Source organism: Scandinavium sp. M-37 (genome assembly GCF_043558715.1).
Taxonomy (GTDB): domain Bacteria; phylum Pseudomonadota; class Gammaproteobacteria; order Enterobacterales; family Enterobacteriaceae; genus Scandinavium; species Scandinavium vulneris_A.
Map to the genome: position 1 here is coordinate 56,205 of NZ_JBIGIN010000013.1, position 57,671 is coordinate 113,875.

40 protein-coding genes (2 of these 40 cut by a window edge) are annotated in these 57,671 nt (G+C 56.4%); 19 read left to right on the plus strand and 21 right to left on the minus strand.

Going from position 1 to position 57,671, the window contains the following annotated elements:
- The 4 genes from ACG0Z5_RS11500 to ACG0Z5_RS11515 all read right to left on the minus strand — a co-directional run.
- On the minus strand, positions 1-518 hold the 5' portion of the coding sequence (locus ACG0Z5_RS11500) for a DUF2931 family protein (protein ID WP_394447450.1). 154 nt of this gene lie to the left of the window's left edge; 518 of the gene's 672 nt are visible here — the first part of the coding sequence; it begins with the start codon at positions 516-518; its stop codon lies beyond the left edge, outside the window.
- Positions 515-2,506 (minus strand): type VI secretion system tube protein TssD, encoded by a 1,992-nt coding sequence (gene tssD / locus ACG0Z5_RS11505; protein ID WP_394447452.1) that lies wholly within the window; start codon positions 2,504-2,506, stop codon positions 515-517. The genes ACG0Z5_RS11500 and tssD overlap by 4 nt, the downstream gene beginning before the upstream one ends.
- Before the next feature lie 229 nt (positions 2,507-2,735).
- Positions 2,736-3,077, minus strand: coding sequence for a RamA family antibiotic efflux transcriptional regulator (locus ACG0Z5_RS11510; protein ID WP_394447454.1), 342 nt, complete (start codon positions 3,075-3,077; stop codon positions 2,736-2,738).
- A gap of 32 nt (positions 3,078-3,109) precedes the next feature.
- Entirely contained in the window at positions 3,110-4,210 is a 1,101-nt protein-coding gene (locus tag ACG0Z5_RS11515) for an MBL fold metallo-hydrolase (RefSeq protein ID WP_394447456.1), read from the minus strand.
- Between the two features lie 193 nt (positions 4,211-4,403).
- On the opposite strand from ACG0Z5_RS11515, the gene ACG0Z5_RS11520 reads away from it, so the two are divergent.
- From ACG0Z5_RS11520 to nfsB, 3 genes are all read left to right on the plus strand, one after another.
- A complete protein-coding gene (locus ACG0Z5_RS11520; RefSeq protein WP_394447458.1) occupies positions 4,404-4,985 on the plus strand; it encodes a TetR/AcrR family transcriptional regulator in 582 nt (193 codons plus the stop codon).
- Positions 4,982-5,350, plus strand: a complete 369-nt coding sequence (locus tag ACG0Z5_RS11525) for an MmcQ/YjbR family DNA-binding protein (RefSeq protein ID WP_394447460.1) — start codon at positions 4,982-4,984, stop codon at positions 5,348-5,350. The genes ACG0Z5_RS11520 and ACG0Z5_RS11525 overlap by 4 nt, the downstream gene beginning before the upstream one ends.
- 120 nt (positions 5,351-5,470) lie before the next feature.
- Complete coding sequence (gene nfsB, locus ACG0Z5_RS11530) at positions 5,471-6,124, plus strand: oxygen-insensitive NAD(P)H nitroreductase (RefSeq protein ID WP_394447462.1); 654 nt, start codon at positions 5,471-5,473, stop codon at positions 6,122-6,124.
- Positions 6,125-6,196: 72 nt separating this feature from the next.
- Here nfsB and ACG0Z5_RS11535 read toward each other — a convergent pair whose 3' ends face one another.
- Complete coding sequence (locus tag ACG0Z5_RS11535) at positions 6,197-7,066, minus strand: helix-turn-helix transcriptional regulator (RefSeq protein ID WP_394447464.1); 870 nt, start codon at positions 7,064-7,066, stop codon at positions 6,197-6,199.
- 108 nt (positions 7,067-7,174) lie between these two features.
- Between ACG0Z5_RS11535 and ACG0Z5_RS11540 the strand changes: the two genes are divergently transcribed.
- Together ACG0Z5_RS11540 and ACG0Z5_RS11545 are read left to right on the plus strand one after the other, a co-directional pair.
- The gene (locus tag ACG0Z5_RS11540; protein ID WP_394447466.1) at positions 7,175-8,590 is read left to right on the plus strand and encodes an MFS transporter; all 1,416 of its coding nucleotides are present in this window, start codon (positions 7,175-7,177) and stop codon (positions 8,588-8,590) included.
- Between the two features lie 67 nt (positions 8,591-8,657).
- Entirely contained in the window at positions 8,658-9,905 is a 1,248-nt protein-coding gene (locus tag ACG0Z5_RS11545; RefSeq protein ID WP_394447468.1) for a mechanosensitive ion channel family protein, read from the plus strand.
- Between the two features lie 47 nt (positions 9,906-9,952).
- Here ACG0Z5_RS11545 and pheP read toward each other — a convergent pair whose 3' ends face one another.
- The 10 genes from pheP to ACG0Z5_RS11595 all read right to left on the minus strand — a co-directional run bounded on the left by pheP (position 9,953) and on the right by ACG0Z5_RS11595 (position 31,885).
- Positions 9,953-11,344 (minus strand): phenylalanine transporter, encoded by a 1,392-nt coding sequence (gene pheP, locus ACG0Z5_RS11550; RefSeq protein WP_394447470.1) that lies wholly within the window; start codon positions 11,342-11,344, stop codon positions 9,953-9,955.
- A gap of 104 nt (positions 11,345-11,448) precedes the next feature.
- Complete coding sequence (locus ACG0Z5_RS11555; protein WP_394447472.1) at positions 11,449-13,632, minus strand: TonB-dependent receptor; 2,184 nt, start codon at positions 13,630-13,632, stop codon at positions 11,449-11,451.
- Between the two features lie 14 nt (positions 13,633-13,646).
- Complete coding sequence (locus ACG0Z5_RS11560) at positions 13,647-14,720, minus strand: hypothetical protein (RefSeq protein WP_394447474.1); 1,074 nt, start codon at positions 14,718-14,720, stop codon at positions 13,647-13,649.
- A gap of 139 nt (positions 14,721-14,859) precedes the next feature.
- The gene (locus ACG0Z5_RS11565; protein ID WP_394447476.1) at positions 14,860-16,032 is read right to left on the minus strand and encodes an OmpP1/FadL family transporter; all 1,173 of its coding nucleotides are present in this window, start codon (positions 16,030-16,032) and stop codon (positions 14,860-14,862) included.
- A gap of 89 nt (positions 16,033-16,121) precedes the next feature.
- Positions 16,122-17,228, minus strand: coding sequence for a DUF4056 domain-containing protein (locus ACG0Z5_RS11570; protein WP_394447478.1), 1,107 nt, complete (start codon positions 17,226-17,228; stop codon positions 16,122-16,124).
- Positions 17,228-18,358, minus strand: a complete 1,131-nt coding sequence (locus ACG0Z5_RS11575) for a BamA/TamA family outer membrane protein (RefSeq protein ID WP_394447480.1) — start codon at positions 18,356-18,358, stop codon at positions 17,228-17,230. Before ACG0Z5_RS11575 ends, ACG0Z5_RS11570 begins: the two co-directional genes overlap by 1 nt.
- Complete coding sequence (locus tag ACG0Z5_RS11580) at positions 18,358-19,347, minus strand: hypothetical protein (protein ID WP_394447546.1); 990 nt, start codon at positions 19,345-19,347, stop codon at positions 18,358-18,360. The genes ACG0Z5_RS11575 and ACG0Z5_RS11580 overlap by 1 nt, the downstream gene beginning before the upstream one ends.
- A gap of 30 nt (positions 19,348-19,377) precedes the next feature.
- Positions 19,378-20,496, minus strand: coding sequence for a BamA/TamA family outer membrane protein (locus ACG0Z5_RS11585; RefSeq protein WP_394447482.1), 1,119 nt, complete (start codon positions 20,494-20,496; stop codon positions 19,378-19,380).
- Entirely contained in the window at positions 20,493-22,100 is a 1,608-nt protein-coding gene (locus tag ACG0Z5_RS11590) for a mechanosensitive ion channel family protein (RefSeq protein ID WP_394447548.1), read from the minus strand. The genes ACG0Z5_RS11585 and ACG0Z5_RS11590 overlap by 4 nt, the downstream gene beginning before the upstream one ends.
- Before the next feature lie 119 nt (positions 22,101-22,219).
- The gene (locus ACG0Z5_RS11595; RefSeq protein ID WP_394447484.1) at positions 22,220-31,885 is read right to left on the minus strand and encodes an autotransporter-associated beta strand repeat-containing protein; all 9,666 of its coding nucleotides are present in this window, start codon (positions 31,883-31,885) and stop codon (positions 22,220-22,222) included.
- Between the two features lie 261 nt (positions 31,886-32,146).
- Here ACG0Z5_RS11595 and ACG0Z5_RS11600 point away from each other — a divergent pair, with 261 nt between their 5' ends.
- Positions 32,147-33,253: a GGDEF domain-containing protein gene (locus tag ACG0Z5_RS11600; protein ID WP_394447486.1), complete on the plus strand. Its 1,107-nt coding sequence runs from the start codon at positions 32,147-32,149 to the stop codon at positions 33,251-33,253.
- Positions 33,254-33,296: 43 nt separating this feature from the next.
- Here the strand turns inward: ACG0Z5_RS11600 and ACG0Z5_RS11605 are convergent, their stop codons facing one another.
- Entirely contained in the window at positions 33,297-34,214 is a 918-nt protein-coding gene (locus ACG0Z5_RS11605) for an N-acetylmuramic acid 6-phosphate etherase (RefSeq protein WP_394447488.1), read from the minus strand.
- 171 nt (positions 34,215-34,385) lie between these two features.
- Here ACG0Z5_RS11605 and ACG0Z5_RS11610 point away from each other — a divergent pair, with 171 nt between their 5' ends.
- A complete protein-coding gene (locus ACG0Z5_RS11610; protein WP_394447490.1) occupies positions 34,386-35,987 on the plus strand; it encodes a sensor histidine kinase in 1,602 nt (533 codons plus the stop codon).
- Positions 35,984-36,703 carry a two-component system response regulator DcuR gene (gene dcuR, locus ACG0Z5_RS11615; RefSeq protein ID WP_394447492.1) on the plus strand — a complete coding sequence of 240 codons (720 nt, stop codon included), beginning with the start codon at positions 35,984-35,986 and terminating at the stop codon, positions 36,701-36,703. Before ACG0Z5_RS11610 ends, dcuR begins: the two co-directional genes overlap by 4 nt.
- A gap of 75 nt (positions 36,704-36,778) precedes the next feature.
- Here the strand turns inward: dcuR and ACG0Z5_RS11620 are convergent, their stop codons facing one another.
- The 4 genes from ACG0Z5_RS11620 to ACG0Z5_RS11635 form a co-directional block, all read right to left on the minus strand.
- On the minus strand, positions 36,779-37,174 hold the full coding sequence (locus ACG0Z5_RS11620) for a hypothetical protein (protein WP_394447494.1): 396 nt from the start codon (positions 37,172-37,174) through the stop codon (positions 36,779-36,781).
- Positions 37,155-38,537 (minus strand): PAAR domain-containing protein, encoded by a 1,383-nt coding sequence (locus tag ACG0Z5_RS11625; protein WP_394447496.1) that lies wholly within the window; start codon positions 38,535-38,537, stop codon positions 37,155-37,157. The genes ACG0Z5_RS11620 and ACG0Z5_RS11625 overlap by 20 nt, the downstream gene beginning before the upstream one ends.
- Before the next feature lie 172 nt (positions 38,538-38,709).
- On the minus strand, positions 38,710-39,690 hold the full coding sequence (locus tag ACG0Z5_RS11630; RefSeq protein WP_394447498.1) for an FAD:protein FMN transferase: 981 nt from the start codon (positions 39,688-39,690) through the stop codon (positions 38,710-38,712).
- A gap of 112 nt (positions 39,691-39,802) precedes the next feature.
- Positions 39,803-42,577 carry a flavocytochrome c gene (locus ACG0Z5_RS11635; RefSeq protein ID WP_394447500.1) on the minus strand — a complete coding sequence of 925 codons (2,775 nt, stop codon included), beginning with the start codon at positions 42,575-42,577 and terminating at the stop codon, positions 39,803-39,805.
- 638 nt (positions 42,578-43,215) lie between these two features.
- Here ACG0Z5_RS11635 and ACG0Z5_RS11640 point away from each other — a divergent pair.
- The 11 genes from ACG0Z5_RS11640 (at position 43,216) to ACG0Z5_RS11690 (ending at position 56,472) form a co-directional block, all read left to right on the plus strand.
- Positions 43,216-44,727 carry an anion permease gene (locus tag ACG0Z5_RS11640; RefSeq protein WP_394447502.1) on the plus strand — a complete coding sequence of 504 codons (1,512 nt, stop codon included), beginning with the start codon at positions 43,216-43,218 and terminating at the stop codon, positions 44,725-44,727.
- Positions 44,728-44,779: 52 nt separating this feature from the next.
- The gene (gene fumA, locus ACG0Z5_RS11645) at positions 44,780-46,429 is read left to right on the plus strand and encodes a class I fumarate hydratase FumA (RefSeq protein ID WP_394447504.1); all 1,650 of its coding nucleotides are present in this window, start codon (positions 44,780-44,782) and stop codon (positions 46,427-46,429) included.
- 205 nt (positions 46,430-46,634) lie between these two features.
- Positions 46,635-48,212: an arylsulfatase gene (locus tag ACG0Z5_RS11650; RefSeq protein WP_394447506.1), complete on the plus strand. Its 1,578-nt coding sequence runs from the start codon at positions 46,635-46,637 to the stop codon at positions 48,210-48,212.
- A 116-nt stretch (positions 48,213-48,328) separates the two neighbouring features.
- Positions 48,329-49,624: an anaerobic sulfatase maturase gene (locus ACG0Z5_RS11655; protein WP_394447508.1), complete on the plus strand. Its 1,296-nt coding sequence runs from the start codon at positions 48,329-48,331 to the stop codon at positions 49,622-49,624.
- Entirely contained in the window at positions 49,621-50,634 is a 1,014-nt protein-coding gene (locus tag ACG0Z5_RS11660) for an AAA family ATPase (RefSeq protein ID WP_394447510.1), read from the plus strand. Before ACG0Z5_RS11655 ends, ACG0Z5_RS11660 begins: the two co-directional genes overlap by 4 nt.
- The gene (locus ACG0Z5_RS11665) at positions 50,634-51,539 is read left to right on the plus strand and encodes a DUF58 domain-containing protein (protein ID WP_394447512.1); all 906 of its coding nucleotides are present in this window, start codon (positions 50,634-50,636) and stop codon (positions 51,537-51,539) included. The genes ACG0Z5_RS11660 and ACG0Z5_RS11665 overlap by 1 nt, the downstream gene beginning before the upstream one ends.
- Positions 51,540-51,980: a DUF4381 family protein gene (locus tag ACG0Z5_RS11670; RefSeq protein ID WP_394447514.1), complete on the plus strand. Its 441-nt coding sequence runs from the start codon at positions 51,540-51,542 to the stop codon at positions 51,978-51,980. It begins immediately after the preceding gene.
- Positions 51,973-52,950, plus strand: coding sequence for a VWA domain-containing protein (locus tag ACG0Z5_RS11675; RefSeq protein ID WP_394447516.1), 978 nt, complete (start codon positions 51,973-51,975; stop codon positions 52,948-52,950). The genes ACG0Z5_RS11670 and ACG0Z5_RS11675 overlap by 8 nt, the downstream gene beginning before the upstream one ends.
- Positions 52,947-54,467, plus strand: a complete 1,521-nt coding sequence (locus ACG0Z5_RS11680; protein ID WP_394447518.1) for a VWA domain-containing protein — start codon at positions 52,947-52,949, stop codon at positions 54,465-54,467. Before ACG0Z5_RS11675 ends, ACG0Z5_RS11680 begins: the two co-directional genes overlap by 4 nt.
- Positions 54,464-55,480: an oxygen tolerance domain protein gene (locus tag ACG0Z5_RS11685; protein WP_394447520.1), complete on the plus strand. Its 1,017-nt coding sequence runs from the start codon at positions 54,464-54,466 to the stop codon at positions 55,478-55,480. The genes ACG0Z5_RS11680 and ACG0Z5_RS11685 overlap by 4 nt, the downstream gene beginning before the upstream one ends.
- Positions 55,477-56,472: an HAD family hydrolase gene (locus tag ACG0Z5_RS11690; RefSeq protein ID WP_394447522.1), complete on the plus strand. Its 996-nt coding sequence runs from the start codon at positions 55,477-55,479 to the stop codon at positions 56,470-56,472. The genes ACG0Z5_RS11685 and ACG0Z5_RS11690 overlap by 4 nt, the downstream gene beginning before the upstream one ends.
- A 55-nt stretch (positions 56,473-56,527) precedes the next feature.
- Here the strand turns inward: ACG0Z5_RS11690 and ACG0Z5_RS11695 are convergent, their stop codons facing one another.
- Positions 56,528-57,671, minus strand: partial view of a DHA2 family efflux MFS transporter permease subunit gene (locus ACG0Z5_RS11695; protein ID WP_394447524.1) — the 3' portion only. 401 nt of this gene lie beyond the right edge of the window; the window shows 1,144 of its 1,545 coding nt (coding positions 402-1,545); its start codon lies beyond the right edge, outside the window — the gene reads right to left on this strand; its stop codon occupies positions 56,528-56,530.

Here is a 57,671-nt window from a genome sequence, read left to right on the forward strand (position 1 = left end):
ACCGGAACACTACCCTTACCCCCTACGGTATTTTGTAACCAGACTCTGACCTTTCCTCCTGGCGCCAGACCAAACAACAGGGTGTCGTACCAGGCTTTATCGCCATAGCGATCAACGCCGGTAGAAATACGCATCTTGTTCCGTAGTGACTCCGGAAAGGAAATGCGCGTTTCATACGTTTTTTTATCGATTATTGAATCCCAGCAAAACAGCATCGCAACCGGGGGATGCCGGGCTTTATTAAATTGCGCATGCCGTCTGACCTTGTTACTCCATGTGCCTACCGTCACCCAGCTGTCTTCCGTGCTGTCGAGGGTTCTGTACGAATAGAGAACGTTTTTGTCATCAATAATGCCGACATAAGTCACTCTTGCAGGAAGAGCTTTCGGGGTAAAAAACGCAAACTCCCATCTCCCATGAGGCATCTCACCGGTTTCCTCAGGCGTAACGGTTTCAGACGAATGGCAGCCGGAGAGAAACAGCAGGAGAGCGAGATAAATCGGCTTGCCGCATTTCATTTTTTATTACCATTCATGTTGTAGATTGTCCGCTGCCAGTTTTCATCTGGTCGATTGACAAAGCCTATTGTCTCTGAGGCAGAAGCCCCTCCATAAATGCGCATATTTTTATCAAACGTGATGCTGTTCCAGTTAGCTGAGCAGTGGATATAATCCTGTGCAAGAAGATCAATTTCCGCTGAAGTAAAGGAATCGAAAGTTCTCCCTGAGCGAACTGAAGTCGCTGATGAAACTGCCTTTTTAACTAAGGGGTTTAGCTCAGATGGAAAGAGGAGTTCCTTGTATTCATTATTTATTGGCTTAAACACCACACCCGCCTCCTGCGCAGCATCGATCATCACCCGCAGCACCACTTTGGACCAGTCGTTCTTCACCAGCCTCTGCTTCATGGTCAGCGCTGCAAAGGCCCGTTTTTGCATGCCCTCTGTGCGATGGGCTGGCATTCGCTCATCTTCCCAGACGTCTGCGCTGATGGCATTGGTGCGGACAATCGGGGCTATCACCGAGGAAGACTCCAGTACCGGCAACTGCCCAAAAGCGCGCCGGTAAACCCGCGTCATCTGAGGCGGCGTTTTCAGTGGCACCGTTTCGGCTTCCGGGCGAGTCAGGTAGATATTTTCACGCGTAACGGGCAAATAACCACCGCCGATATCGGAGTGCGCACCGGGCAGCGCCAGTTCCGGCCAGGCAGGCTTGACGCTGTTCAGGGCGAAATTAAAGCGGCATTCATTTTGCGCCGTAATATGAAATACCTTCTCCGCCACGCCTGGGCGCAACACGATATTGACCTCTCCGGTATTCGCCGCGTGGGGATTCAGGCCGTTTTGCGGCGTGCCGATGGCGGCGACGATATCAAAAATGCCGATAAAGCGGGTATGACCCGTAGGAGAGCCGACATAATTGACCTCTCCCATTCCGTAGCTTATGGCATTGGCAATCGCTCTGTCTTTTGACTGAATACGGTTGGCAAAGTGGCGTGCAGCGGCAGCGCCACGACTAAAACCGAAGATATCAAACCTGAGCTCGGTTACCTTGAGCGAGGGCACGGACGTAAATTCGTTAGCGTCATCGAAGAATTTTTTTAAGACTCCCGTAATCCGCTTCACCGCTACGTCAGTCTTCGCCATCACGCCTGTGTCGGCGACGCCCAAGGTCAGTCCAATCAGGCTGTCCGGCCTTCCGGCTTCAGTGCCGATCCCCTCTACATAAATCGCCGCCTGGGCCTGCCCGGACTCAATAGATATGTCCGTTTTATACAACGTATTTAGCCAGTGAATATTCGTATAGCCACCGATATAGCTGGTGGCTCCGGTACCTGACACGCCCATTTTTTCCTGAGCCGTTCGGGCCAAAATACTTTCTGAATCGGGGTCAGAGAGATAGTAGTGGGCGGCGGTACAGGCCGTCAGCATATTCTGCGTATTGACCGCGTTATTACCGGTTCCATCAAAAAAAACGCCCAGGGTCAGGATAATATTATGCGTGGCTGGCTGGTGTTTTTCATTCGCTAGAAATAGTTGATTGTCGTTATCCGGCAGGATCAGGTTACTGAATTCTGTATTGGCGATAAGATGTTTACAGCGAATATATTCATAACTCACAGCAATACTTTCACTGTCGAGAATATCAGAAACCATAACCGTCATAATATCCTGAATAGCCGCCCCGCGAAGTTCTATCTGATAATATTTCTCCTGCCGTCCATAGTGATTAGTGCGATAAAAATCAAAGCTTAGCTGCAAGTTTTCATTTTCATTAATCGCAGTAACCAGCAGAGCGGTACTTTTGTCTATCGGCTTCGTGAAGCGCAGTCCATGATGGTTAACGCCGTTTGATGTGTTCGAGCTATGGGTAGAAAGCTGATAAACCAGGATCTCATTGGTGTGATGATGCTGAAATCGATTACCAATGGAATCGAATGTCCCACAACCGGAGGAAATGTCACCCTGACGATCGCCTTTCATTCTTAAATAAACAACATTGCTCATACCATGACGTCCTGTCTCTGGATAAATTCATATCCATGCGAATAATTTATTGTTACCAGTGTACGTTTTCGTCAGGATGAATAGTGTCTGCTCGATCATATATTTTTTAACAAAAAACGGGGCTCAAGAAATAAGCATTACGTTTGAGCTCAGCATAAAAAACTGCACCTTACTCAGTTGGGTTTCAACCTTTGGGGTGCAGTCAATTTTGCAGGCAATGCTGAGCGCACTAATGCGCGCGGCTCTGATTTTCTTTGCGCCACGCACCGGGCGGTTGTTTAAAGGTGCGGGTAAAAACGCGGGTAAACGTTTGTTGCGAGTCAAAGCCGTACTTCAGGCAAATGTCATACACCTTCTGATCGGTCGCGCGTAAATCCTCCGCCGCCAACCGCAGCTTACGCTCGCGGATATAGCGCCCGAGACTTTCCCCCTTCTGCTGTAAAAACAGACGCTGCAGATGCCATTTTGAATACCCCGCGTGGCGGGCGACGTCGTCAATGCGCAGCGGCTGGTGCAGGTTGTCGTCAATCCACTCGACGATGGTGTCAATAACCTGAGCGGAAATCGTCATACCTTCCTCCCCTCTTCATAACGCAATGGTGGTCATTCCCACCAGGCATGGAATTGTTGTTCACGATTGGCGACCCAAACAGGCTCACCCTGAACCGGCGTTAACAGGCGATAATTTTTACCTGTGCTGGCTTTTGCCAACTGTTTGTATGGGTCATCCCAGGTGTGCTTTGCCAATACAAAGCGTCCGGAGTGGCCCGGCAATACCGCACGGGCGTTGAGATCAACCGCCGCCTGAGCGGTCTCTTCCGGTAGCATATGGATGTACTTCCAGTCCTGGTCGTACTGACCGTTCTCCATAATGGCTAAATCGACATGACCGAACTGTTCGCCAATGGCTTTGAAATGCGGGCCGTAGCCGCTGTCCCCGCTGTAGTAAATGTTCTTCTCCGGCGTGACAAACATGAAACTGCCCCACAGGGTCTGATTACGCTTCAGCCCACGGCCTGAAAAATGCCGGGCAGGCAGGACGTGGACGCTCAGTTCGTCGCTGATGTTGACCTGCTGCTGCCAGTCGGCTTCGGTGATTATCCCGCCGTCCATTCCCCAATAACGCAGGTGTGAACCGACACCGAGCGGGGTGACCACCCGTTTGATCTTCGGCATCAGCCCTTTGATGGTGGCGTAATCCAGGTGATCGTAATGATCGTGAGAGATGACCAGCAGGTCGATGTCCGGCATGGTCTCTGCCCGCCACGGGTACTCCCCTTCAAACGCTTTGTTGAGGAAAGAGAACGGTGCGGCGTAGTTGCTGAATACCGGGTCAATCAGAATGCGTTTTCCAGCGAGCTGTAAATACCATGACGAATGGCCCAGCCAAATCATCACGTCCTGCTGCAACGCCAAAGTGGCGAGATCGGTTTTCACCATCGGTAAAGGCTGCGCCGGACGCGCATTGGGGCGCTTCGTCGTCAGGAACTCCCACATTGCAACGGGCATACTTTTTTGCCCCGAATAGCTCGGAGTGGGCTGCTGATTATGAAACTGACCGTCGTGATACTGGGCGGAGGTTTCCACAGCATTGAGCTGCTCGCCCTGCGGCGCCTTGCCAAAACCGGCATTCAACACGAACGGTAAACTCGCTGCACTGGCAATTAACATGATGACAACCACACTTAAAAGAAGACGCTGCATATCCTGGCCGAAGACACGCTCCATCCGGCTGGAGACAATGTTGAAGGAAACTTGATTATGAGTGAGTAAGCACTCATTATAGAAAGAGAGCGAAAGTCGTCAAGGCGATTTTCAATTTTTGACATTCAACGTTGAAGTGCGGCTATCGGCGTGATTCAATCGCTGTCTTTTACAGCCCGAGAGGTAAAGTGTAGTGGCTCGTCCGAAGAGTGAAGACAAGAAGCAGGCATTACTGGAGGCCGCAACGGCTGCCATTGCTCAGCAAGGCATCGCGGCGTCTACGGCGCTGATCGCCCGTAATGCAGGCGTCGCAGAAGGCACGCTGTTTCGCTATTTCGCCACCAAGGATGACCTGCTTAATGCGCTTTACCTGCATCTGAAAAGCTCGCTGTGTGAGACCATGCTGGCGGGCATTAACGATGCCGTGACGCCGAAAGACTTTACGCGCTGCATCTGGAACAGCTATATCTCCTGGGGAGTGCGCAATCCCGTCGGTCATAAAGCCATTCGTCGCATGACGGTCAGCGAAAAAATCACCGCAGAAACCAAACAGCAGGTGAACGATATGTTCCCGGAACTGCACAAACTGTGTCAGCGTTCGGTGCGCCAGATTTTCCTCTCCAGCGCCTTTCAGGCCTTTGGCGACGCCCTGTTTTTATCACTGGCCGAAACCACTATCGAGTTCGCCAGCCATGAGCCCGCGCGAGCCCAAGAGCTGACCGCGCTTGGCTTTGAAGCCATGTGGCTGGCGCTGGCAGAAGAGAGTGCGGCATGAACGGCGAGGCGTTAGTCAAACACGCGCACCAGTTTGCCCTGGAGCTGCCGTTCACCGAACAGACCTGGCCCTTTGGCCCGGAATACGACGTTTATCGGGTGGGCGGCAAGATCTTTATGATAGCCACCACTCTGCGCGGCAAACCGCTTATCAATCTCAAAGCCGACCCGCAAAAAGCCCTGCTGCACCGGGAAATCTATAAAAGCATCGAGCCGGGTTATCACATGAACAAAAAGCACTGGATAACGGTCTACGGCGGGGATGACATCAGCCCGGACCTGGTTGAAGATTTAATTACCGACTCCTGGCACAAGGTGGTCGATAATCTGCCCAAACGCGACCAAAAGCGCTTACGCCCGGGGTGATTTTCTGGCGAAAACGACAAGTGTTATCGCATTTACCCCCTTATCAATTGTCTCCTCTCCCTGTACTCTGCTCCCATCGAACCGGCCCTAAGGGGCTGTAATCCTTAAAGGGGAGTTACCATGGACATCATTTCTGTTGCTTTAAAACGTCATTCAACCAAAGCTTTTGATGCCAGCGCGAAGCTGAGCGCTGAGCAGGCTGAAAACCTGAAAACCCTGCTGCAGTTCAGCCCTTCCAGCACCAACTCCCAGCCGTGGCACTTCATCGTAGCCAGCACCGAAGAAGGCAAAGCGCGGGTCGCGAAATCGGCTGCCGGTGGCTTCGTGTTCAACGAACGCAAAATGCTCGATGCGTCCCACGTGGTGGTGTTCTGCGCTAAAACGGCGATGGACGATGCCTGGCTGGAAAAAGTGGTCGTTCAGGAAGACGCCGATGGCCGTTTTGCCACGCCTGAAGCGAAAGCGGGCAACCACAAGGGCCGAACCTTCTTTGCCGATCTGCACCGTAAAGAGCTGAAAGATGACGCCCACTGGATGCAGAAACAGGTGTACCTGAACGTGGGTAACTTCCTGCTCGGCGTCGCCGCTATGGGCCTCGATGCCGTGCCTATCGAAGGATTTGACGCAGGGGTGATGGACCAGGAGTTCGGTCTCACCGAGAAAGGGTTCACCAGCGTGGTGGTGGTGGCTGTCGGTCGTCACAGCGTGGAAGATTTCAACGCAGCGTTGCCGAAATCGCGTCTGCCACAAAGCACCACCATGACCGAGATTTAGATTTAAGGGATTTACCCGGTGATCGGACGATGACCGGGTAACATTCATCTCTTTGCTTGATAGCCGGACGGGTTAGCGCTGCTTATCGAGCCATTCCAGCGCGTGTTCCCCGGCCTCATCGACGGGTAAATACACCAGCAGGCGCGAGCCGTTGCGCGGTGCGGAATACCAGTACATCTGCTGGAGACTGAACGCCCCAAGCACAGGATGGTTAAACATCTTGATCTGATTCTCGACCCCGCGTACATCGTAGCGCTGATGCCACAGGGCTTCGAACTCCGCCGAGGCGGCAAAGAAACGCGCCAGCTTATTTTCCCACTCGGCTTCCCCGCGATGATCGGCCATCGCCGCACGGAAATAGGCCACGAACGTTGGCAGCACGTCCGGATTCGCCAGGCGGCTGCGCCAGTTTTCATTGGTCAGATAGAGATAAATGCAGTTCCGGTCTTCTTCGGCCATCGCCGCGAAATCGACGTCCATCAGGCGGCAAAAGCTGTCATTCCACGCCACGATATCAAAACTGGGTTTCTGGATGCTGGCGGGCTGCGGCATCAGGCTGTCGAGCAACCGACGGGTGCCGGGGCTGATGCCCTCGCACTGCGGGACCTGCAACGACTCCAGCGGTGGCAGCCCGGCGAGCACAAACAGGTGCCGGGTTTCCAGCGGGCTGCACTGTAACGCCTGCGCCACCGCCTGCATCACCAGCGCCGAGGGATTGACCTCCCTGCCCTGCTCCAGCCACGTATACCAGGTCACCCCCACGTCGGCCAGCATCGCTACTTCTTCGCGCCTCAGGCCCGGCGTGCGCCGTCTGCCGCTGCGCGGGAGGCCCAGCCGCTGCGGATCAAGGCTTTCCCGACGCGCACGCAGGAAAGCGCCGAGCTGTTTGCGGTTATCATCATGGCGCGTCGGAACGGCCTCAAGCGGTGCGATGAGTGACATGTCACCTCCAGCAGGGTAGTGCCAGTACCAGTATAAGCAGGAACTGGTACCCGGTTATTCATTCAGCGATGCTACGTCCGATCCCTGAATGACGCAATGGAGAACCCCATGAATTCGTCTGCTGTTTCACCCGGTCGTGCCGGGCTGCTGCTGCTCCTAACCGGGCAGATGCTGCCGCTGATAGATACCTCCATTACTAACGTAGCGCTGGATTCCATCACCCGCTCGTTGCACACCAGCCCGACGCAGCTGGAACTGATTGTCGCCCTGTACGGTGTGGCCTTTGCCGTGTGTCTGGCGATGGGCAGTAAGCTTGGCGATAATCACGGTCGTCGGCGACTGTTTATGTATGGCGTGGCGCTGTTTGGCGTGGCGTCATTGCTGTGTGGCATGGCGAACTCGATTCACGCCCTGCTGGCCGCGCGAACCTTGCAGGGCGCAGGTGCGGCGCTGATCGTCCCGCAAATTCTCGCCACCCTGCATGTGACCCTCAAAGGCACCGCCCACGCCCGGGCAATCAGTTTGTACGGCGGGATCGGCGGGATTGCCTTTATCGTCGGGCAGATGGGCGGCGGCTGGCTGGTGTCGGCGGATTTCGCCGGACTCGGCTGGCGCAACGCTTTTTTCATCAACGTGCCTATCTGCCTGCTGGTACTGGCCTTTAGCCATCGCTACGTGCCAGAAACCCGGAGCGACACTCCGTCCGGCATTGACTGGCCGGGCACGTTTTATCTGGCGGCGATCCTCTGCTGCCTGCTGTTCCCGATGGCATTGGGTATGGAGCTGCACTGGCCGTGGGCGCTGAAACTGATGCTGCTGGCGATTATCCCGCTGGCATGGCTGATGCGGGCCAGCGCACGGGCGAAAGAGCGGCGCGGACAAACGCCGTTGCTGCCGCCGCGGCTGTTAAAGCTGCCGAGTATTCGCTTCGGTCTCCTGATAGCCCTGCTGTTCTTTAGCGCCTGGTCTGGCTTTATGTTCTGCATGGCGCTGACCATGCAGTCGGGGCTCGGCATGGCGCCCTGGCAGTCGGGTAACAGCTTTATCGCGCTCGGCATCGCCTATTTTGTCTCGGCGCTGTACGCCCCGAAACTGATCGCCCGCTACAGCATGGGCCGCATCCTGCTGATTGGCCTGACGGTGCAAATCAGCGGCCTGCTGTTGTTGATGCTGACCTTCTGGTACTTCGGGATGCACACTCATGCGCTAACCCTGGCCCCGGCCACCGCGCTGGTCGGCTACGGTCAGGCGCTGATCGTGAACAGCTTCTACCGGATTGGGATGCGCGATATTGACGCCCGGGATGCAGGAGCAGGCAGCGCCATTCTCAGCACCTTGCAACAATCAACGCTGGGGCTGGGGCCTGCGGTGTTGGGTAGCGTGTTTCTGGCTCTGGCCTCGCAGGGGGATTACACCGCAGCAATCGTCGGTTTTCTCGGGCTTGAGGTTATCCTGATGCTGATCCTCGCAGCGACGGTGCTGAGCTATCGGCGGCATTTAGGTCGCTGCCCAATGCCGTCGTAAAGATCCCTGCTAATTTGCATCTGAATCCATCAGCGGTCATCATGAGCGCTGATAAAGAGGAGATGTTATGCAGGAAATTATATTAGCCCTCAGACAGTGGGGCCTTGAAATCAATCACACCACAACGTTGATTATTATTTTCGCCATTATTTTTCTGAGCGCCATTATTCTGCACGTGATATTGCATCGGCTGGTGCTGCGCGCGTTTGAAAAGCGCGCCCAGGCCAGCCAGCATTTCTGGCTACAGGTGATCACCCAGAATAAATTATTTCATCGGGTGGCATTCACTATTCAGGGGATTGTGGTGCAGGTACAGGCCGCGCTGTGGCTGCAAAAAGGCAGCGACGCGTCCACCATACTGATTAACTGTGCCCAACTGTGGGTGATGCTCTATTCGCTGCTGGCGTTCTTCTCGCTGCTCGACGTGCTGCTGAACCTGTCGCAGAAATTCACCTTCTCCTCACAGCTGCCGCTGAAGGGCATCTTCCAGGGCGTGAAGCTGGTGAGCGCCATTCTGGTCGGTATTCTGATTATTTCGCTGTTGCTGGGACAGTCTCCGGCGATCCTCATCAGCGGTCTGGGCGCGATGGCGGCGGTCTTGATGCTGGTGTTTAAAGACCCGATTCTGGGGTTGGTCGCCGGGATCCAACTCTCTGCCAACGATATGCTGCGCCTCGGCGACTGGCTGGAAATGCCAAAATACGGCGCGGACGGCGCGGTGACCGATATCGGCCTGACCACCGTGAAGGTGCGTAACTGGGATAACACCATCACCACCATTCCGACCTGGTCGCTGGTGTCAGATTCGTTCAAAAACTGGAGCGGAATGTCGGCCTCCGGCGGGCGTCGTATCAAGCGCAGCATTAATATCGACACCACCAGCATCCATTTCCTTGATGAGCAGGAGCAGCAACGCCTGATTCAGGCCAAATTGCTAAAACCTTATATGGACAGCCGTCACGAAGAAATTAGCCAGTGGAATGCGCAGCAAGGCGGTGATGAGTCGATCCTCAACCGACGTAAAATGACCAACGTCGGCACCTTCCGCGTGTACCTGAATGAATATCTGCGAAATCATCCACAGATCCGTAACGATATGACCCTGATGGTGCGCCAATTAGCGCCCGACGCTAACGGTTTGCCGCTGGAAATATATGCCTTCACCAACACCGTGGTGTGGGCAGAATATGAAGGGATTCAGGCCGATATATTCGACCATATTTATGCAGTAGTGGATGAGTTTGGTTTACGCATTCATCAGGCGCCAACCGGGAACGATATTCGCACGCTTTCCGCGGCACGCGTCGCACAGTAAAAACCGCACCGTAGGCCCGGCAGGCGCAAGCGCCGCCGGGCCATCAATCAGGCTCGTTTTCTCAGCGTCTTAAACACGACAAACAAGAACACCACCCACACCGGCAACAGAATTGCCGACAGGCGCATGCCGTCCATGGTCAGCATCAGGCCGAGGATCATCAGCAGAAACGCGATACAAATATAGTTGCTGACCGGTGCCCACAGCGCGCGGAATTTCGGCTCCCGGCCAATACGCCGCTGCGCCGCCCGGAATTTCAGATGCGCGAGGCAAATCATCACCCAGTTCAGCAGCAGCGTCGCCACCACCAGCGCCATCAGCAGGCCGAAGGCTTCATGCGGCAGCAGGTAGTTCACCAGTACCACCAGTGAAGTGATGGCCCCGGAGAGGATCAGCGAATTGACCGGCACCCCGCGACGGTTGATGCGGGTGAGGAATTTCGGCGCGTTGCCCTGTACCGACAGACCAAACAGCATCCGGCTATTGGAATAGACGCCGCTGTTGTACACCGACAACGAGGCGACCAGGATGACGAAGTTCAGCGCCGACGCCACCAGGTTGCTGTCCAGGTTATGGAAAATCATCACGAACGGGCTGCTGTCCGATTTAACGTTAATCCACGGATACAGCGCCAGCAGTACGATCAGCGACCCGATATAGAACAGCAGAATACGATACACCACCTGATTTACCGCTTTCGGGATGCTGGTTTCCGGATCGCGCGCTTCTGCGGCAGTGATACCAATCAGCTCCAGACCGCCGAAGGAGAACATGATCACCGCCAGCGACAGCACCAGGCCATGCCAGCCGGTGGCAAAGAAGCCGCCGTGTTGCCACAGGTTCTCAAAGCCCGCATGCTCGCCGCCGTGACCGGTAAACAGCATCCACAGCCCAAAGCCAATCATGCCTAAAATCGCCAGCACTTTGATCAGCGCAAACCAGAACTCGGTTTCGCCATACAGGCGCACGTTAACCAGATTGACGGCGTTAATGATGACAAAGAAAGCGGCGGCCCAGACCCAGGTCGGCACGTCCGGCAGCCAGTACTGCATATAAATCCCGGCGGCGGTCAGCTCGGCCATCCCCACCAGCACGAACATCACCCAGTAGTTCCAGCCGGAAAGAAAGCCTGCGAACGGCCCCCAGTATTTATAGGCAAAGTGGGCAAAGGAACCGGAGACGGGTTCTTCGACGACCATTTCACCGAGCTGGCGCATGATCAGAAAGGCGATAATCCCGGCGATGGCATAGCCCAGCACCACCGCAGGTCCAGCCATTTGAATAGCGGGCCCAATGCCGAGAAACAGACCGGTGCCGATAGCACCGCCGAGAGCGATTAACTGGATATGGCGGTTTTGCAGGCCGCGGTGAAGGGTCGGTTGAGTCTCCGACGCCGCATCCGTTGGCAAATGATCGGATGCCGATGACGCGTTTTTCACGTCTTTCCCCTGTAGCGTTTAAAGAAGGGGCACCTTGTAACACTTCAACCGACGTGTCGCAAGTGTCGTCCCGGCGAGTGGCCCCGCCGGAACGTCAGTCACGCTTAGAAGTCGTAGCTCATCGACACCTTCACGGTGCGCGGTTCCCCCTGGAAGATGTAGGTCCCGTAGCTCTCCACCCCGGACCAGTATTTCTCGTTGGTCACGTTATCCACGCCGACGCGCCAGACCATGTCGTTCTGGTCAGCGTTGACGCGCATCCGGTAACGCACGCCGAGGTCGAGCGTGGTGTAGCTATCGAGTTTCTTGCTGTTGGCCGCGTCAGCGTACTGTGAACCGGTGTGATTCACTTTGGCGGTGGCGGTCAGGCCGTCAACCGGTTTGATGTCGTATTCACCGCCGAGCACCATATAGAAGCGAGAGACGCCAATCGCATCGTTACCGTCGTTGGCGCCGCCTGCGGTTTTGGTCATCTCCGGATCCAGCCAGGTGGTGCTACCGTTCAGGCGCAGGCCGAGCATCGGCTCCCCGAACACGTTCAGCTCGATGCCACGGTTCCGCTGTTCGCCGTCCAGCACATAGACGTTGCTGCTGTTCAGCAACGCGGAAGGCTTTTTGATTTCGAACAGCGCTAAGGAACCGCCCACCCGCTGGTAGTCCATCTTCACGCCCACTTCGTTCTGCTTCGAGTGCAGAATGCCCATGCTTTGGCCGTAGTTCACCGCACCGGTCGGGGCGTTATCGCCCGGCTGCAGCGCTTCGGTATGGTTGGCGTACAGCGAAATCTCTTTCCACGGCTTGTAGACGATGCCGTAGGTTGGCGTCCAGCGGCTTTCGGTATAGCGCGAAGAGGTGTCTTCATGCCCGGTGGCGTTGCTGTAGTTGCGCACCACCACTTTCTGATGACGCGCCGCGGCGGTGAGCAATACCTGGTCGTCGAAGAAGCCGAGGGTATCGCTCAACAGCCAGCCCTGCGTACGGCTGCGCGAGGTGGTCAGCGGGTCATGATAATCGCCGCCGAACCAGGCGTTATCCGGCTTCGCCACGCCGTTATTGTCATAGATGTTGGTGGTTGGATTGTTGGCCGACATCCGCCAGGCGGTGGCATCTGTACGTATCTGTGCCGCGTAGCCGACGTTCACCCGGTGGGAAATTGGCCCGGTGTTGAAGTTGCCGCGCAGGCCGCCCATCCCACTCCAGGCATCAATAATTCGGTTGGTATCCAGCCCTCCTACGGTGGCATCGCCCGCTTCATTAATCAGCTTCGGCGCGGTATAGGTGCCTATCTCATGCGAGTGCTGACCGCCAAACGCGGCGTAGGTTGTCCAGTTGCTGGTCAGGTCATACTCGGCTTTGGCCATCCCGAATTCGCTTTCGATATTGCTGTAGCCCCAGGTCTGACTGTAGTTTTCGCGGGTGTCCGGCACGTCAGGAATGAAATCCACGCCGCTGATGTTGACTCCCATCTCCCCGCCGTGGAAGGTTTTCTTCTGATAGCCCAAATCCAGCGAGGTGCGCAGACGATCCCCGCGATAATCGAGACCTAACGAGGCCATCGTGGTACGGCGTTTATCGCCATCAACCGCGGTTTCCCCTTCCCTGTCGACCAGGTTCACACGGGCACCAAACTGGTTGTTGTCCCCGAAGCGACGGCCTAAATCAAGGGTACCGCCGACCTGCGAATCCGAGGTGTAATCGACGCCAACGCTCGCGGTAGGTGTGTCTTCCGCCCGTTTCGGTTCGAGGTTAATCATCCCCCCCACGCCGCTACTGGCCGCGCCGTTCATCAGGCCATTCGCGCCTTTGAAGATTTCCACGCGCTCAAGCATCTGGGTATCCACCACCTGACGCGGCACCACGCCCGGCAGGCCGCCCATCGTCATGTCGTCGCCGTCGAGCTGGAAACCGCGGATTTTATAGGTTTCAGCAAAGTTACCGTAGCCCTGCACCGCCTGCACGCTGGCATCGTTCCTGACCACATCGGCGATGGTTTTGGCCTGCTGATCTTTCACCAGCTTCGAGGTATAGCCGATCACGTTGAACGGCACGTCCATGGCATTCTGTTCGCCGAGCATCCCCATTCGCCCGCCGTGGGCAATTTGTCCGTCGAGAAACGCGGGCACCAGTTGATCGCCGCCGGGCTTGAAATCGCTGCCTTCGGTGGCCTGCACCACCATGGTTTCTTCGGCTTTTGTTGACGGCTCAGCCGCTACCGCGGAGTGAGATACAGCGCCGATCGCTAATGCGACAAGCGTCTTACGAAACGCAATTGTGTTCGAGTTTTGCATGATGTGTTTTTTATTTAGTGATTCAATGCAATGCGCACGACGCTGTCGGGCCCAGTGGTGGAGTGGTCTTTATTGAACGGCTGCTTGACGGTGACAAACAGCGTCTGACCGTCGGCCGACAGCAGCAGGCTGTTCGGATTAGGCTTCACGCTCCAGCTCTTTTTCACCGCATAGGTGGTGGCATCAAGGCTCAGCACCTTGCCAGACTCACGCTGCGAGACGTAGATCTCATGGCGTTTGGCGTTGTACACCACGCCGAGGGAATCGCCGATATCAAGCTGCTTAATCACCTTGCCGCTGCGAATATCCAGCACCAGAGTGGTTTTGGCTTTTGAGTTATCGGTCACAAACAGACGGCCAGTGTCACGGTCTTCCGCGATATTCAGCAGCAGTGCAGGTTTGTCGCCAAGCGGTTTCCAGCGCTGTTCGATGCGATGAGTACGCGGGTTGATCACCAGGATCTCGCCGCCGCCGTTGGCAGCATATATGCGTCCGGTTTCGCTGGAATAGTGCAGGCCGGCCATCCATTTTCCGGTGTTTTTAATGCGCGTTTTCAGCTTCAGCGTGTTGGCATCGACCACCCAAATCACCGCCGGGTCAGCCACAGCGCCGACGTACAGGGTATCGTTGTGCAGCAGGATTTGGCGCGCCCCGAACGGCAGGCCTTTTTCATTGCGCTCCGGGAACAGCAGACGCGCTTTCACTTTACCGTCAGCGGTATTGAGCGCGCTGATGCCGCCGTCCAGCGAATGGGTGACATACACCGTCTGACCGTCGTCAGAGAGCGCCATGCCAAAGTTTTTCAAATCGGTATGGCTGAGGCCGATCGTTTTCAGCGTCTGCGGGTCGAGTTTGTACACCACCCCGCCCTGCACATCTTTAAACCCTTCGGCGCTGGCGACATACAGCGCATCGCCTTTCGGGCTTAACGCCATTTCGTACAGGCCATCGGCCAGGTCACGTTTTGTCAGAGTGTCTGCTGCCGTCGGGGCGGCAACTTGCGGTGGGGTCGGGGCAACGGGCGTGCTCTGCGAAGCACATCCCGCAAGCGCGAAAGCCAGCGCCATCGCGGTGAATTGCTGTTTCATGAAAAGTTCCCTGCAAATTTAAATAAAAACGAAAATGAGAACTATACGCATTATCTTTGTTAGTTCAACATTATTTATGCAGGTGAAGATGCAGGTGAAGAGGTGGCCCGGCAAGCGAAGCGCCGCCGGGCGGTGAACATCAGAACTGGTAGCTGTAGTTAACGCTCGCGAACCAGAAATACGGATTGTCGATATGACCGGAGAACACGTCCGGTGAGGCGACTTTACCCGACTGCATATGCAGATACTCCATCGCAAAACCAATATTGCTGGCTGGGGTAATCTGGTATTGCGCCCCGGTGCCAAAACGCCATTCATCACCGGTCGGCATACTGAGGGACATATCGCCCTGGCTGTGGTACGGCGTGCTGTCAAACGCCACGCCCGCGTTCAGACGCCATTCTTCCGTCGGACGATACTGCACGCCGAGCGCGGTGTGCCAGGTGTCTTTCAGGCGGCTATTTTTATTAACCTCGCGGCCTTCGACGGTAATCTGCGGCGCACCAAACTGGCTCCAGTCCTGCCAGCCAAGATCCCCCATCACCGACCACTGTTTATTAATGTCGTGTACCACGCTCAGCATGATTTGCTGCGGGGCGCGAACCTGTGCGGTCAGCGGCAGTTCAAAGTTACCCTGCGGCAGACGCGCTTTGCCGTCGACATCAAAATCGTAATCGGTTTTGCTGTTCCAGGTTATCCCGGCGCGGGTCTGGTCGGTAAGCTGCATCAACAGGCCCAGACGATAACTGGCTGCCCAGTCATGGTCCTTCTGCTTTTTATCGTCCCCGTTCACGTCGCGGGTCAGGCTAAGGAAACCGTAGTTGGCGTTAACCGATGCGCCAATCGACACCTTGTCGCTCAGCTTATAGGCAAGCGACGGGCTGATGGTCAGCGCCATCATTGAGCTCTTTTTGATCAGGCCATCACCCGCCCAATCGCCGTAATCAATCCCCAGACCAAAGTTGCCGTACATGCCGATCCCGGCATATAAATTATCGGTCAATTTCTGGCTGTAGAACGCATTGCCGTTGGGCATTACGTCGAGAATATTGCCCGGGCTTTGCCTGCCATTATCAAGCTGATAATCGATATTGCCACCCAGCGCCTGTAAGCCGCCGGTAAACATATGGTCCGGCAAACGGGTCATCCCCGCCGGGTTGGTTGCGATAGTCGACGCATCCTGCGCACGCGCGGCCTGCCCGGCCCCGGCCAGGGCGGTATCTTCGGTACCAATTTCATAGAAATAGAGCGCACTGGCGTGAGCCAGTGAGGTGCAAAGCAACCCAGAGCATAAGAGAGCGATTTTTTTCATTTGCCACCAGCCTTTTTTGAAGGGGCAAGAGGATAGCAAGTGGTACTTACCTCTTCAGCACCCAATCGGTTTATTAATAAATACCAAGCTTACTTCTGCATCCGATCCAGTTGAGTCCTGTCGGCTTCCTGGGCCTTGTTCGCCAGATGCTGGAACTGTATCGGCGCATAGTGCCCGTCTGGCGACGGCAGGCGCTCCATATCGTGGCCTTTGTAGATTTTCAATTCTCCGAGCGTTGAGAGGGTAAAACCGGCCATCATCGCAGGCATGTGCAATTCAAACGGGGGTACTTTCTCGAAGGGAACTGCCGTCGGCAGGCGGTTATCGCTGAGATTATAGTTGCGTTTCAGGACCAGGAATTTGTCCGGCACCCGGCGTTTGCTGTTCCACCAGTCGCCGTCCACTTCGCGGAATTTCTGCTCAGTTTCCTCACGCGTCACCACGCCTAAACCGACCAGCGCCTGATGGATTTGGCTGTCCATCGCCTTGTTATAAGCATCCACCGAGCCGGCATCGCCTTGCAGGATGACGTTAATGGCAAGCCGGGCACCCAGCAGATTGGAGTAGAGATCTTCCGGGGAAAACGCGGAGATCTCCTCGGAGAAGCCAGGCACCGACTGGAAGCCGTACCACTGGGCAATCTCGTGCCATTGCGCCAGCTCAAAGGCGATTTTCCCCGCCAGCCACGCCGCCAGCGTATAGCGCTGCGGCATCGAGGCCGGAGGCGTAAAGGCGTTGAGCTGAATGCGGCGAACACCCAGTTCCTCACTGTAGAAAAAACGCCACCGCTGGCCGAGCTTCGGATAAATTTTCGAGAACAAATAGAAAGTGTTATCGGCAGTATCGCGCACGTGAGCAATATCGATAAAACCGCCGCGATGGGTGTAAATCAGCCCGCTTTTCTCATCGCTCAAGCCCACTAAATCTTTGACCGCCGCCAGCGCACTGTCGTTGTAATGATGATGCCCGAGGGTATCGAGCGTCAGCACGTTGCCAATCTGATACACCGGGATCGGCACGCCAATCGCGCGCACGTTCAGGTCATAGCCAAAGGCGCAGCAGGGGCGCAGAGATTCTGGTGCCACCAGGTGCCCGACCACTGGCGACACGCGTCGGGCCTGCTCCACCGGCAGCAGCGAATCGCTCGCCCCTACCACGCTGGTCACCAGTAACAGACTTAACAGCCAACCCCGCATCAATACGCCTCCGCAACCTGAAAATAGAAACCGGCACTGTCCCGGCCAAAGCCCAAATCCAGCCGGATGTTCATATCCGGCTTCACTTCAAAACGGTAGCCCACGCCTACCGTCGGCAGCAGCGGGTTATCGCCCAAATTTGACGGCGAACTGCCGAGCGCGCCCACGCCCGCCCACAGCACGTAGCCGTGTCGCCAGTTCAGCTTTTCGCGATACTCCACCTGGCCGCTGACCACGTCGTTATCGCGATAGCGCCCTTGATAATAGCCGCGCAGACGGTTGTCATCCCCGGCTTCTGACAGCCGGTCCCACGGCACGTCCCCGTGGGTAAAGCGCCCCCACAGGTCAAACGCCACCACGCGTTTGTCATCCAGCGGGAGATAATAGTTGTATTGCATCTTTGTGGCGGTGAAATGGGTATCCGAGCCCAGGGACGGGTCGAAATAGCTGTATTCCACACTAATAAATTGCCCGTGATGCGGCTGGGTGATGACGTCGCGCGAATCGTAGCTCAGGCTAACGGTGGCCCCGGAACTGAGCGGATTGGTGCTGTCCGTATACCGCGAGAACTTATCGCCCGGCTTGCTGTTTTTGACGTTGGCATTCATCGCCGAGAAATCCCAGCCGACGCCGAGGTACAAATTGTTGACGATTTGGCGCATCAACTGCGGATGCAACTGCACCGAGTTATCGTTGTATTTTTGCGAGTCGCCCTGGGCGGCATCGTATCCCACGCCCCAGAATTCGGTCGGCACTTTGGCGACCGCGCCATCGACAAACAGACGCCAGCGATCGTCGGTAAAGAAGGTGTAATTATGTAGCCCAACGCCGAGCGCGCCGCTAGTACTGACAAACCCGGTAAAGGAAATGGATGAGTTCTGGGTCGTTTTATCGTTAGGATCGACGCGATAAATACCCGCCACCGCCGTGCCGAGCCCGAGCTTAAGCTCCGGCGTATAAAACGGCCCCGGCAGCACGCTCCAGTCGATACCTTTGCTGGGATCGTACTGGTTATCGGCCCCGAGCTTTCCCAGAAAATCGTCGATCGATTGCTGACTGATTTCTGCCACGGCGGGTGTCGCAATCCCTGCGCTCACCAGCCCTGCCAGCACTGCACCCCATTTGTTCATCAGAATCGGTATTCACCCGCGATAAAGAAACTGTTGCGCTCGTTAAAACCGATTTCTGTCAGCACGTTGAAGTTCTGCGTGATTTCGTACTGCGCGCCCACCAGCATGTTCCACGGCGAAGTCAGGTGCTGTTTCACGTCAAAGCGCCCGTCCTCCACTACGCTGTCCAGCGCCGACGGTAGGTTCAAATCAGAGAGATTGCCCTTAAATTCCTGCTGCACGTCCTGATACATGGTGCCCACCCACAGGCTGAGGTGCGACGGCCCGGCAATGCCTGGCATTTCAAAGCGGTAACCGACGCGCGGTGACACCACCAGGGCCGAGATTTTACCGTCAAGAATATCAAAACTGGTCTGGGTGTAGTTGGTGTCGAGAATGGTAAACCAGTTCCCGTATCCACCCGCCAGCGTGACCCCGGCCCCGTAGGTGGTGCCTTCAAAATTCAGCTTAAAGTCGAGGTCTTGCAGCGCCCCGCTTTCATAGCCCGCGTGTACCGCCTGGGCGATAATATGGTCAGGGTTAGGGTGGAAAATCGTCCCGGCATCGTATTTTGACGGGTCGGCATCCACCGAAATATTCGACACCGACGAGCCTTTGGTGTGGCCGAGAATGCCGTAGACGTTGAGGAATGGAAATACCCACATATCGAGGCGCAGGTTTTCGGTTTTGCTGCGCTGGCGGGTATCGCCCACGCCGATGTTGAACATGTCATCCGGGATTGGCATACCGCCAACCTGTAGCCCGGTCAGGGAGATGCTTTCGACGTTAATGTTTTGACGCATGTTCATGTAGCTGACGTTCACCCCAAACGGCAGCGGAATAGAATAACCACGCGCCCGGGCTTCATCGCCCCAGATCGGGAACATACTGTCGCTGGAGGACGTGTCCTCCGGGTTAAGGGTGCTTGTCGTCCCCGCCGCTGTAGTCCCCGCCCCGCAGGCTGCCCCAGAAATTAGCAGCAGCGGGACCAGAGTTTGACTCCATCTCATCATCGTATTCTCATTTGCGCATTGCCCCAATTAAAGCCCGGAGCCGACATTAAAATAGACCGCCTGTTCACCTTCGCTAAAGGCCACATCGACGCCGGTATACAGCCCGTATTGTCGGGCTATCAGATAGCGAAATCCGGAACCCCAGGCGACTTCACTGGAGCGGAATAACTCATCATTTTCATTGGCAGCGCTTCCCGCGCCGACAAAACCTTGCAGGATCCAGCGCGGCGTCACCTGCCACGCCAACTGCGTTTGTACCGTGCCGACGTAATCACCCTGATAGCGATAACGCGAAATGCCGCGCAGATTGATATCCGGGCGCGTCATCGGTGGCAAATGGCTGTCGCTATTGGTCAGCGCCTGATAGTTGCCCGCCAGCCCTAGCGTCAGGGTGCGGGTCAGCGGCAAGTAATATTTTCCGTCGACCGTGAGTTGGTTATAGCGGTAATCGCCGCCCAAAAACGAACTGTAAAACCGGTATTCAGCGCTTAATGACAACCCTTTGCGAGGATAGAAAAAATTATCCGTGGTGTCATATTCCGCCAGCAGCCCGACCGCTGACGAGGTGCTCTCGCTGCCAAAAATACGCTGCCAGGCAGCGTTAATCAGCTTATTGTCAGCCGAAATTTCCGTGCGGGCATAGAACTGCGATACACCCAGAAAGACCGGGGAATCGCCGACGCGGAACTGCAGTTTTTGCAGGCCGCCGTAGCCTTTGGTATGGGTGTTAATTGCCTTATTCTTACCAAACCCCAGCACATCCCCGCTGTAAATATCGAGGTTGACGTCGGCATAGCCGACGCCGACCAGGTAGCGAATGTGATCGTTATTCCAGGTATGTCGATGCCCGCCTCCGGCAAACCAGCTGCCGTTTTCGGTGGCTCCCCCGCCGAAGGCCGACAGATTGGGCGGAATAAAACGGTCCCCGTCCATCGTTCCTTTGCCGTGCAAGAACAGGCCAAACAGCCCGCCGCCATACCCTATCGCCGGTTCGGTAATCACCACCGGAATCGGTAGAAATCCGTAGCGGTTATCGCGCAGATACTCGCTCATATCGAACATGTCGTCCTGGGCGTCGAACAGGCTGGCGGCCATGCTCTGCCCGCTGCATAACAGCAGCACGCCCGCAATGTCTCTCAACCTCATGTCTGCGATCCGCCGGGCGGCGTGGCAGGTGCGGCGTACCAGTTTTCTTTCGCCACGCCCACCGCCGTATCCGGTTGCAGGACAAAGTTTGGCGACATTATCTGCACGCCAAATTCGTTGAACACGTCCTGAATGTTACTGTGCAGCGCATTACGCGCCACCGCCAGCGAGGTGCCCGGCAGCAGTCTGACCTGCAATTCGTAGGAGATATACCAGTCCATCAGGCTCAGTTGACGCACCAGCGGCGCATGGGCGTGATCGATGCCCTCGGCGCGACGGGCCGCCAGCTCCAGCATCGCGTGGACCTGCCGCCACGGCGTGTCATAGCCGATGGTCACGCCGGTGGTGAGGTTCACCCCGCCGTCAGGATTTTGCGCACTGAGGTTGGTAATTTTGCCGCTGACCACCACCGCATTGGGCACCGTCACGACATAGTTTTCACGGGTAATGATTTTGGTGGCCAGCATCCCAATCTCACTGACCTGGCCTTCGTTGTCTGCAATACGGATAACGTCACCTTTGCGTAATGCGCGGGAGTAGATAAGCACCAGCCCGCTCATGGCATGGTTCATTAAGCCCGCCGAGCCGAGCGTCAGCATCAGACCGAAGAAAACGCTAATGCCCTTGAACGCCAGCGAGTTTGCGCCAGGCAGGAAGGGATAGGCAGCAGAGAGGGCAAACAACCAGACCATGACCGAAATCAGCTTGCGCGTTGCGCCAACCGTTTCCGGATGTAAACCAGGGAGTTGCACTTTACCCGCCGCTACCTGGTTAAGTAAAACCTTCAATAATTTAATAATAAACGAAGTAATCAGGAAGATTATCAAAACGATAAGCAAACCGGGCATCGCCGAGGCTATCGACAGCGCGATTTTTTGCAGCACCCGCCAGGTCCAGTTCCCGAGCGATTCGCCCCACACCCGGGTCCACGGAAACAGGCTAAATATCCAGCCCAGCCACAGGTACACCGCCATCAGCGACAGCAGGATCATCAGCAGCCCGTACAGTTTTGATTCGATGGCGCCTAAAAATCGCCGCCAGCTGTAGGGAATAATGCCACGCTTTTCCAGCAGCATCAGGCGGTTATAGCGTCGCACCCACAGCCAGGTGCGGTACGCGCCATAGCAAAACAGCATCAGTACCGCGAGGCCCAGCGCCGATTTCAACGCCGCCAGCGCCAGATAGCGGGAGTTGTACTGATCCTTTAAGGCGGTGCGCTGCACTTCCATGCGCGCCAACACCCGCTGAGCGGCCTGATCGAGGGTTAAATCATCGCCTTCATCAAGATCCGCCTGGCTCAGCAGCATAATCGGTTTGCCGTTCATCAGGAACAGACGCGCGGGCTGGTTATAGCGGGTAATCGGTTCGACGGTCAGCGGTTGGCTGACGTCATCGTGAGTGAACGCCCGCAGGGTATTGCGGATGCGCAGGACGCGCTCTTCCGGGGTGCTCAGGCCAAACGTGGCCTGCAACATGACAATAGGTTTATGAAATATATAGACCGTTCGGGCCCGTTCCTGATCGGTAGGCTGCTGCCGGGGTTCGGCAGCAAATAAGGGAAACGCCAGCAACAGCGAAAGCCACGCCAATAAAACATGCCGCATCCTGTTCATAATTTCTACCCGCAAAAGTGGTTTTTATCGTTATTATTCAGAGCACAAAAGCAAAAGGCTGGTCTGCTCTGTTTTGAGCATAGACCAGCCTAAAACTAATTCAAGACCCCTTAGAAACGGATTTTCATCCCCACCGATGCGGACAGATTGGCATCCACATTGGTGTCGCCCCCGTTATCCCAGGTGCGCCCCACTTCCGTATAGGCCTGCACATCGTTGGTAACGGTCCACGTCGCGCCGACGGCGGCTTCAGTGGCACTGTATTCCTGGCTGGCATTAAGGGTCGTTTTACCACGACTGTTCGCACCATTGCTGTACGTCACCGCGTCATCACCGTCGGTCAGTTCCTGCCAATAGTTCACCCGTACATAGGGTTTCACTTTGCCAATGTTGGTGTCGTAGTCTGCGGTGAGACGCGCCCCGAGACGACCAATCACCGCGCTATCAGCGTCAATGCCGACATGCGTATTGGCCCCGTCGTTGAGCGTCACATCATCAAAGTCGCTCCACTGCCAGACCAGCTGCGCCTGCGGCTCGAAGGCCCAGTTGCTGTCGCCGAGTTGCCAGGGTTTACCCACTTCGACCGACGCAGTCACGGTGTTGCCATCAGGGTGATACGTCTGACCGTCGCTCAGGTTTTTCAAATCCACCGAATGGTAACCATATTGCAACACGTTATCAACATACAAACCGTTGCTATCGGTCCAGGTTGCGTAGCCGCCGACGTAGGTGGAGAACGTGGAGTTATACGCCGCGCCGCCGCCCATTCCGGTATTGCCGCTGACCGAGCTGTCGATATCCATAAAGGTGGTGTAGATCCCGGTGCGCCATTTGTCGTTCTGCCACAAATCCACCCCCATCTGCATCCCGTCGTACTGCGAATGACTCTTGCTGCTGGTGGCATCGTCGAGGTGAATATCGACGGTTTTGGTCAGATAGCGCGCCCAGAAGCGATTCTCCTGATCCGCTGGCACATCGGCCCGCCACGGCTGCTCGTCACCCACGCGCTGATGCAGGGTGCCAAGCACGTACAAATCGGCCTGACGGGTGATCGCCGCCACGCTGTTAAAGCCCGGCACCACCGGGTTATAACCCGCACGCAGGAACCAGTCTTCCCCTGCGCCGCTGGCGCTCCCGGCAAACAATTGGTACTGCCATGCCCCGGCGATCAGTTTATCGCTGCCGATGTTAAAGGCGTCTTTGGTGGTTTGTGCCGTGGTGGTCGCGCCGTTTAATGCCTCCACCACCATGATACCGTCGCCGGTGGTCGGTTCGCCGAGCTGGCTAACGTCAATATCCAGCCGCGTGGTGCCGGTCGCTTTCCCGCCGTTGATCACCAGTTTGTCCGCCACACCTGGGCTGTTCTGCTGGGCGGCAATTTTTATCGTGCCGTCCATCCCGACGTAATCCCCGTTGACCGTCAGGCTCGAACCGACATTGCCCCCGCGCAGATTGACGGTGCCCTGGTTTACCAGGTTCGCCACCGTCTGGTTACGCCCCCCGGTATCGAGGGTAGCGTTCTGGCTGACGATGTGCGAAGAGTTGGCGCTGAAGCGCGACACACCGCCTGCCAGCAGCGTGCCGTTTTCCACCAGCGTGTAACCGCGCCAGGTATTCAACCCGTTCAGCACCGTGGTGCCGCTGCCGCGCTGAATAAAGTCCCCTGTCCCCGAAATGACTCCATCGAGGTTTACCGTGTTATTGCGGTTCACCACCAGGGTATCGAGGTTAAGAATGTTGCCGGTCGCGCTGCCGGTGCTGCCACCGTTGCCGAGTTGCAAGGTGCCGTTGCGGATAGTGGTCAGCCCGGTATAGCGGCTGTCCTGAGTCAGCGTCAGGGTGCCATCACCCGCTTTGGTCAGGCCGCCGCTGCCGCTCACCGCCGCCAGCAACGAGACGTTGCTGCCGTTGGTGTCAATCGTGCCGCCATCGCCGCTTAAGGTCCATGCCCGGGCGGTATCAAACGCCGTACCATAGCGGAAGGTGCCGCCGTTCAGGGTGATGCCGGTGCCTGCCGCGCCAAGGTTCTGGTCACCGCTGACCTGCAATACGCCGCCGCTGACGGTGGTTCCGCCCTGATAGCTGTTATTACCGTTCAGCACCAGGGTGCCAATGTCGGTTTTGTCGATCCCGCCACGGCCGGTGATGTCTGAGTTGATGGTGGCGGTATAGAGCTTGCCGAGCGCGGTGCCGTCGCCGACGCGGATCACCGTATCGGCAGTATTCGTGGTGATCACGCCATCGTTGATCACATAGCCGTTGGTGGCGAACTGTGCTCCGCTGATCAGCACTTCACCCAGGCTGTTATCGACGGTGACGTTCCCTTTTTTACCGCTGAATACCGCAAACGCGCCGTCGCTGAACGGGGCATTGATACTGCCGCCTGGGTCAGTCTGATCGGTGGTCCAGTTGTCGTTCCCACCGCTGTTCTGCCAGAGGCCGTCGCCGCCGTCGATTTTGCCGTTATTTTTCAGCCTGCCGTTAGCGCCGCCGGTGCCGTCCCAGAAGTTGAGCACCAGGCCGCTGGTGTTAACCAGGTTGACCTGATTCGCCACCGAAGTCTGGATATACAGCTGATCCGCCGCGTCCGGAACGGTGCCGAACAGCAGGCTGTTGTTCGTCAGGTTGCCGCTGTAGTTGATGACGCGATACACCCCGACGTCAAACTTGCCGCCCGGCGCTTCGGTGATGTTCAGCCGACCGTCGAGGGTCAAATCGCCGTTGACCACCAGCAGATCGTTTAGCGGGTCCTTCCCGTCCGGTACGTTGGATTTACCGAACTGGAAATCGAGCTGCGAATTGTCTGCCAGGGTCAGATTGTTCATGGTCAGGATGCCGACGCTGCTGAGATCTTTCCCCGGTGCCAGATGCCCGTTATCCGCCACGTTGACGTTGCCGCCGAGCGTACCTTCCCCGCCGAGGGTCGCATTGCTGGCCACGCTGGTCGCGCCGGTGGCGGCACCTTGATTGCCGTTGATCAGCAGCGCACCTTTCAGCACCGCAGCCGCCCCGGTAAAGGTGTTGTCAGCGGTCAGAGTCAGAATGCCGGTGCCGACTTTCTCCAGCCCGCCACCGACCCCGGAGATCAGGCCGCTGATGGTGTCGTTCAGGTTGAGATTACCTTCGCTCAGGGTCTTATTCCCCAAATCGACGGTGCCGGCTCCGGAGAGTGACCCGATGGACGTTTTACTGGCGGCATCAGCCAGCGCCACGTTCGCACCGCTTTGGTTAACAATCCGCGCATTCGCTGCCTGCGCATTGCCCGAGAACGCCACCAGCCCGGCGTTAGTGGTCACGCTGGTGCCACCGTCCGCGCTGCCGGAGATCAGCAGTTGTGAGTCGGCATCGACGTTAATCGCCGCGCTGCCCGCGTTGCTGCTGCCGGTAAAGCGGGCGGTGCCGTCGGTCAAACCGATCGTGCTCTGCCCGGCACTGGCGCTGTCGTTGAATGCCAGGGTCGAGTTATTCACCGCGAAGGTGTGGGTCTGGGCGTTAGCGCTGCTGTTGAAGTTGACCTGGGCCTCATCGCTCAGCGACACGGTGCTGTCCTGCTTGCCGAAGGCCCCGGTGGCGTTGACGTTAACCGCCAGCGAGCCGGTGCCATTTTTGCCCTTCACGGTGGTATTGCCCAGATACGTATTGGCGGTATTCAGCACCAGTTGGCCTGCGCCGGTTCCAGCCGAGGTGTCCTCGATAGTCAGCGGCCCGTCGCCGCCAATCACCCCGGTGGGGGTGAAGACGTTGCCGTAGGTATCGAAGGTCCCGCCGCCGGTGCCATCGACAAAGAACAGACGCGAGGTGGTTAAGTCCGCTCCGGCCTGGAAGGTAGCCCCATTTTTCAGCAACACGGAGTTGGTCGTGGCCCCGAGCGCGGTGTCCTGGGTGATATTCAGCGTGCCGTTCCAGACTTCGACCCCGCCGGTAATCAGGTTATTGCCGGTCAAAATCAAACGACCCGGATCGGTTTTCAGCAGCCGGATATTGCCGTCCGCGATATCATTCTGTACCAGATCGACGTCAATCGTGGTGGTAATGTCAGCCCCGGCAGCACCGTCGCCAACGCGAATAGCGAAATAGCTGTCGGCATGGGTCGCCCCCTGAGACTCGTAGCTGTTGTCAGGGGCAAAGACGGTCGGAGGGTTGGTCGCCACAAAGCGTAGTTTTGAATCCGGTAAATCCGGGTCTGCTTTAAGAACATACCCGTCGGTGGTGAACTGCATCCCTGAGGTGAGCACATCGCCAAAGATATCACTCACCAGGACGGTGTTCGACGCCCCCTGGAATACCGCAAACGAGGCTTGGGCCCACGGCGCATTACCGACGCCATCTTGCTGCGTCCAGTTATTACTGCTGCCGGAGATTAACGCCGTCCAGTAACCAAACCCGCCATCGACTTCACCATTACCACTGGTCCCATCCCCGTGGTTACTGCCGTTCACATCCCCGTCCCAGAACTGGAGCTGGTTAGTCGGATTCACAAAGTTCAGCACCAGGTTGACCTGATGGTTGATGTTGGTCTGAACCCCGTAGTTTTCAGCGTCATTCGGTGGAAGCGACGCAATATCCATGATGTTATTGGTCAGCGAGCCGCCGTAGTTGAACAGGCGATATACCCCCGGCAGGAAACTACCGCCGTTGGTCAGGGACACATTCAGGTTGCCGTCGAGCGTCAGGTTGCCCTTAACATCCACCAGGTCGTTGAGTGCGCCGCCTGGGGTGTAGGCTTCACCCAACTGGAACTGGCTGTTGGTATCCCCCGCCAGGGTCAGATTGCCGTTAACGGTTAAGATGCCCGTGCCGTTGCCCCGCGCGTCATCACCGGGTTTCAGCGTCGTACCGGCGTTAAATACCACATCGCCACCCAGCGTACCGTACCCGCCGAGGGTGCTGCCGCTGTTCACCGTCGTCAGGCCAGTGCCGCTCTGCACGCCGTTAACCAGCAACGTGCCATGCTGCACATCGGTTGCGCCGGAGTAACTGTTCGCCCCGCCCAGACGCGTGATGCCCGTTCCCATCTGCTGGAAACGACCGCTGCCCGAAATCACCCCGTTCAACGACACCGCATCAGAATGGTTAACCGTCAGGATGCCGTTATCGGTGATGTTGGTCTGCTCCGAGAGGCTCCCCACCGTGCCGCCGTTGCCGAGGCTCAGTTCCGAATTGCTGCCGATCAGCGTATCACCGGTGTAGGTGTTATCGCCCAGCAGGGTCGTGTTCCCGCCGCCAATACGCTCCATACCGCCTGAACCCGAAATAACGCCGCTGTAAGTCTGGGTCTGGTTGCCATCGAACGAGACCCGGCTATCACTGCCCGCGGTGGCGATATTGTAGTTATGCACGGTGGCAGCCCCGGCCTGGGTGGCACTGTTGCCGCTGCGTAATGTTGCCCCGCCGTTGACATTAATGACCGGCGTACCCGACAGGGTTAGATCGTTCACCACCCGCATATCGGTGGTCGCGCCATCCAGCGTCAGCGTACTCCAGCCGGTGCCGATATTGGTGCCGGTACTGAGATTGTCTGCCGCCAGCGAACCAATATTGCCGATGATGTTGGTAAAGGTCAGCGTGCTCCCGCTGCCGCCTTCGCTCAGAATATGCGTGGTATCCGCGATATCGACATTGTCGACGCTGGCCCGGTCCTGCCCGTCTGCGCCTTCAAACGTCACGCCCCCCGTCAGGCTGCCGCCGCTCCAGTTAAACTGGTCGCTACCGCTGCCCATCAGGATTTCCCCCTGGGTTTGCTGTCCGCTCGCGGACAAGGTCACGCTGTCGTTCCCACTGCCGAGGGCGATCACTTTTGCGGTACTGCTGGCCGCCTGCAGGACCCCGGTATTCGTCAGGGTGTTATTGGCACTGCCGGTGGCATCAATCACCGTCGCGTTCTGGCTGTTGCTGGTGATGGTCCCGCTGTTGGAGAGAGTGCGTGCCGCAATGTCACCGCTGAGATCGATAAGCGACTGGCTGTTGCTGGTGCTGCTGGAGGTAATAGTGCGGGTGTTGCTAAACGCCCCGGCATTTTGGGCCAGGATAGTGCTGCCGGTATCGCTGCTGGTGGTGATGATGCCGTTATTGGTGAGGCTCGAGGCGTTGGTGGCCTCTATCGCCGCACCCGCCCCGCTCGCCATGGTGATATTGGTGCCTGACGTCACTTTCCCGTTGGTCCGGGCGAGAACCCCCCGGCTGCCATTGCCGTTGCCATTGATGGTGTAGCCGGTGCCGATGGTTAAATCACCGGTCGTGGCAGAGCCGTCCGCCTGCATGAAGGCGAATCCGCCGCCGCTCCCGCTGACGTTCAGGACGTTACCCGTCCCCTCGGCGGCAAAGGTGACTGCCGTTCGAATAGCCGGGCCATCGTCGGCGTTGATGGTGACATTGCTCAGATTGATGCTACTGGCGTTGGCATTGTTATTAATCCCTGCGCCGCTGTCGGTGATATCGATGGTGGTATTGCTGGCGTTAAAAGAAGACGCGCCGGTGCTGTCGATGAGCACTCCATCCGCCCCTCCGCTGGCGCTGATATGGTTCCCCGTACCGTTAACGGTCAGGTTGGCCCCGACCCCGGTCAGTTGTACCGCCGCCAGGCCACCCTCAGCCGAGACTTCGCCAAGCTGATTGACGATGGCCCCTGCCCCTTGTACCCGGACCCCAACGTTACCGCTGCCCTGAGCACCAGAGACGCTAATCGTGCCGTTGTTGGTTAACTGTCCCGCGTTCTGGATATCCACCCCAATGTTATCGGTGCCCGCCACGCTGACGTTTGAACCCACCGTGGCAATCCCGCCATCGTGCAGCAGCACCCCGGTGCTGGTGTTACCCTCAAGGGTGATGTCCGCCCCGCTGTTGAGCAGCAGATCCCCTTTATGCGAGACATTGTATCCGGTGATACCGTTTTGCCCGGCCGCGGAGACGATGTTGGCATCGGAAGTCACTTTTGTATCAAGGGCATCATCGTCACTGCCGATATCGCCATTGATACTGTAATCACGCCCATCCACCTGTACCGCGGTGGTGTTATCACCCGTCAGGTTTATCGCGCCGTTGCTGATCGTCCCCACCGCACCGCCGGTGACTTTTACCCCAACCGCATTTTCACCGCTGACGTTAATCAGCGCGTTACCGGTGGTCATATTGGTCGCCACCGAGCCATTGAGCGTATCGACCCCGTTGGCGAAAACGCCGGTGGAGCCGTTTCCGGAAACCGTCAGATTGTAGTTTCCGCCAGTCGTTGCCCCGGTGAAGGTGGCGCCATTGTCGACGGCAAACAGAATGGATTGAGTCTGTCCGGCATCGGTAATCGTCGGGTTGGCGAGGTTGATACTCGCCCCCTGTCCCCAGGCGTAGTAGCCAATCTGATCGCTGTTTTCAAAGGTTAAGGTGGCGGGCGCGCCGATGTTAATCGTCGCATCACCGCGGGCGTGTACCCCGATGGCACCGCCGTCAAGCAGTCGTACCGCGGAATCAAACTGCACCGTCGCGGCATTACCGTTCAGCCCCTCGGCGTACAGGGCATAGTTGCGATAGGCATACGGGTTTTCATCGGTGCCCCCCAAATCGCCTTGAGACCCGACGATAATGGAGCTGTTGCTGGTGGAGGTCATTTGCGCGTTAGCGTCCTGGGCCAGCACGCGCAGGGCGATATTGTTATCCCCATCGACCTGAATGTCCCCGTTGTTGGTGACAACGCCGGTATTGTCTTTAACGTACATGCCGTAGTTGGCAGCCGCAGAATCGTTAACCAGATTACCGAGAACGTTAATCTCACCGTTGTTGGTGACCGTGGCCCCACCGCCATTGACCAGGATCCCCGCCGCATTGCGGGTGTTTTCCAGTAGGGTGATTGTCCCGGTCGTATCATTGAGCAACGTGCCATCGCCCAGAGAGGCAATCGCCGCCGTCAGGCTGCCACTTCCCGCCAGATTGACCGCCGTGGGCGCGGTGCTATCGGTCACCGGAGTGCTGCCGACATACATTGCCCCCTGGTTGGTGAAGTTGGCATCTTCAGCGGTCATGACACCGTAGGCGCCGCCTTTACCATCGGTATTGTTAACGTTGCCGACAATCGCAATGGTGGCCCCTTGGGCGTTAATGACATCGGATGTATTCCCGGCGGCTATTCCGTAAGCGTTGTGGGTTGCCGTATCGGTAATGGCCACGTTGATGTGACCATTGTTGGTGATGGTGCTGTCCCCCTCCCCAATGATGGCCGCCGCCCCGCGACTGTTATTCACATTCTGATTGCTGCCGTCTTTTTCGAGGAACAGCCCGGCGTTGATAACCCCATTGTTGATGGCCGTCGCATCGTTGACTCGCATGCCACTCGTTAGCGGGCTATTCCCGCTGCTGCTCCAGGCATTAATCGCCCCGTTGTTGGTGATAAGCGCCCCGCTATCGGCTTCCATCACCGCCGTGGCACCATCAACCGCCAGGCTTCCCCCTGCGGTCACCGTGCCGCTGGCATTCTGCCCGGTGGCATAAATCACGCGCAGAGCGCCAGTGTCCAGCGTGGCGTTATTGGTGTGCGCACCTAAATCATTCCAGACGTTATAATTTACGTTGATGGTGGTGCTTTCCGCCTGGCCCAGCAAACCGGAAATAATATTGTTGTAGGTCGTTTGCGCTTCTACGGATGAGGTTATCGGATCGCTACCGTTTACCGATGCCCCCGCCAACAGCCAGTATTGCACCTGCGGTTTACCGGCATAAGCCCCCTCGCCCAGCAGATAGTCGTTCACATCGGCAATATCTGCGGATGAGGTAATAGCAAACTCTTTGTCAGCAAGCCGAATGACCCGCCCGGTATTGCCGATCTCCTGATACTGCGGCAGGATCTGGGTGTAGTTATATTGGGTGCTTTGGACGTTGGTTTGGCTGGACTGCGTGGCGATTTTCGCGGCGGGGCGGAAATGGATGTAGTTATCGGATTGCCAGTTGGCCGCGCCCGCATTGCCGCTGTCCGCCGCCACAAAGGCCAGCGTCGAATTTTTCGCCAGCAGGTCGAGGGTATTTTGGGCAGAAGCAATCGGCGTTGTGCCGGTGGTATCCGCCCCGACGTTGATATTGGCCGTACCGCCGCCCTCGCTGACATAAGCTATGCCCACATTGTTCAGAATACGGACCGAATCGGGATCGAAGATCGGGATTTGCATATTGGCGACCGGCACATCAGCCGCCGAGGTAAACGACGCAGAATCATAAACGCTGATAACCTCGAAGCTGCCGTCCAGACCAGGAACCTCAACATTCAGCTCCTGATTTTGCTGCGGATTTGCCGGGCTGGGCGAATAAGTATAATTGGCAATATTCGCGGTGGTGATAGGCGTTGTGACGCCATTCGAATCCGTTGCGCTAATGGTAATTATACGATTCCCCGCCCCGGCCGGGAGTGCATCAATTGCGGAAACTGACGTGCTGCTCACGCCGTTGTTGGTATAGGTCGGAAACGCCGGGATAGCCCCCAGGATATTCAGCGTGGTACCCGCAGGGTAATTGGTTGGGGCAGGGTTAAGATCGATGCTGTACGCCGTTCCGGTGTTAATCACCTGATCGAAGTTATAACCCGGGTCGGTCGGGAAGGCATATGTCGGGTAATCCTGCGCCCAATACACATCATCGGCTACGGCCATCGCGGGCAGCATCCCCGCCGCCAGTACACCCGAGATCAACAGTTTCCGCCGCCCTGAGCGCGACGCTTTTCCTCGATATCCTGCGCTAAATTCCGCGACAGGGATAAATGCGGAGGCCACGTGGCTCCAGACCAAACGGTAAATTCTGTTCATGTTTTATCCATGCAAAATCAAAGAGTTGAAATAGGCTTAACGCAAACGGGTGCAAAGGGAAGGCCAGTTACTTTTTGTAAAAGTAGTACAATCTTCTGCATTCCACCTGTCAGGATGTGAAAAAATACAACATTTTGTTGCCGGGAAATTAACTAACCTCCCTACAACAAGGCGGATACTGCGAGAACGACAGTGGCGGGGGATTTGAGCGACAGTGGGCAATCCACTATCATCATCGGTAATTAAATCTGGAGTAACTTCATGGATATCAAGCACAGCACCGGAGAAGTGGCGATTGCCAGCGTGAAGGGTTACATCTGGTTTTTGTGCCTGAATATCATTTGTTGCCTGTGGATGGTGCTGCGGGTGTTTGGCGGCGAGTCAATTCCGCTCGATGCTGAGAATTACACCGTGCCGCTGTATGGCATTATTGGCTTTTCGGTGGTCAACGCGCTCATGACCTGGCGGCTGCACGATCGCATCAACGAAGGGCTGTATCAGAAATGCCTGCCCGTTATTGTGCTTCTTTTCAGCGCCTTCTGGTCGGTGATTTTCTTTCACATGCTGAATGATTTTCTACAGCCCACGGTGGCGATGGTGGCGCTGGTCATCGTCCTGCTTCCGGCGACCATTACGTTCTATCTTTCCGCCAAGCTACTGACCCTGTTTATTGGGCCGATTATCGTCACCGTTATTGTGGGCGAAATTATTTCGCCGTTGAAATTTACCCTTTTGCAGAGCATTGCGGCAGCCATCATCCTGATGGTGGTGCTTTCGGCACGCTATATTTTGATAGAGTCCTATCAGCGCACCCAGCGCAGCGAGTATGAAAAAAATCTGCTGATCAAAAAATTACTCAAACTGGCCAACTTCGATACCCTCACCGGGCTGTATAACCGTCACAGCATGAGCGAGTATTTTACCCGCAGCACCCGCGCCCTTGCGCAAAGTAAAAAATCACTGTTTCTGATTGTGCTGGATATCGATTTTTTCAAGCAGTACAACGATCTGTATGGCCACGTTGAGGGCGATAAATGCCTGATTCGGGTCTCACGCTGCATTGAACAATCGCTGCGCAAAGACACCGATGCCGCCTTCCGCTTTGGTGGCGAAGAGTTTGTGGTGCTGACGACCTGCGACCGGCCAGGCAACGCATTAAGCATCGGCAAACGTATTCAGCACGCGCTGGCCGAGGCGCGTATCCCGCACAAAGGTTCCACGGTTGCGCCGCGCGTGACGCTGAGCCTGGGCGTGGCGCAATGGCACCCCGGCATGACGCTGGAAGCCCTGCTGGAGTTCGCCGATAAGCAGCTGTACCAGGCGAAACGCGACGGCCGGAATCGACTTTGCTGGGAAGGGAAAAAGTAGGTGTGTCCGGCGGCGTGTCGCAGCGACCTGCCGCCGGAAAGGGTCAGACGTTATTGAGATGCATCTGCTGTGCGTCGTTTAACGCGAGGCGCAGGTTGTCGTTGTTGTCGCTGAGCAACGCCCCGGCACGCCAGGCGTCCAGCCCGGTCATAATGCTCAGGATCGCGGTGCGGCAGTGATTATTGCTGTTGGCCAGCGCCACTTTCGCCTGCGCCCGTGGGCAATCGGTCACTTCCATCACGATAGCGATTTGCCGCTCCTGCCAGCGCGTGGTGGTCGCCGGGACGTCGACGCGCAGGTTGCTGTAAACCCGGCCACTGCGAATGGCAATCCCGGTGGTGAGCATGGTGAGAATTTGCTTCTGCGCCAGATGCGCTTTCGGGTTGTTGAATCCGGCCACCACTTCGGGGCCGGTTGGTGGAACGACCGCAATATCGGCCAGCTGTGCGGCTTCGCTGCTGGCATCCTGGGTGATTATCCCGACCCGCGCCCCCAGCGACCACGCATGGCGCAGCACGCCCCACACCCACGGCGTTTTGCCGCTCACGCTCAGACCAATCAGCATATCGTTGTTGCTAAAGGCGATGGTTTCGAGGTCTTTGACGCCGCGGTCGTAATCTGCCGCCGCCAGCTCCGAGGTTTGCACCATCGACTGCATTCCACCCGCCATCAACGCCAGCAGGGCATGTTTGTTGTCTGGCGCGAATTCACCTGCCGCCAGCACCGCCGCCCGACCCGACGCTCCCGCGCCTGCCAGGATAACCCTTCCGCCCCGGCTGAGGGTCGCCGTCGCGTTATCCACCAGACGAGTAATGTCCGGCAGGCACGCGGCAATCGCATCGGTCACCTGTTTATCTTCCCTGTTGATCAGCGCCAGCATGTCGTGCGTCGAGAGTTTATCTATCTCAGTGGTGGCGGCGTTGCGACGTTCCATGGCAATACTCATTGGCTTAATGCTCATAACACGCTCCTTTGTTATCGACCTTATCTACTATAAGGATATTCCGAATCGGAACCGCGAGTGCCGTCACGCTTCACTCCCCGTTCTCCCCCCTTTTCCTTTTCTTTACGCCGCTTTAAAAAAAGCGCCCCGGCGACGATAATAACCCCTTTACGGCTTTCTGGACCTGACATGAGCGATTCGCCCCTTCCCGCCGCGACAGCGCAACGGCGGATGAAACTGAGTACCCTTGTCACCCTGATGGTGTGCTGCGTGATGGGCGCGGTGCTGATCCTGGCCTACGCGCTGTGGCTCGGGCAAATCAGCAACGTCACTCGCAACGGCGTGAAGGACACTGCGCTGGCGGTGGCGCGTACCCTCGCCGATTCCCCGGACGTCAAGCGTGGCCTGACCCAGTCGCCGCAGGACAACATCATCGCGCCGCTGGCCAACCGCGTGGCCGAACGCAATCACCTGCTGTTTGCGGTGGTGACCGACATGCAAGGCATCCGCTATTCGCACCCGGACAACGCTATCATCGGCCAGACGTTTATCGGGGACGATATTCATCCGGCGCTGGCGGGGAAAGAGAACGTCTCGATTAACCATGGGGTGCTCGCCCAGGCGCTACGCGTGTTTACTCCGGTGTATGACGATAGCCATCGGCAAATTGGGGTGGTGGCGGTCGGCATTTCGCTGAGCAAGGTCGATGAGCAGGTCAGCCGCAGCCACTGGGGCGTGCTGTGGAGCGTGCTGTTCAGCATTATCGTCGGCAGCGCGGGCATTTACTGTCTGGTGCGGGTGCTCAAGCGCGTGCTGCTCGGCCTTGAGCCGTGGGAAATCACCAACCTGTATCAACAGCGTCAGGCAATGTTGCAGTCGTTGAAGGAAGGCGTGATGGCGGTCGATGCTCAGGGTCGGGTGACGGTCGTCAACCATGCGGCGCGTAAAATGCTGCTATCGGGCGAGTCAGGCCACGCCCCGCTGCTGGAAAATCTGCGCGAGGTGTTGGCCAGCGGTCAGCCGTTACAGGACCGGGCACTGGGGTGCAATGGGCGGCTGTTGCTGAGCAATACCGTGCCGATCCGCAGTCAGGGCCGGGTGACCGGGGCGATCAGCACCTTCCGCGATAAAACCGAAGTCAGCCAGCTGATGCAACGCCTTGACGGGATGGTGAACTACGTCGACGCCCTGCGCACCACCTCACATGAGTTTATGAACAAGCTGCACGTGATCCTCGGCCTGCTGAGCATGAAAAGTTACGATAAGCTTGAAGAGTACGTCCTGCACACCGCGCATACTTACCAAATGGATATCGGTGCCATTCAGCATCGGGTGAAATCGCCGGTGGTAGCCGGGTTCCTGCTCGGCAAAATCAACCGCGCCAAAGAGCGAGGCTTCAGCCTGACGCTGGTGGACGAAAGCCTGGTGCCGGATAACCCGAATGAAAAACAGGTCACGGTGCTGGTGACGGTGCTCGGCAACCTGATAGAAAACGCGCTGGATGCGATGCAAAGCCAGCCAGATGGGGAAATCAGCCTGCTGCTGCATTATCAGAACGGGTGGCTCACCTGCGAAGTCAGCGATGACGGGGCGGGCATTCCCGAGGCCAATTTAGAGGCCATTTTCGCCAAGGGTTTTTCCACCAAAGGGGAAAACCGCGGCGTGGGTTTGTTCCTCGCCAGCCAACAGCTGGATGAACTCGGCGGCTCGATTACGGTAGAATCCGAGCCCGGCGTGTTTACCCAATTTTTTGTCAGTCTCCCGTGGGACAGTGAAAGGAAGAGTGCGTGATAAATGTATTAATTGTTGATGATGACGCGATGGTAACCGAGCTGAACCGGATGTATGTCGCCCGGATACCCGGATTCCAGTGCTGCGGGACCGCGTCCACGCTGGCGCAGGCCACAGCGCTTCTCAACGACACGTCGCTGGATATCGATCTGGTGCTGTTGGACGTTTACATGCAGCAGGATAACGGACTTGATTTGCTGCCGGTGATCCGCGCATCCGGCCGGGCTGTCGACGTTATCATGATTTCCTCCGCCGCCGACGCGGCGACCATTCAGACCTCAATTCACTACGGGGTGGTCGATTATCTGATCAAACCCTTCCAGTTCCCGCGCTTTGAAGAAGCACTCAACGCCTGGCGGGAGAAGAAAAAGCTGATGGGCAACCATGCCTATTATGAGCAGGCCGACGTTGACCGGTTGCTGCACGGCGGCACGCCAGAAGTGGCTGACAGCAAGAAGCTGCCGAAAGGCTTAACCCCGCAGACCCTGCGCACCATTTGTCAGTGGATTGATGCCCATCCAGGTACTGAGTTTTCAACCGATGACCTGGCGAATGCCGTGGCTATCTCTCGAGTCTCATGCCGTAAATATCTGATTTGGCTGGCGCAGATTAATATTCTGTTCACCAGCATCCACTACGGGGCCACTGGCCGACCGGTGTATCGCTATCGTCTCATCGCCGAGCAGTACGGCTTGCTTAAGCAGTACAGTCAATAAGCTGGTAACTATGCGTTGGCAAGATAGAACCGCTTCCCGCGAGGGAAAAGGATTCCAACTGGAATCCTTTTTCTTTCATTGTATTAAAATAAACAACATTATCACTGGCGTTAACAACATCCACAATAAAGCTTCAACTTTAAACCCAATTGTCATACTGGTTGGCAAACCTTTAATGAAATTGACTTGCAACTCTTCTACGCCTCGTTTTTTATTATAGGGTAAAATCAATAATCGCATCATCGGCAATACACATCCAAAATAGGAAGCAGAACAAACTAGTGACGCGTTTTCATATCTTGATAAATTAGACGGAAAAATATCAAACCTATTTAAAAATGCTGCCTTAATACGTTTATACATTATTTTATTGTACAGCCGAAAAAACACCAGGCACAACATCAAAATAATCAACACTGAAAACAAAGGCGTTTCTATGAAATGTTTAATATCATTTGATAAAATGTTCATAAATCACACGCCCCAGTTTATCGCCCATTTTCTCACCTGAATCTTCTGTAAATTTAGACGTACCAATAGAGAATCCTATACCTGTAACCAGACACATTGCAGATCCTATTCCACCAACCTCTGAAGAAGCTAGGCCTAAAACCCACATGCAAGCACCTCTTGAAGCCCAACCAGCCACACTACCTGCAACCGCCCCTGCTAACTGTTTCCCGCCAAATTTACTGTATTCTGTCATGGCGACTTTTCTACATGCATCTTCTCGGCCAATGGCACACGCATCATAAACATTACTTGAATATGATGCAAAATCTAAGCCTATACCTACATAACCAGTCGTGCGCATCACTTTTATAAGCTTCGCCGATTTTTCAATGTAACTCGCATACCCTTCAATGCTACCGATACCAGATTGATCCCATCGGTGCATAATTGAGTGGGTGGAGAGGCCTAAAGCCTTTTTAATATTTTCGTATTCCCTCAAGTTTAATTGTGATTTTGAATAGCGGTTTAGCACGACGTTCAATTTATTGAATAACCTCTGCCGCTGACCAAAAAACTCCTGACCAGAAATAACACCGCTGTTATTGTTGTAGGTCTTCTGATAAAGCATTTGAATTTCTTCGAGAACACTATTAATTTCTTCGTAATAAGATTGTCCTACCTCACTTACGTAACCTGCTACATCACCTGCTGTCCCGAGTGCATCACTATAAATTTGTGATGAGAAGATATCGATGACTGCACGGTTCTCATACAGAATTTTGGCTTCTACTGCAGTCAAAGGAGCCAACGCCGTATCAATTCTATCACGTGCATTTTGCAGTATTTCTATTTGCTCAGGAACCTGTTTATCCGGGTCAACAACAATCAAGATTGAACCGGTCTTTTTTGTCATTTCGGGGTTTAGCATGCTATATAACTGGCGAACGTTAGCGGGTGGATACATGAATAACAATGAATCATGTTTAGCGGGGGACGACTCATGTGGTAATACACAAAATCCCGCATCTACGGATGCGCTGTGTTCTTTATCTGGAGTCGGCGGAATAATGTTATTGGAAGGAGCCGTTACTTCTGTCTCATAACCATAAGTCAGTGCAAAACCAACGGGAACAAATTCACACTTACATCTACATGTTCCTTTACTATGCCCCGTTCCCGCCGCCAGTTTTCCTTCCACAAAAGATCCGGGAACGCCTCCCGCTATGGCATAGGTTTTCCCATCTGTACCACACCTATAGTTATCTCCCATTCGTGCTGACGGATTACCCGACACTAAAGCCGTTACGCAGCCAGATGTAATGATTCCCCCGCAGGTAGATTCATCCCCAACTTTAAGGTAAAAACCTTTCATCCTTTCCATAGCCAACCCTTTTAATTGTTTCATTAATAATAACGAACATTTGTGAAATCCATTTTCACAGGGGATGACGGTACAGAGTTCTAACTGTTATTTTCGTGAACTCCTTCTCAGCCTCACGAATTAAAATATTATACTTTCATCGCTCATATATATTAAAATAATACATTAGTAATTATGCATTCATTTTATTTACAGTACAATCAATAAGCCGGTAGCTATCGTCGAGCAGCGTAAAGCGGTACTGGCGCTGGGAAGAGAGGATCACTTCCTGCGCCTTCGTGACAAAGATAGCCTCGATGTCGGCCCGGCCTTTCAGCATCTGACAGCCCTTCTCCACGCCCGCGCCGAACAAGAGCGTTGTCCAGATATCGCCGTCGAGCGAATCGGTGGAGATAATGGTCACGCTGTCGAGTTCGTTATCCAGCGGGTAGCCGGTGTGCGGGTCAAGAATATGGTGGTAACGCTGCCCGTCCTGCTCGAAATAGCGCTCGTAGGTGCCGGACGTCACCACCGATTTGTGCGCCACTTCCATCGCGCCGACCAGCGCATCCGCCTCAGCGAACGGTTTTTTCAGGCCGATACTCCAGCGCCCCTGCGGCGTGCCGAGGGTCTGCACGTTGCCGCCGAGATTAATCAGCCCGTCCGTCACCCCTTCTTTCAGCAATAAATCCCGCACCCGATCGGCGATATAGCCTTTGGCAATCGCGCCTAAATCAATCTCCATTCCTTTTCGGGTCAGAAACACGCTCAGGTTGTCGTCGTCGAGGATTACGTCCTGCGCCCGGGTGATATTGAGCAGTGCCTGGATGTCATCGGCGGGCGGAACGCTGTCACCTTTAAAGCCGATGCGCCAGCGTTTAACCAGCGGACCAATGGCGAGATTAAAGGCGCTGTCGGGCAAAACGCTCGCCGCTTTCGCGCACTTGATCAGCTGATACACCGGACGACTCACCGTCACCGGATGCTGCCCGGCGGCATGGTTGATGTCCATCACCTGCGAATGCGCCCGATTAACGGTCAGCAGGTCTTCATACTGTTTTATCAGGCTAAAAACGCGGGAAGCGAGCGATTGGTTGTGAGAGAAGAGTTTGAGCAGAATGGGCGAGCCCATCAGGACCGCAGAATAGCTGTAAACCGAGTGATCGGTTGGCATGGCGTTTATACCCTCAACCTGGCCCTCTCCCAACAGGGAGAGGGAATTTATGTTTTCCCCCCTCGCCCCTCTGGGGAGAGGGTCGGGGTGAGGGGAAATATGGCAATAAACCTTAACGTTTCGCCCGAACCGCAGCCTGATGGCCCGCCAGTGTACCGAAGATAATAATATCCGCTACCGCGTTACCGCCGATACGGTTGCCGCCGTGGATACCGCCGACCACTTCACCTGCCGCGTACGCCCCCGGAATAACCGCGTTTTCCGCGTTGAGCACTTCGGTCTGAGTATTCACGGTTACGCCGCCCATGGTGTGATGCACGCCAGGGGCAATCTGGATAGCATGGAACGGGCCTTCGTTAATCGGCGCACGCAGCGCGGTGGTGCGACCGAAATCGTCGTCGTGCTGTTTTTCCACAAAGCCATTGTAGCGTTCCAGGGTGGCGAGGAAAGCCTGTTCATCCATACCCAATGCGGCGGCCAGTTCGCGCGGTGAGCTGGCGCTGGTCACCAGACCTTTGGCGATGTACTCATCGGCGGCTTTGTTTTTCGCCCGCACATGTTCATCGAACACGATATACGCGAAGTGTTCCGGCAGCGCGATGATGGCGGCAGAGACTTTATCGCGGGTCGACATTTCATTATAGAAACGGCTGCCCTGCTGATTCACCAGAATCGCCCCGCCGCCACGAATGGATTCAGAAATCAGGTACGAGGTGTTTTGTTCGACGGTCGGGTGAATTTGAATTTCCCCCATGTCGACGGTGCCTGCACCGATGCGTTCCAGCAGCGCGATCCCGCCCCCGGTCGCACCTTTGTGGTTGGTGGTCACGAAGCCTTCGAGGTCAGGACGGTATTTCACCACCATCGCGCTGTTGGCGCTGAAGCCCCCGGTGGCAACCACCACGCTTTTCGCCTGCACGGTAAGGGTTTCGTTTTCGTCATTCAGCAGACGCACGCCGCTCACTTCACCGTCGTTGAACAGGATCTCGTCCACGGAGGTGTCGAGCATCACGTCGATACCGCGTTTGGTCACGTTCCGCACCAGGCCGCTGATCAGATACCCGCCAACCGCCGATCCGTCACGTGGCCGGTGAGTACGGTCGATGCTCATCCCACCGGTCGTGGTGATGTCATTCAGCATGATGCCACGACGCGCCAGCCATTCGATGGCTTCCGGCGCGTTTTCCACAAAGCGGCGTAGCAGTTCCGGGTTGTTTTTGTTGCCGCCGCCTTTCAGGGTTTCGGCATAGAACAGCTCTTTGCTGTCGTGAATGCCTTTCACGCGCTGGAAGCGGGTTTCAGCGGCGTTCATCCCCGCCGAGGCTTTAATGGTGTTCCCGCCAATGGTCGGCATTTTTTCGACGATCAGCACGCTGGCACCTTCATCGTGCGCCTGAATCGCTGCCGCCAGACCGGCCCCGCCGCTGCCGACCACGACCACGTCGTAGTTTTTCGGTGCCTGGGTGTCACCGCCTTCTTCCGCCACGCGGGCTTTGGTGGATTTCACCATCGCTTTTGATACCGCTTTTTTCACCGCTTCGCTCTGGCTGGTTGCGCCGGAAATGGCGTCCACGTGCGGGGTGTTGGCATCCAGAATGCGGGTTTTGATCTCTTCGAAGCTGGTGACGAACTCCACCTGCTGCGGGCCGGAGACCAGTTCGATGTCGGCGATCCTGTCGCTTTCGAGGCTGACGTTGATAACCAGTTCGTGGGTATCATCCTGCACGTTTTCCACAAACACGCCCGGTTTGAATTTAGCATCGCCCATGCTCATATCGCGGATCATCGCTTCAACCAGCGAGAAGCGCCACAGCGGTTCAGGAATGTTCAGCGCTTCACGCTGGGTGCTGTCGATAAACAGTTCCAGGTTTTCACCGCGTGCGATGCGGTCGGTCCAGTCCGGGTAGGCAATCGTCGCCCGCCCCACGGCAATCAGGTCGTAGCCGTGGTTCAGCCCTTCTTCGGCATCCGCTGCGTTCACCACGCCACCCACGCCCATCACCGGCACCTGGGCCAGCGTGTCAGAGCGCATCGCGCAGTATTTTTCGATAAGCGGGGTTGGGTCCTGCGTATCGACAATTGACGAACGCAGGCTCGCACCGAGGGAGAAGTGCAGGTAATCCACGCCGCGCGCCGCCAGTTTTTCCAGCAGGTACAGGGTGTCGTCAAAGCGAATGCCCGGGACTTCCATCTCTTCCGGCGAGAAGCGGTAGCCAATGATGAACGCATCGTCGGCATACTGGCGGGCCATTTTGTGGGTGATATCCAGCACCGCCAGCGGGAATTTAGCGCGGTTATCGCGGCTGCCGCCCCATTCGTCGGTACGCTGGTTTGAGTTCGGGGAGTAGAACTGCTGGATAAGATAGGTGTTGGCTCCGTGGATTTCCACGCCGTCGAATCCGGCCTGAATGGCACGACGCACGCCTTCACCAAATTTCACTACCATGTCCGCCACTTCTTCAGTGGTCAGCGCCACCGGAGTGGCAGCACCTTCACGCGGAGCCGCCACGGCACTTGGGCCGACCGGGGTACGCCCGCCAATCAGTTTCGGGTCGACCATACGGCCGCCGTGATAGATTTGCAGGATAGCTTTAGAGCCTTCGGCTTTAATGGCGGCGGCGATTTTGGCCAGACCGGCAATTTTCTCGTCGCTGTCGATCCCAATCGCGCCCGGGAAGGCGAGACCGAGGTCGTCGACGAAGCAGCACTCAACGATTATGGTGCCAATGCTGCCCGCGCGAACCCGATAATACTCCACCAGCTCGCTAGTGACGGTGCCGTCGAAATACCCGGTGCAGGTGGTCATCGGTGCCATTAACAAACGGTTTTTCAGTTCGGTCCCGTTAGGGAGAGTGAAAGGGCTTAAAATACGTTCATTATTGGTCATAATGGAACTCCAGATTTTAAAAATTGAAATTTAAGAATTCGGTGACGGAGCCTTTATTGGTTTTATTTAGTGGTCCGAGGTCATGCTATTAATATAGCGCTTTCTTTAGTTTCTAAAGTTATTACGTTAGTTATAAAACTATTTAATACCCACCATAACAGCACTACCACCACGGTATTATCATTTTAAAATATAACATTTACATCACATTCAATATTGATAACAACAAGGCTATTTTTGTTAACAATGAAATCGCATCCCTACCGCCATAACAACCCATACAAAACAACAAGATAATTGACATGCGCACATAAAATACGCGCTTCACCTCCGTTGAGTTTTAACATCTTCTGGAATTTATTGAAAATAACCACATGCCACAATAGGGTTATTCGATAATGTAAAAAAAAGCACTGCTTATTTCGTTTTTTTGATCTCGATCAATTGCAATCGGCAATGAACGCGCAATATATAAATAAGCCCAATTTTTAATTCAACGCCTGACTTATGGCATTGAATCACTATATAGAAACGACGTAAGCACGGTCATTAATAATCAAAGTAAGTTTCGTAACTAAATAAACCAAGCCGTTACTTAGGTCGTCCACCGTATTTTTAACTACTTGTCGAGTCTCATTATGAAAGAGAATACAGTCACCCCACCGGCCGCCAGTCCGGGTAAAGCAAAAGCCGGGAAATCTAACCGTCTGCTGATGATGGCGCTGCCTGTCATTGTCGCGGTTCTGCTGCTTTTCGTGCCGGTACCGGACGGCCTGCCACCCTATGCCTGGCACTACTTCGCTATCTTCGTCGGCGTGATTGTCGGTCTGATTTTTGAACCGCTGCCGGGTGCCGTGATCGGCTTAACCGGGGTGGTGGTCATCGCCCTGTGCAGCCAGTGGCTGCTGTTCAGCCCGGAGCAGATGCTGGAGCCAAAATTTAAGCTGGCTACCGCGTCCTTTAAGTGGGCAGTCAGCGGTTTCGGCAACTCTACCGTATGGCTGATTTTCGGTGCCTTCATGTTTGCCGCAGGCTATGACAAAACGCAGTTCGGTCGTCGTCTGGCGCTGATCCTGGTGAAATACCTTGGTCGTCGCAGCCTGACGCTGGGCTATGCCATTACCTTCGCCGATTTGCTGCTGGCCCCGTTCACTCCGTCGAATACCGCGCGTAGCGGGGGCACAATCTATCCGATTATCGCTAACCTGCCGCCGCTGTACGGTTCTAAACCGAACGACCCGAGCGCCCGTAAAATCGGTTCATATCTGATGTGGGTGGCCATCACCGCCGCCTGTATCACCAGCTCGATGTTCCTGTCAGCGCTGGCACCGAACCTGTTGGCCCTGGCGCTGGTAAAAAGCATCGTTGGCCTGAACATCTCCTGGGGGATGTGGTTCCTCGCCTTCCTGCCGCTGGGTGTGATTCTGATTCTGGTCATGCCGCTGCTGGCTTACTGGTTCTATCCGCCAGAAGTGAAAGTGAACAACGAAGTGCCGCTGTGGGCCGCGCGTGAGCTGGAAAAACTGGGCAAACTGTCGCGCAATGAAATCCTGCTGCTGGTGTTCGTATGCTGTGCGCTGATGATGTGGATCTTCGCCGCCGACTGGATTGAACCGGCGATGGCTGCCCTGCTGGTCATCGTGCTGATGCTGTGGACCGGGGTACTGAACTGGAACGACATCACTAATAATAAAGCCGCGTGGAATACCTTTGTGTGGTTCGCCACCCTGGTGGCGCTGGCCGATGGCCTCTCCTCTACCGGGTTCATCACCTGGCTGGGTAAAGAAGGCGGCGCGCTGATGGGCGGTATCTCGCCGGGCACCGCAACCATCGTGCTGCTGCTGGCGTTCTACCTGCTGCACTACTTATTTGCCAGTACCACTGCGCACACCACCGCGCTGCTGCCTGCGATGCTGACCATCGCCTCCACCATTCCGGGTATGAACATGGAAGTGTTCTGTCTGCTGATGGTGACCTCGCTGGGCGTGATGGGGATTATCACCCCGTACGGCACCGGTCCAAGCCCGATTTATTACGGCAGCGGCTACCTGCCAACCAAAGACTACTGGCGCCTCGGCACCATCTTTGGGGCTATCTTCCTCGCTGCGCTGCTGCTGATTGGCTATCCATGGATGTCGATGATGTTCTAATCCTTAACCGTCGGGGGAGACTCCGGCGGTTTTTTAATTTCTGGAGTTGAGTATGTCGAATAAACCCTTTGTTTATCAGAATCCCTTCCCGCTGGCGAAAGACGACACCGAATACTATCTGCTGAGCCGCGAGCACGTTTCCGTGGCTGAGTTTGACGGTCAGCCGATGCTGAAAGTCGAGCCAGAAGCCCTGACCCTGCTGGCCCAGCAGGCGTTCCACGATGCGTCCTTCATGCTGCGCGTTTCCCACCAGCAGCAGGTCGGCGCGATCCTCACCGACCCGGACGCCAGCGATAACGATAAATACGTGGCCCTGCAGTTCCTGCGTAACTCAGAAATCGCGGCCAAAGGCGTGCTGCCGACCTGTCAGGACACCGGCACGGCGATCATCATGGGCAAAAAAGGTCAGAACGTGTGGACCGGTGGCGGCGATGAAGCGGCCCTGGCGCGCGGGGTGTACAACACCTACACCGAAGATAACCTGCGCTATTCGCAGAACGCGCCGCTGGACATGTATAAAGAAGTGAACACCGGCACCAACCTGCCCGCGCAGATTGATCTCTACAGCGTGGACGGCGACGAATACAAATTCCTGTGCATGGCGAAAGGCGGCGGCTCCGCCAACAAGACCTATCTGTATCAGGAAACCAAAGCGCTGATTACCCCGGCGAAGCTGAAAAACTGGCTGGTTGAGAAGATGCGAACCCTCGGAACCGCCGCCTGCCCGCCGTACCATATCGCATTTGTGATTGGCGGCACCTCGGCAGAAGCGACGCTGAAAACCGTGAAACTGGCCTCCACCCGCTATTACGACGGCCTGCCAACCGAAGGTAATGAGCACGGTCAGGCATTCCGCGACGTGCAGCTGGAACAGGAACTGATGCAGGAGGCGCAGAACCTCGGCCTCGGCGCACAGTTCGGCGGCAAATACTTCGCCCACGATATCCGCGTTATTCGTCTGCCGCGCCACGGCGCATCCTGCCCGATCGGCATGGGCGTGTCTTGCTCGGCGGACCGTAATATCAAAGCCAAGATCAACCGCGACGGGATCTGGATTGAGAAACTGGAAGCCAATCCGGGCCAGTACATTCCTGAAGCACTGCGCCAGCAGGGTGAAGGCGATGTGGTGAGCATCAATTTGAATCAGCCGATGAACGAGATCCGCGCCCAGCTGGCTGCGCATCCGGTCTCGACCCGCCTGTCGCTGAACGGCACCATCATCGTGGCGCGTGACATGGCGCATGCCAAGCTGAAAGAGCTGCTGGATAACGGCGAGGAACTGCCGCAGTACGTGAAAGATCATCCGATCTACTACGCAGGCCCGGCGAAAACCCCCGAAGGTTACGCCTCCGGCTCGCTCGGCCCCACGACCGCAGGTCGCATGGATTCCTATGTCGATTTATTGCAGGCTCATGGGGCGAGCATGGTGATGTTGGCGAAAGGCAACCGCAGCCAGCAGGTGACCGACGCGTGCCATAAACACGGCGGTTTCTACCTCGGCAGCATCGGCGGCCCGGCGGCGGTGCTGGCGCAGCAGAGCATTAAGAGCCTTGAGTGCGTGGCGTACCCGGAACTGGGTATGGAAGCCATCTGGAAAATCGAAGTCGAAAACTTCCCGGCGTTTATCCTCGTGGATGACAAAGGCAATGACTTCTTCCAGCAGATCCAGAACAAGCAGTGTTCAGGCTGTCAGCAGAAATAATCCCCTCCGGCCAGCCTCACGCTGGCCGTTTTTTCCTCTCCCCATCCGCGTCTTCTTGCGTTTAAATGCGCAATAACCCCTTAACCCACCAATAATTTGTTAGCAAAAATGCAAATTAGTGAGCGTTTATTTTTACATCGATCGTAAGTTTGCAATAGGTGCGGTGTAACTATACTAAATGGGACTTTATATAAAGGAGCTCCTCATGTTTAATCATGTCCCATTCAAGCGGACGATGCTTGCAAGTATGCTGACGCTGGCTTCAGGCGCCGTCACTTCTGCTTATGCAGCGCCTGCCACCGCCTCTCCCAAGCAAGACACCGCGAAGCCAAACATCGTTGTCATATTTGGTGACGATATTGGTTACTGGAACCTGAGTACCTACAATCAGGGTACGATGGGTTACGACACCCCGAACATCGACAGCATTGCGGCGCAGGGGGCCAAATTTACCTCTTACTACGCTGAACAGAGCTCCACCGCAGGCCGTTCTGCCTTCATCACCGGTCAGATGCCATTCCGTACCGGGATGAGTAAAGTCGGTATGCCGGGTGCGCCACAGGGCCTGCAAAAAGAAGATCCAACCATCGCTAGCGTCCTGAAACAGCTCGGTTATGCCACCGGTCAGTTCGGTAAAAACCACCTCGGCGACCGCGACGAATTCCTGCCTACCGCGCACGGTTTCGATGAATTCATGGGCAACCTGTACCACCTGAATGCGGAAGAAGAGCCTGAGAACTCGGATTACCCGAAAGACCCGGCCTTCCGTAAAGAATTCGGCCCGCGCGGCGTAATTAAGAGCAGCGCTGACGGCAAGATTGAAGATACCGGTCCGTTGACCATCAAACGTATGGGCACCGTTGACGAAGAAACCCTCGCGGCGAACAACGACTTTATGGAACGTCAGGTGAAGGCTAACAAGCCATTCTTCACCTGGTTCAACACCACTCGTATGCACAACAAAACCCACCTGAAAGATGCCAGCATCGGTAAAACAGGTCTGGGGACGTATGCCGACGGCATGGTTGAGCATGACAAGATGGTCGGCGAAGTGCTGCAGAAGATTAAAGATCTGGGCATTGAAGATAACACCATTGTTGTCTACACCACCGATAACGGCCCGATGACGGCGACCTGGCCTGATGCCGGTGAAACGCCGTTCCGCGGTGAGAAAAACACCGGCTGGGAAGGCGGCTTCCGCGTTCCGGCAATGGTCAAATGGCCAGGCCACATCAAGCCAGGTACCATCGTAAAAGACATCTTTGCGAGCTATGACTGGTTCCCAACGCTGGTGGCTGCGGCAGGCGATGCGAACATTAAAGATCAGCTGCTGAAGGGTTACAAAACTCCGTCCATCACCTACAAAGTGCATCTGGATGGTTACAACCAGATCGACTTCCTGCAGGGCAAAGGCGAAGACCAGCGTAAAGAGTTCTTCTACTGGAGTGATGACGGTGACCTGCTGGCAATGCGTTACGGTCGCTGGAAAGCACACTTCATGATCCAGGAACACGAAGGTCTGGATCTGTGGCGTTATCCGTTCACCAAACTGCGTGCACCGATGATCTTCGATCTGGAAGTCGATCCGCTGGAGAAAGGCGACAAAGGGATGGGCTATCAGAGCTGGTTCTACGACCGTATGTTCCTGATGGGCGGCGCGCAGAAGTACGCGAAAGAGATGCTCGCTACCTTTAAAGAGTTCCCGCCACGCCAGAAACCAGGCTCATTCACCATCTCTGATGCGTCAGCGATGCTGGAGCAAGGTTCATCCATCAACAAATGATGGGCGTAACGTGAGGCACTGACCTCATACTCAGAGCGGGTTGCCTTCGCAATCCGCTCTGCATTTTACATTCGCTCTTTGTGCGCTTTGTCAGTCATTTACCTTAGGGGTTTGCTATGAAGTACAGCACCACACTACCCGTTAAAGCGTTACCGTCCGCGGAAAAATATGACGGCAAAGGCCCAGAATACAAACGCCGCTTCCACGTGATGGCCAAGCCGTCCGGTTCCACCTGCAACCTCGATTGCACCTACTGTTTCTACCTGTCTAAAGAACAATTACTCCACCAGGACAGACACACCGGGATGAGCGATGAGGTGCTGGAAAACTTCATTCGTCAGTACATTGACGGGCAGGATGGCGACCAGGTTGTCTTCTCCTGGCAGGGCGGCGAACCGACCCTGATGGGGCTCGAATTTTTCGAAAAAGTGGTCAAGTTCCAGAAGCAGTACCAGAAGCCCGGGCAAAAAGTCGAAAACGATTTGCAGACCAACGGCGTGCTGCTCAACGACAAATGGGCCGCGTTCCTCAAAGAACATAAATTTCTGGTGGGGATCTCCATTGATGGCCCACGAGAACTGCATGACCGCTACCGCGTCACCCGCAGTGGCAAACCGACCTTCGATAAAGTGATGGAAGGCGTCGACGCGCTGAAGCGTCACGGCGTCCCGTTCAACGCGCTGGTGACGGTGAACCGTACCAACGCCCGCTTCCCGCTGGACGTGTACCGCTTTATGACCCGCGAACTGGGTGCCACCTACGTTCAGTTCAATCCCTGCGTTGAACCGGTGGATTTCAAAAGCACCGCCCCGCAGTTCTGGCAGGACGACAGCATTCCGATTACCGGCAGCCGCCGCGCGCATCCGGGCGATCTCGACTCCATTGTCACCGACTGGTCGGTTGACCCCGATGACTGGGGAACCTTCCTGATTGCGGTGTTTGAAGAGTGGGTCAATAACGATTTAGGCCGCGTGCAGGTGAACCTGTTTGAAACCGCCGTCGCCCAGACCATGGGGATGCCCGCGCAGATTTGTACCGCCTCTGAGTTCTGCGGCAAAGGGCTGGCTATCGAGAAAAATGGCGACATCTTCTCGTGCGACCACTACGTCTACCCGGAATACCAGATTGGCAATATCGAGCATAACAAGCTGGCGCACCTGGCGTTCTCTGAGCGTCAGCAAGCCTTCGGGATGGGTAAAAAAGATACCCTGCCGAAATACTGTAAAGAGTGTCCGTACCTCAAGCTGTGCTGGGGCGAATGCCCGAAAAATCGCCTTGTGCGTACCCCCGACGGCGAACTGGGGCTGAACTACCTGTGTCCGGGGATCAAAGCCTTCTTCAACTACGCCGAGCCAATTCTGGTAGGGATTGCCACGCTGCTGAAACGCGATTTTGCAGGAGTCAAAAAATGAATAGCGCAGAGAAACTGCTTCAGCTTGAACAACGGATGAACACCCAGGTGCTGGGTCAGGAAGAGCTGGTCAGAATGCTGATTATCGCCCTGCTCTGTGACGGGCACGTGCTGCTGGAAGGCTTGCCGGGTCTGGCCAAAACCCGTGCGGTGCGCGAGTTGGCTGAGCACGTCGAAGGCGAATTCCGCCGCATTCAGTTCACTCCGGATTTGCTGCCCTCCGACATCACCGGCAGCGAAATTTATCAGCAGAACGCCACCCGCGAAGAGGACCAGTTCCGCTTCCGTCCGGGGCCGGTATTTGGCAACGTAATCCTGGCCGATGAAATCAACCGGGCCTCCGCCCGCGTGCAGTCGGCGCTGCTCGAAGCGATGGAAGAACGTCACGTCACCGTGGCCGGGAAAACCTGGCCGCTGCCGGGCGTCTTTATGGTGCTCGCCACCCAGAACCCGGTCGATCAGGAAGGCACCTGGCCGTTGCCGGAAGCCCAGCTCGACCGCTTCCTGATGAAAGTCTTGGTGGATTACCCGTCAAAAGAGAACGAGCAAAAAGTCATGCAGCTGGTGCGAGCCGAACAGCAGGCCAAATATCAGGCGCTGGCGAGCGGCGAAACCGGCCACGGTGACCACGCTCAGCCAGACGCGACGTTAACCCTTTCCCAACAGGAGATTGCCGCCAGCTGGCAGGCGATTTCAGCGGTTTACGTGGCCCCCGCGATTGAGGAATACATCGTCAATCTGATTAACGCCACCCGTCATCCGCAGAGCGTGAGCGACACGCTGGCAAGCTATATTCACATCGGCGTCAGCCCGCGCGGCACCCTGGCCCTGGAGCGCTGCGCCAAAGCGCAGGCCTGGCTTGAAGGCCGCGATGCGGTCCTCCCGGAAGACGTGCGTCGTATTGCTCCGGCGGTGATTCGCCATCGCCTGATGCTGAGTTACCAGGCCAACGCCGATAACCGCACCGCCGATGACGTGGTGAACATGCTGCTCGACGCTGTGGTGGCGTAATGGACAGCCGCCTCAGCGTTGATCGGGAGACACTGCTCGCGCTGGTCAACGATGCCCGGCTGATTGCCAACCCACCGGGGCAAATCCCTCCGGGCGCGCTGGCCGGGGAACGCACCTCGAAGCAGCAGGGACGCGGGTTGAATTTCGACAGCCTGCGCCGCTATCAGCCCGGCGATGACGTGCGCCTGATTGACTGGCAGGCTACCGCCCGCCTACGCCAGCCGTGGATCCGCTTGTATAACGAAGAGCGCGAACGCCCGATATTTTTGCTGGTCGATCAGCGTCTCGACATGTATTTCGCCACCCAAGGGCAAACCAAATCGGTGGCGGCGGCCAAAACCGCGGCGCTGCTGGCGTGGCGCAGCTGGCACGATAGTGACCGGGTCGGCAGTCTGGTGTTTAACGACAGCGAGATGACGCTGCAAAAATGCCGCCCGCCGCGCACCACGCTTAACGCCCTCCTTGACACCCTGTTGCGCTACAACCAGCAGTTGCCGGAACAGTATCCGCAGGAGCCTGCATCCAGCATCACGCTGGCGGCTGCACTCCAGCGAGCCAGCGGAGCCATCCCTAACGGCGCATGGGTCGCGGTGCTGAGCGACTTCCACGACCTCGACGCCAACTGTGATGCTCTGCTCGCCGGACTGCGCCGTCGCTGTGAGGTCAGCGCTTTTGTGGTGCTCGATGATTTGCATTTGCGTCTTCCCGCTTCGGGCACACTCGCCGCCACCTATCAGGGCCATGAGGCGGCTTTTGCGCTCTCGTCCGGCCTGAAAGCGGAGATTGAGCAAAGCATCACCGCCCGCCTGGCCCGCCAGCAAAGCCGCCTGACCCGGCTCGGCGTTCGCGTGAACCATCTGGTGGTCAGCCAGGATTTGATTAAGCAGTTACAAAAAGGTCTCTGAATGCTCGAGAAAGGATTTACCGTGCCCGCGCTAGCACAGCCGGCGCTGCCTCCCTCTCCCTCCTGGTTCCCACTGCCGCCGGGCTGGCTGGTTCTGGGTGCCCTGCTGCTGGCCGTCGTCGCTGTTGTCCTGTTTTTCCGCTACGCCCGCTGGCGTCGTAACCGCTGGCGGCGCGAGGCGCAGGCATTGCTGCCCGCCTCACACAGCGTCGACGGTTGGCTGAATCTGATTAAGCAGGTGCTGCTGGTCCACCAGCCACGCGCCGCCGTCAGCCAGAGTCTGACGGCGGAATCGCTGTTGCAGCCTGTCCCGTTGGAAAACGATCTGCGCCAACAGTTATGCGCCAGGTATTGCCAGCGCGACAACCAACTGGCGGAAGCGGACGAATCGCGTTTGCGCCGCCAGCTTGCAAGCTGGTTAAAGGAGCTGCCCGATGTCTGAGCTTTTCTCAAGGATTGATTTTGCCTGGCCGTGGGCCTGGCTGTTGCTGCTGTTGCCGCTGCTAGGGCGCTATTTATTGCCGCAGGACAGACAGCTAAAAGAGCACGTCCGCGTGCCGTTTCTACCCAACCTTATCGATGAGCTGAAGCTCGACAGCCAGCCGGTGGGCGATGGCTGGCTGCGCGGGCTGCTGTTCTGGCTGGTGTGGGGCTTACTGGTCTGCGCCCTGACCCGCCCGGAATACCTCACCCCGCCGCAGCACATTCAAAAACCGATGCGCGATATGGTGCTGATCCTCGATGTGTCCGGCTCGATGCAGAAAAACGACGTCGAAGGCGGGATAACCCGTTTGCAGGCGGTACAGGCGTCGGTGCGTAAATTCGTCACGGCGCGTCATTCTGACCGTATCGGGATGGTGATTTTTGCCAGCAGCGCCTGGCCTTTCGCTCCGGTGAGCGAAGACAAACAGGCATTGAACATGCGTATCAACCAGCTTGCGCCGGGGATGATTGGTCAGCAAACCGCCATTGGCGATGCGCTTGGCGTGGCGGTCAAACTGCTTGATTCCGGGCCCAATAAAGACGTCAGTAAACTGGCTATTCTGCTGACCGACGGCAACGATACCGCCTCACAGCTTTCACCCGAACTCGCTGCCACGCTGGCGGCATCGCATCACGTGCAGGTGCATACCATTGCCTTTGGCGACCTGCGCAGCGCAGGCGATGATAAAGTCGACCTGCCGCTGCTGCAGAACATCGCCCGCGCGACCGGCGGCAAAGCGTGGACCGCGGCGAACTCCGGCACGGCGCTGGACAGCGTATGGCAAGAGATTGATGCCATCACCCCGGTGCAGGTGAAAAGCATCGGTTGGTCTTGGCATTTACCGCTGTTTGCCTGGCCGCTCGGCATCGCCATGCTGCTGCTGTTAGCCCTGGCCCTGGCCCGGTTTATCAGGGAGAAACGGTCATGAGTGACTTCCACTTTATCTATCCCTGGCGGCTGCTGGGGCTGATTATCGCCGCCCTGCTGGCGTTTCTGCCTTATGCACAGGCAAGCAGTTGGTCACGCGTCATGGACAAACCGTTTGCGAAGGCGCTGATTATCGGGCGCAGCAAACGGCTGACCCAGGTGCTGCCGTGGCTGTTTGGTCTCGGCGTCATTGCGCTCGCCGGGCCAAGCTGGCAGCGGGAACTGCCCGCCGCCCTGACCCCGGAGAGCAACGTGATGGTGGTGATGCAGCAGGATTTGGCGATGTACGCCCAGGACCTGACGCCGAGCCGGAACGAGAGAATGCAGAGCAAAATCAGTTCCCTGATGGAGCAATCCCCCGGCGCACGCTTTGGTCTGGTGGTCTACAGCAATCAGGCGTTCGTCACCACTCCGCTGACGCAGGACCCGCAGTTCTTCTCGCTGTTCCTTCACGCTCAAACGCCGTCGCTGATGCCAGAAGGCAATGGCTCCGGGCTGAAGTCCGCCATCGATTTAGCGATTAAAAACACCCCGGTCACCCCACGCAGCCTGATTCTGGTGGCCGATACGCTGACGGATGCCGAAGCCGCCTATCTCGAAAAACTCGATGTGCCGCTGCAAATCTGGGTGCCCGGCACCGCCGCTGGCGGCACGCTACCGGAACAGTACGCCGGTCGAGGGATTGATACCCGCCTGAACGTCGAGCGTTTCAGTGCGGTGCGCGAAGCGGGGATTCCGGTGACGCTGGTCACTGGCGATGACAGCGATTTGCAGGTGGTTAAAAGCCATATTCAACAGGCTATCAGCCAGCAGAACAATGCCCGCAGCGACCTGCACTGGAAAAACAACGGCTGGCTGCTGGCAATCCCGATGCTGATATTGCTGTTCTTCTGGCGGCGGCAGCTTATCTGTGTCGCCTTCGTGATGCCGCTGATGTTCTGGTCTTCTCACAGCGATGCCGCCTGGCTGGACGCATGGGTCAGCCCGGATATTCAGGGTCAGCACGCGTTCGACAAAGGGCAATACCAGAAGGCTGCCGAACACTTCCGTGACCCGCTGTGGCAGGGCATTGCCTGGTACCGTGCCGGAAACTTCCCGGCGGCGGTGAACGCGTTGCGTCGCGCGCCGCAAACCCCGGAGACCCTGCTGTGGACCGGCAACAGTCTCGCCCAGCAAAAGCAGTGGCAGCAGGCGCTCGATACCTATGATCTGGCGTTAAGCCTGCGTCCTGACTGGAAAATGGCGCTGGAAAATCGCGAGAAAGTGTCGCACATCGTGATGCAATTGCGGCTCAAACAACGTGAGGCTGAGCAGGAGCAAGGCAGCAACCAGGATGATGAAGGGCCGGACAAAGTGCTGAAAGATTTGAAGAAAGGCCAGGGCGTGAAGCAAAAAGACATTGGCGCCATTAAAGGCAGTTCGCCGCAGCTCAACCAGTGGTATGAGAATTTACAGGTATCGCCTTCGGGTTTACTGGAAAGTCTGTATCGCAATGGCGCACAGGAGACGACGCCATGAAACGGTGGTTAGCGCTGTTACTGATTGTCATGCTCCCGGCTCACGCGGCGATGGACATCACCCGCGACGTCGTTGCCCCGAAAACGATCGTACCGGGCCAACCGGTGACCGTCGCAGTCACCTTCTGGACCGACAGCTGGTTTAATCCGCCGCCGGAATGGCCGGAGTTTGCGGTGCAGAATGGGGTATTGCTCAACACGCCGCTGCCGAACCAACTGCTGACCCGACAACAAAACGGCATCAGCTGGAGTGGCATTCGTCTCGAGCGCCAGCTGATGGCCTGGGATCAAAGCACCCTGCGCCTGCCTGCGGTCGACTTGACGGTAACCTCTTCCGGCCAGCCGCCCGCCACGGTGCATCTGGACGCGATTGAACTGCCGGTGGTATGGCCGAAAGACGTCGAACAACCGGATCGCTTTTTGCCCGCGCGCGGCCTGACGTTGACCCAGACCATCACTCAGTTTCACGCCGGGAAAGATAACACCCTGCGTGCGGGCGATGCCATCGAACGCGTTGTCACCGTCAAAGCGCAGGACGTGTTGCCCGCACAAATTCCGCAGCTGCTGTATGCCATTCCCGGCAGCGACAGCCAGCGCCTGACCCCGCAAAACCGCTTTATCAAGGGTGGGCGAGGCGACATTGACGGCGCGATGCGCATCGAACGCCTGCGCTATATGCCGACCGAAGCGGGAACGGTGACGCTCCCGCCGGTGAAGCTGCGCTGGTGGGATACCGAACATCAGCAATGGCAGTTGGCCGAACTGAAAGGCCAGACGCTGAAAGTCGACAGCGCGCGCGCCGCTGGGAAAGAATCCGCCCTGCGCGGCAGCAGCGGTGAGGTCAACGGGTCATTGATTATCGGCCTGTTGGCGTTGGCACTGTTTGTGGTCATCGGCTGGTTTACCCGCCGCTCGCTGTACCGCAGCGCAGCGTGGATAACGCACCGCTGGCAACGCTTCTGGCAGCCGGTCACGTTGCCCGGACTCGCCCCCGTTGAAAGGAAAAAACGATGAAAAAAACGCTACTTGCCTGCACCCTGATGTTGGGATGCACTCCCCTCGTCCATGCCGATCCGCTGTCGGCGTGGAATGATACTGCGGCAAAACAGTCGATTGTCCAGTGGGTGCAGAACTCGACGAAACAGGGCAGCACCACCTTCATTCCGGAGGATAAGCGCTATGTGGTATTCGATAACGACGGCACCCTGTGGCCGGAAGCGCCGCTGACGTTCCAGATCCAGTTCATTCTCGACGAAGTTAAGCGTCAGGCCCCGGAACATCCGGACTGGAAGAAGGATCCGCTGATTAACGCGGTGTTGAACAACGATCTGAAAACGGTGGTGAAAGCGGGTGACAAAGGGCTGATGAAGCTGCTGGCGATGACCCACAGCGGGATGACCACCGAAGACTTCGAACAACGCGTGGCAAGCTGGCTCGATAGCCACAAAGACGCGCGCTCCGGCTGTCGCTACGACCAGTTAGGTTATCAACCGATGCGTCAGCTGCTGGATTACCTGCGGGAAAATGGCTTCAAAACGTGGATTATTTCCGGGGGTGGGATCGACTTCATGCGCGTGATGTCGCAGAAAATGTATGGCATCCCGCCTGAGCAAGTGGTCGGATCGTTTGCGCTCGGCGAGTTTTCTCTCACCGACAACGGTACGCAGATCCGCAAAACCATGACCGGGGCGTTTAACGACGATGCCGCCAACAAACCGGTAGCTATCCATCTGTTTATGGGCCATCGCCCGGTCGCCGCCTTTGGTAACAGCGATGGCGATTTGCAGATGCTGCAATACACCGCCGCCAACCCGGATTACAAAACCTTTGGCCTGATCGTGCATCACACCGATGCCACCCGGGAATACGCCTATGACAGCCACCCGCCTGCCAGTGGCAAGCTGGAAGCGGCATTGCCGGAAGCCAAAGCCAAAGGCTGGACGGTGGTGGATATGAAACAGGACTGGAAAACGGTGTTCGACCCGGCGCAATGCGCGGTGAAGTGAACCTGTGAAACCTGATGCCCTCTCCTGCCGGGAGAGGGCGAGAAGAATTGCGTCCCTACTCTAAAATCGTTTCGCCGACTTTCGTGGGCTTCGAAAACAGCAGCACCAGCGGCAGCAACAGGAAACATAAAAACATCATCAGGCGGAAATCCTGATAGTAGGCCATCACCGTCGCCTGACGGGTGACTTCGTTATTGATAGCCATCAGGCCCGGCATCTGATGCAGGTTGTACGCCCCGTGCTGGATATCATGCTGCAACGCTTTGTTGAACGGATTAATAAACCCGGAAAACACGCTATGGTTACGCTGGCTCTGCTGCGCCAGGTAAGTCGTCACCATCGAAATCCCGATGCTGCTGCCGATATTTCGGATAAGCGAATATAACGACGTGCCCTCGGTGCGGTATGACGGTGCCAGCGTCGAAAAAGTCAGCGTCGACAGCGGCACAAACGTCAGGCCCATCCCGATACCCTGCACCACCCCAGAGCTGATTATCTCCCACTGGCTCATCCACATGCTGAACTGGGTCATCTGCCAGAGTGAAACGGCCATCACCACCACACCAACGGCAATGACGTAACGCAGGTCGACTTTTCCGGCGATACGCCCGACCACCATCATACTGAACATGGTGCCGAACCCGCGCGGGGTCATCAGCAGACCAACGTCGATAACCGGATAGTTCATGAAGTTCTGTAGCAGCGGGGGCATCAGGGCCATGGTCGCCAGCAGAATGGTGCCCATCATAAAGCTGAACAGCAGCCCGACGACGAAGTTCTTATCCCGGAAAATACCCGGCTCGATAAACGGCTTTTTGACGGTAAAGATGTGGGTAATAAACAGATAAAGCGCCAGCGCCGCCAGCACCGCTTCGATAATAATTTCCCCGCTGGCAAACCACTCTTTTGACTGCCCGCGATCGAGAAATAACTGCAAACTGCCGATGGCGACGCTCAGCAGGAAGAAGCCGAGCAAATCAAATTTACGTTTTGCATCAATAGCCGTTTCGCTGACAAAAGCCGAAATCCCCAGCCACGCCAGGGCGCCAAACGGGATGTTGATATAGAACACCCAACGCCAGCTGTAATACTCGGTCAGCCAGCCGCCGAGTGCCGGGCCGAGGATCGGGCCAACCATCACGCCCATGCCCCACATCGCCATCGCCGAGCCGTGCTTCTCTTTCGGCCAGGCATCCAGC

What these genes read in the sequence shown, in the direction of transcription:
- tssD (WP_394447452.1), bottom strand. Translation starts at nt 2,506, where the DNA reads ATGAGCAATGTTGTTTATTTAAGAATGAAAGGCGATCGTCAGGGTGAC.
- ACG0Z5_RS11510 (WP_394447454.1), bottom strand. Translation starts at nt 3,077, where the DNA reads ATGACGATTTCCGCTCAGGTTATTGACACCATCGTCGAGTGGATTGAC.
- ACG0Z5_RS11515 (WP_394447456.1), bottom strand. Translation starts at nt 4,210, where the DNA reads ATGCAGCGTCTTCTTTTAAGTGTGGTTGTCATCATGTTAATTGCCAGT.
- ACG0Z5_RS11525 (WP_394447460.1), top strand. Translation starts at nt 4,982, where the DNA reads ATGAACGGCGAGGCGTTAGTCAAACACGCGCACCAGTTTGCCCTGGAG.
- nfsB (WP_394447462.1), top strand. Translation starts at nt 5,471, where the DNA reads ATGGACATCATTTCTGTTGCTTTAAAACGTCATTCAACCAAAGCTTTT.
- ACG0Z5_RS11535 (WP_394447464.1), bottom strand. Translation starts at nt 7,066, where the DNA reads ATGTCACTCATCGCACCGCTTGAGGCCGTTCCGACGCGCCATGATGAT.
- ACG0Z5_RS11540 (WP_394447466.1), top strand. Translation starts at nt 7,175, where the DNA reads ATGAATTCGTCTGCTGTTTCACCCGGTCGTGCCGGGCTGCTGCTGCTC.
- ACG0Z5_RS11545 (WP_394447468.1), top strand. Translation starts at nt 8,658, where the DNA reads ATGCAGGAAATTATATTAGCCCTCAGACAGTGGGGCCTTGAAATCAAT.
- ACG0Z5_RS11555 (WP_394447472.1), bottom strand. Translation starts at nt 13,632, where the DNA reads ATGCAAAACTCGAACACAATTGCGTTTCGTAAGACGCTTGTCGCATTA.
- ACG0Z5_RS11560 (WP_394447474.1), bottom strand. Translation starts at nt 14,720, where the DNA reads ATGAAACAGCAATTCACCGCGATGGCGCTGGCTTTCGCGCTTGCGGGA.
- ACG0Z5_RS11565 (WP_394447476.1), bottom strand. Translation starts at nt 16,032, where the DNA reads ATGAAAAAAATCGCTCTCTTATGCTCTGGGTTGCTTTGCACCTCACTG.
- ACG0Z5_RS11570 (WP_394447478.1), bottom strand. Translation starts at nt 17,228, where the DNA reads ATGCGGGGTTGGCTGTTAAGTCTGTTACTGGTGACCAGCGTGGTAGGG.
- ACG0Z5_RS11575 (WP_394447480.1), bottom strand. Translation starts at nt 18,358, where the DNA reads ATGAACAAATGGGGTGCAGTGCTGGCAGGGCTGGTGAGCGCAGGGATT.
- ACG0Z5_RS11580 (WP_394447546.1), bottom strand. Translation starts at nt 19,347, where the DNA reads ATGAGATGGAGTCAAACTCTGGTCCCGCTGCTGCTAATTTCTGGGGCA.
- ACG0Z5_RS11585 (WP_394447482.1), bottom strand. Translation starts at nt 20,496, where the DNA reads ATGAGGTTGAGAGACATTGCGGGCGTGCTGCTGTTATGCAGCGGGCAG.
- ACG0Z5_RS11590 (WP_394447548.1), bottom strand. Translation starts at nt 22,100, where the DNA reads ATGCGGCATGTTTTATTGGCGTGGCTTTCGCTGTTGCTGGCGTTTCCC.
- ACG0Z5_RS11595 (WP_394447484.1), bottom strand. Translation starts at nt 31,885, where the DNA reads ATGAACAGAATTTACCGTTTGGTCTGGAGCCACGTGGCCTCCGCATTT.
- ACG0Z5_RS11600 (WP_394447486.1), top strand. Translation starts at nt 32,147, where the DNA reads ATGGATATCAAGCACAGCACCGGAGAAGTGGCGATTGCCAGCGTGAAG.
- ACG0Z5_RS11605 (WP_394447488.1), bottom strand. Translation starts at nt 34,214, where the DNA reads ATGAGCATTAAGCCAATGAGTATTGCCATGGAACGTCGCAACGCCGCC.
- ACG0Z5_RS11610 (WP_394447490.1), top strand. Translation starts at nt 34,386, where the DNA reads ATGAGCGATTCGCCCCTTCCCGCCGCGACAGCGCAACGGCGGATGAAA.
- ACG0Z5_RS11620 (WP_394447494.1), bottom strand. Translation starts at nt 37,174, where the DNA reads ATGAACATTTTATCAAATGATATTAAACATTTCATAGAAACGCCTTTG.
- ACG0Z5_RS11625 (WP_394447496.1), bottom strand. Translation starts at nt 38,537, where the DNA reads ATGGAAAGGATGAAAGGTTTTTACCTTAAAGTTGGGGATGAATCTACC.
- ACG0Z5_RS11630 (WP_394447498.1), bottom strand. Translation starts at nt 39,690, where the DNA reads ATGCCAACCGATCACTCGGTTTACAGCTATTCTGCGGTCCTGATGGGC.
- ACG0Z5_RS11635 (WP_394447500.1), bottom strand. Translation starts at nt 42,577, where the DNA reads ATGACCAATAATGAACGTATTTTAAGCCCTTTCACTCTCCCTAACGGG.
- ACG0Z5_RS11640 (WP_394447502.1), top strand. Translation starts at nt 43,216, where the DNA reads ATGAAAGAGAATACAGTCACCCCACCGGCCGCCAGTCCGGGTAAAGCA.
- fumA (WP_394447504.1), top strand. Translation starts at nt 44,780, where the DNA reads ATGTCGAATAAACCCTTTGTTTATCAGAATCCCTTCCCGCTGGCGAAA.
- ACG0Z5_RS11650 (WP_394447506.1), top strand. Translation starts at nt 46,635, where the DNA reads ATGTTTAATCATGTCCCATTCAAGCGGACGATGCTTGCAAGTATGCTG.
- ACG0Z5_RS11655 (WP_394447508.1), top strand. Translation starts at nt 48,329, where the DNA reads ATGAAGTACAGCACCACACTACCCGTTAAAGCGTTACCGTCCGCGGAA.
- ACG0Z5_RS11660 (WP_394447510.1), top strand. Translation starts at nt 49,621, where the DNA reads ATGAATAGCGCAGAGAAACTGCTTCAGCTTGAACAACGGATGAACACC.
- ACG0Z5_RS11665 (WP_394447512.1), top strand. Translation starts at nt 50,634, where the DNA reads ATGGACAGCCGCCTCAGCGTTGATCGGGAGACACTGCTCGCGCTGGTC.
- ACG0Z5_RS11670 (WP_394447514.1), top strand. Translation starts at nt 51,540, where the DNA reads ATGCTCGAGAAAGGATTTACCGTGCCCGCGCTAGCACAGCCGGCGCTG.
- ACG0Z5_RS11675 (WP_394447516.1), top strand. Translation starts at nt 51,973, where the DNA reads ATGTCTGAGCTTTTCTCAAGGATTGATTTTGCCTGGCCGTGGGCCTGG.
- ACG0Z5_RS11680 (WP_394447518.1), top strand. Translation starts at nt 52,947, where the DNA reads ATGAGTGACTTCCACTTTATCTATCCCTGGCGGCTGCTGGGGCTGATT.
- ACG0Z5_RS11685 (WP_394447520.1), top strand. Translation starts at nt 54,464, where the DNA reads ATGAAACGGTGGTTAGCGCTGTTACTGATTGTCATGCTCCCGGCTCAC.
- ACG0Z5_RS11690 (WP_394447522.1), top strand. Translation starts at nt 55,477, where the DNA reads ATGAAAAAAACGCTACTTGCCTGCACCCTGATGTTGGGATGCACTCCC.